Raw genomic sequence first — 57,671 nt, 5'->3', positions numbered from 1 at the left:
ACCCCCGAGTGGTGTAACCCCTCCCAAGTCGGATTGTACAGTCTGCGCCTACTGATAGCCCATTTAATCTTAACCAGTAACCATCTCCGGCTTTTTGACTGATGTTATGGCGTTCATTCATGACTTTGACCCATACAGTATCCTCGGTTTTTGCCTGACGTGTTTCTGACATTCTTTCCTGAATCTGCGCCATCTAACTGTGATAAATCAACGGGCCCACTGTAGACATCGATAAAACCGCCGCTGTTGAAGGGGTGATTGAGGGAATATCAGGCGCCTGATTTGTGCGAGATACATTTGTTGGCGGAGAAAGTAACCGATTAGGGGCGACTTTTTTCTCCCCTTCTTTTTCAACAGACGACATCACAGGCGCTTCTGGTTTGGGCTCAGGCGCTTTCGGTGCCAACTTCCTTGTCTGGGTTTCATCAGTGACCGCGGGCGCTACCGTCTCGCCAGAGACCGGGGTTAAGACAGTCTCTTTTTCTTTAGGAACAGACGGCGCCCCAGGCGCTTCTGGTTTGGGCTCAGGCGCTTTCGGTGCCAACTTCCTTGTCTGGGTTTCATCAGTGACCGCGGGCGCTACCGTCTCGCCAGAGACCGGGGTTAAGACAGTCTCTTTTTCTTTAGGAACAGACGGCGCCACAGGCGCTTCTGGTTTGGGCTCAGGCGCTTTCGGTGCCAACTTCCTTGTCTGGGTTTCATCAGTGACCGCGGGCGCTACCGTCTCGCCAGAGACCGGGGTTAAGACAGTCTCTTTTTCTTCAGGAACAGACGACATCACAGGCACTGCTGGTTTAAGCTCTGTTGCCTTAGACCCGATACCCGGTTGAACGGAATGCTCAGTCTCCTTCGGCAACAGAGTGTCACCCGATATCGGCCTTGAGGCCGCTACGGTTTCCGTCGCTGAGGGAATTACAGAGGCTTTTGGTGGCGACTCTGACTCCGGCTGTGGTTTTTCGGAAGGTTGAGGTTGATGAGACACCAATGACCAGCCTCGTTTGTGGTTATCGGGCACCAGATGATACTGGTACGTTCCTACGTCTACCACCTGGCCTGGATTAGTAAGGGTGAACTCAGCCTCACCGCCTCCCGTCTGGATGATTTTAAGGCTATCTTCTGCTTTGGGGCTTTTACCGCTGTCAGTCACCCTGACATCAAACTGACCATTGGCCTCTCCCCTGACATGAAGAAAATCCCCTTTTTTTCCTGCTATGTCGGTATTCATCCAGAACGTGCCTTGGCCACTGAGCGTATCTAGATAAAGTGTTGAATAATCAATTGCTTTGATTTGATTGGAGCTCATGTCGTTGTGAGGTTTAAAGGCTATCTTCCCTCCATGAATCAGTTCTTTTAAAACGGAATTTCCAGTTAATGTCCAGAGACTGTCAGCGTCAACCGACAGGTTGGTGGCATCGACCTCCCCAATTAACTCGCTTCTCTTTAACCTTACCTGAGCTTTGCTGCCTTTGGCGGTAAAAATACGACCAGGCAGTGTTGTTTCATTGACCACTAAATTGACATGACCAGGATGACCAGAATCGGAATTCAGGACATTTAGGGCGTATCCACTGCCGGGAGAAGATATGGCCACGTTGTTGAGAACAACGTCCAGTGCAGCGCCTTTAGACAACATCAGGTCTCCACTGGCTTCCAGGAACCCCCTTGTGATTTCAGCCTTACTCTTTTGTTTGGGATCGTCTGAGTCTACATAAAGAATCGCTGAATTTTCCCCGAGGGTGGTGATACGCGAATCAGTGACGTTTAACGTGCCTTTTTTTGACAGCCTCGCCGCGTGAGACAATACTCCAAGAGTTGTCATCGTGCTGTCTTTCATATTGATTGTTGCTCCTTTTTCAACTACGACACCTAAGCTATTTTGACCATTGAGCTCCATATTGATGTGATTGCCCGTGATATTTGTCTTGTCTCCAGAGGCCAAAAGACCGAGAGAAAGGCTGTCTTTTGCAATAATTTTGCTGTTATTGAGATTGACCATTGAATCGCTTAAAGCCATGATCCCTGAGCTCTCTTGTTCATTAAGCTCGATATTGATCTGATTGCCCGTCAGATTTGCACCTTGGTTAACTTCGATACCTTTGCCTTGTTGGCGATTGAGCGTTATTTTTAAATGATTGCTCGTCAAATTTGTGTCTTTTCCGGAGGCCACCAGACCGACAAAAGAATCCCCGTCACTGATCAGGGTGCTGCCGTCTATCATGACGCTTGCCACGCTTTGAGCGGAGACCCCTTTCCCGTTTTGACCCTGCACCTCTATTGACAAGCGATTCGCCTCCAGCTTTGTCTCATTTCCACGGGCCCAAAGACCGAGAAAATCCTTACCCGTGCCGGTCATTTTGCTGTCATTTAAAATCGCATGGGCATTATCAGTAGCCAACACCCCGTGGCCTTTTTCACCCTTTGACTCTATCGTCAGCTTCTTGCCCTTCAGATTCGATTTATCGGCCCAAAGACTATGAAAATTCTCGCCTGTACTGGTAATGGTGCTGTCCTCAATTATCCCTTCTGCCCCGTTGACAACTTGAAGACCTCTACCATATTGACCGTTTGCTATTATCGTCGTTTGATTGACAATCAGCTTTGACTGGTCTTCGGTGGCCAAAAGACCATAAAAATTCTTTCCGTTACCTGTGATAGTGCTACCCTGCTGAATATCGACCTTGGCCCCTTTTTCAACTTTGACCGCTTCGCTGTCTTGAGCATCGACTTTTATATTGAGCTGATTGCCTGTGAGATGAGTCTGATCTCCCGAAGCCAACAGACCAAGCGAATGGCTCTCTTGAGCATTAATCGTACTGTTATTGAGACTGACCGTGGCTTCGCTCAAAGCGATGACACCGGTACTGTCTTTAGCCTTTGCCTCTATATTCAGGTGATTGGCCGTTAGATTGGCCCCTTCTTTAACTTCGATACCTTTGCCTTTTTGAGCATTCAGCTTTATTTTCAGGTTATTGCTCGTCAAATGGGTGTTCTTCTCAGAGGCTGTCAAACCGACAAAATCGTCCCCCGTGCTGTTGATGGTGCTTTCCTGTATATCAACGGTGGCCCCCTTTTCCGCTTTGACCCCTTTGCTGTCTTGGCCGTTGGCTTTTATCGTCGTCTTGTTGACCATCAGATTTGACTTGTCTTCCGAGACCGAAAGACCGACAAATGCCTCCTCATCGCTGCTGAGAGTGCTGTCTTGAATATTGACATGTGCCCCGCTCAAAGCCATAACCCCTTCGCCATTTTTACCCTTGGCCTCTATCTTCAGTTTCTTGACTGTCACATTAGTACGCTCTCCGTGCGCGAAAATACCTTGAAAATTCTCGCCCTCGCCAACCATCCTGCTGTCGTTGATATTGACCTTGGACGCTTGTATAGCCCTGAGCCCTTTGCCTTTTTTACCCTTGACGCCTATCTCCACGTTTTTCCCTTCCAGATCGGTATATTGGGCTACCAGACCAAAAATCCCATCCCCTGTCCCGGTTATCTCACTGTCCTCGATGTTGACCTTTTGTGCCGCGATGCTGGCAACCCCGGTTCCGTTTTGAGCATTGATTTTTATTTTCAGGTGATTTCCCACCAAATTTGTCTTCTCCCCCCCGGCCCAAAGGCCGTAAGCATCCTCTCCGTTGCCCGTCATGGTGCTGTGGTCGATATTGACCCTGGCCCCTTCGTCCACCTTGACGCCTTGAGTACCGTCACGATGCGTTGTGATGTCAATTTTATTCGCCGTCACCTGTGTGCCTGTCCCAGAGGCATGCAACGCATGAGAACCGCTGCCACTGGGGGTCAATGTCACCCGTTTGTCCTCAGCCCCTTTCAAAGTAACCGTCGACGCCTCACTCACTTTCACCGCACTGTTTGAATCCCGACTGCTCGATATCGTTACAGCGCCTGTATTTTCGACCGTCGTCTTGTTTTTGACTTCTATTCCATCAGAATAAAGACTGTTTTCGCTCAACATATGGCTTTTGCCGTCATCAAACAGGTTCTTTTGTAAGGCGATGGCACCTTCAGCCACTTTCTCTCCTGTGGGTGATACTGACGACGATTCAGGGTGTGCATCTGGCTGAGTTTCGCCCGCCCCTGTTTCGCTGGCAGACGCGGTCACCACAGAAGGGGTTGGGGTGAGTTCCTCTCCCTTGTGAGTCGGTGGCTTTATTTGGGATCGATGAGACACCAATGACCAGCCTCGCGCTCTGTCATCCAACACGCGATGGCGGTCATCCGGCACCTGGTTGTTGTCATCGGGCACCAGATGATACTGGTACGTCCCGACGTCCACCACCCCACCCTGATTAGCCAGGGTAAATCTGGCATCACCGCCTCCTGTCTGAATGATTTGCAGGCTGTCTTCTGCGGTCGGGCTTTTGCCGCTGTCCGCTACCATGACCCCAAAAGCCCCCTGCGCCTTTCCTGTGACGTTCAGAAAGTCCCCTTGGTGGCCCGCAATATCCGTATTCATCCAAAACATCCCTGTTCCACTCAGACTCTCCAGAGACAAGGTTTGATAACCCGGTGTCCCCGTTGCATTGACGCTTGGTGATTGAAATTGAACCTTCCCTTCATTTTTGAGATCCTTCAACACTGAAGGCCCCGTTGACAACCACTTACTGCCAGAATCAACGGACAGATTTGTTGCGTTTGCCCAGCCCACTAACGTACTTTTGTTTAACGTCACATTGGCTTTACTGCCAGGGGCTGCAAAAACATTACCCGTCAGATTTGTCTGATTGGCGACCAAATTAACATCCCCTTGATTTATAACATTAAGAACATCTGCAGTTTCACGAGAAAAAACGGAGACATTGTTCAGCACAACGTCCATTATCCCGCCTTCAGACACAATGAGATTTCCACTGGCTTCTAGCGATCCTCTTGTTATTTCAGCCACACTTTTCCGTTTCGTATTGTCTGCATCTTCGTCTGGATCTTCTTTATAAAGCGTATAGAGAATCGCTGAATTTTTTTCGTGGGTTGTCACGGTGCTGTCATTCATGCTCAAGTGTGCACCGTCCTGAACGGTAATACCTTTGCTATTTTGACCATTTGCCTTGACTGTCAGTTTATTGCCCGTGAAATTGGCTTTCTCTTGATAGGCCCCAATACCGATAAAGTTTTCGCCTGTACCGGTGATACTGCTGTCATTAAGACCGACCTGGGCATTGACCGCGGTGACCGCTCTGCCATTTTTCGCATCATTTATATCTATCATCAAGTGATGGCCTGTTAAATGTGTCTTTTCTCCGAAAGCCAAAAGACCGAGAAAGCCTTCCCCTGTCCCTGTGACGGTGCTGTCGTGAATATCTGCCTTTGCACCATTGTGTGCTTTGATTCCTCTGCTATTTTTACCGTTTGACTGTATCTTCAGGTTATTCCCCTCCAGATTTGTCTTCTCTTGATAGGCCTCAAGACCGGAAAAATAATCTCCTGTACCGATAATGGTCGTGCCCCGGAGATTGGCCATCGCCTCTTTGTAAATCTTGATCGCTGCACCGTTTTGACCATTCACGTTGATCGTCATGTTATTGCTTTTTAGATTTGTCTCATCTTGGTAGGCCTCAATACCAAGGAAATCATCCCCTATACCGTTAATGGTCGTGTCGTTAACATTGACTTCTGCACCGCTGTTTGCTTTGACGCCTATGCCGTATTGCCCTTTTATCTCCATCTTCAGTCTATTATTTGTCGTCAAATTTGTGTTTTTTCCTGAAGCCACAAGACCAAGGAAAGCGTCTCCTGTGCCGTTAATGTTACTCTCCCGGAGACTGACCTGCGCACCACTGTCTGCTTTGACCCCTGTGCCATTTTTACCCTTCGATTCTATCGTCAGGTTATTACCCTCCAGATTGGTCTTCTCTTGGTAGGCTGCAAGACCCAAAAAGCGATCCCCTTGACTGTTAATGCGACCGCCGTGGATCTTTACCTCTCCACCGTTGTAAACTTTAACGCCCCTGCTGTTTTGGCCATTGACATTGATATTCAGGTTATTGCCCTCCAAACTTGTGTGGTCTTCGTGGGCTAAAACACCGGAAAAATCATCCGCTGTGCCGGTAATGTCACTGTCATTCATGATGATCTTTGCACCGTTGGCCGTTTTGGCCCCTATGCCGCTTTCACCCTGGATCTTGATATCGAGTTTATTCGCCGTCAGCTTGGCATTTTCCCCGCGGGCTTCCAGACCGTAAAAATTCTCTTTTTCAGCAATAATTTTGCTCTCCTCGATCACGACGTCTGTATTCGTGAGCGCTGTCACACCCCGGCCGTTTTTACCCTTGGCGTTTATCGTGATATTTTTACCCTTTAACTGTGACTGATTTTGAGCCAAAAGACCGACAAAATTCTCTTCTGTGCCGTTAATGGTGCTGTCATTGATAATCACCACACCTGTGTTTTTAGCGGCCACACCTGTGCCTTTTGTGCCCGCGACATTTATCGTCAGTGTATTGCCCTCGACATGCGCATTGTCTTCTTCTGCACGAAGAACAGAAAAATTCTCCCCTTTTCCGGTGAGGGTGCTGTGCTTGATGTCTATTTTCCCAGCGCTTTTTGCCAAAGCCCCAGCGCCTATTTTATTATTGGTATCGTTACCGACATCGACCTCCATCTCCATTTTATTGGCCATCAGATAGCTGCCATGTCCACTGGCATACAGACCTTGAAAATTGAGCCCTTTGCTGTTAAGGCGGCTCTCTTCAATAATGGCCTTGGCACCGCCGATCACGCTGACACCGATGCCGTTGATCCCATTGACGTTCATGGTCAATTTATTGCCCTTAAGGGTGGTATTCTCTCCAAAGGCCGTCATACCGTTATTCAAAATAGAGTTTTCCTTTTCGACGTTAATGGAGCTGTCCTCTATAATGACCTCTGCCCCTCTTTCAACGACGACACCTTCACCGTGATTGCCAGTGAGTGTGATCGCGAGATTATTTCCCTTGAAATTTGACTTTTCTCCCGAAGCCAAAAGACCTTTATTAAAACTCTCCCCTTCTCCGGTAATGATGCCGTTATTAATAATGGCCGTGGCACCGCCATGCACTTTGATCCCTTCAGAACGCTGACCCTCTGTGATGATGACCATTTTATCTGTCGTGATCGTTGTACCAGTCCCTGAGGCAAGCAACCCAGGAGAATGATTTCCAGTTGTTCTCACTGTGATCAATTTATCCTCATTCCCCTTTAGCGTAACAATAGCCGACTCACTGGCTTTAACCGCACTTTTTGCATTTTGATCGCTCGATATTGATACAGTGCCTTGATTCTCAAGGCTCTGCACTGTGGTGCGGTTTTTGATTTCTATTCCTTTTTCATAAACCCCGTTTTCGGCCAAAGTATGGCTTTCACCGTCATCAAACAGATTTTTGTCTTCTGTTTTTTCTGTTGTTTTTTCTTTTGAAGAAACCGGACCACTTTGATCAATATTGTATGCTGTTGGCGATAAAAACACAGGCGCTGCTACCGGAGGAGGTGAGGTTTGAATCACCTCTGGCCTCATAGCTTCTACAGATCCTGGTGTTCCTCCGGCAGCCACTGTTTGGATAAAAGACACAGTGGCGGGTTGATTAGTTTCTGGCACCGTTGGAGCCTGACCGGGTGAGCCTTGCTCAATCATCCCGCGTGGTACTGTCTCGCCAGATGCCGCTGTGACTACCGCAACTTCAGGGGGTGTTGACGGAGTGACAGGAGTTTTTGGATTGAGTTCTGACTCCGGTTTTGGTTTTGTGGAGGGTTGAGGTTGATGAGACACCAGCGACCAGCCGCGCTGTCTATCATCTAATACCCGATTTATGTCATCCGGCACCTGATGGCTGTCATCGGGTACCAGATAATACTGGTACGTCCCGACGTCCACCACGCCACCCTCATTGGCCAGGGTGAATCTTGCATCACCGCCCCCCGTCTGAATGATTTTCAGGCTGTCTTCTGCTGTCGGGCTTGTGCCGCTGTCGTTCACCATCACCCCAAATTTGCCTTCGGCCTTTCCTCTGACGTTGAGAAAATCCCCCTGGTGTCCCGCAATGTCGGTATTCATCCAGAACATCCCGGTTCCACTGAGACTCCCCAGAGACAAGGTTTTATAAACCGGTGTGGCCATGGGATGTAAACTCGTGGCGCTGGGCCCTTGAAATTCAACCTTCCCTTCATTGTTGAGCTGTTTCAGCGTAGAAAGCCCCGTGATCGACCACTGACTCGTAGTGTCTATCGACATATGGGTCGCTTTGGCCGACCCGATTAAATGGCTGTTGTTTAACGTCACGTTGGCCTTTCTGCCTTCGGCGGCGGCAATATTCCCCCGCAGTGTTTTTGTGGGATCTTTTTCTCCTATTGGATTGAGCACCGACAAACTGACCTCTCCGGGATAACCTGAATCCGAATTCAGCACATTCACAAGATAGCCACTCCCCGGAGAAGAGACAGACACCTTGTTGAGAACCACATCCATAGTGCCGCCTTGAGACAAAATGAGATCCCCACTCGCTTGTAGCGACCCGCCTGTCATTTCAGCCACGCTCTTTTTATCGCTATTGCCTGGGGCAACATAAAAAGTCGCGGAATTTTTTCCAAAGGTTTTGATAGCAGAATCACTGACGTTTAACCGGCCTTTTTGGGTCAGCTGTATCGCCGGAGAGGAGGCACCTCGTGTGATGATCTGGCTGCCGTTCTTGATATCGACCTTAGCCCCGTTTTCAATGTTGACACCTCTGGAATTTTCGCGATGTAACTCTATCTTGGTGTTATTGGCCGTCAGATTCGCATTCTCTCCCCTAGAGCGAAGACCGTCAAAATTTTCCCAATTGCCGATAATGCTGCTGTTCTCAACAGTCACTTTGGCCCCGTTTTCAGCGATGACCCCTTGGCTGTCTTCAGCATTTGCCTGTATCGACATTTGATTCACTTCCAGATTTGTCTTCTGGTCAGCGGCCAAAAGACCGATAAAATCCTTTCCTGTCCCGATAATGGTCCCGTTCTCGATATTTATCTGTGCACCTTTGGCTGCGGCAACCCCTGTGCCTTTTGGACCATTTTGTACTTCTATGTTGAGATTTTTGCCGGTCAAATGGGTCTTCTCGTGGGCGGCCGAAAGCCCAACAAAAGCGTTGCCGTGACCGATAATGCTGCTGTTTTCGATAATGCCCGCTCCACCTTGGAGCGCTTTGACACCGTTGCTATTGTGGCCATTTATCTCTATTTCCAGATCATTGGCCCTCAGATTGGTCTTGTCTCCCTCGGTGATAAGACCATCAGAATTATCGTCGTTGGCGGTAACGCTGCTCTCTACGATATGTACCATCCCCCCGTTAACAGCTTTGATACCTGTGGCGTTTTGAGCATTGAGCTCTATCTCTACGTTATTCGCCATCAAATGTGTCTTCTCTCCTTCGGCCCAAACACCGTAAGCATTTTCCCCGTTCTCGGTAATGTTACTGTCATTCATAATGACCCTGGCATCGTTAACAATTTTGACTCCTTCAGAATTTTCACCCTGTGTTGTGATGTCAATTTTATTGGCGATGATCTCTGTATCTGTATCAGAGGCAAGCAATCCTGGAGAGTGTGCTCCAGTCGTTTGCAGTGTCAGCAATTTGTCGTCATTCCCTTTAAGAGTGACAATGGATCCCTCACTCACTTTGACCGCAGGATGGTTTTTATGGCTGGTGCTGATTGAGAGATCACCTGTATTTCCGACAGTACTTTGGCCCTTGATTTCTATCCCCTGATGGTAACTTTTCTTTTTAAAAGTATGATTTTTTTGACCTTGAATCGTTATTGTTGAAAGCGTCGTTGTTGAAAAAATCGGCTCACTTTCAGTCACCGTGTTGACTGTTGGCAATGGCGACGGAGAATGAACACCGAAGGATGCATTAGGCTTTAATGCTGACTGAGCGACGAGGTTTATTTGCGCCGGGGCAACGATGCCGGGTTGAGGTTGCTGCTCAGTCTTCGGCACCACAGTTGCGCCAGGCATGCGCCTTGAGGCGACCACTGTTTCGGTCACAGGCGCATTAACCGGGGCTTGTCGATCGGATCCTGACCCAGACGTCACCATTTCGCTAGATTCTGGTATTTCGGTTCCAACTTTAGAAGATATTGAGGGAGTAACCCGGGTTTTTTGGATTAATTTCTGACTCCGGCTGTGGTTTTACGGAGGGTTGAGGTTGATGAGACACCAGTGACCAGACTCGCTCTCTGTCATCCAACACGCGATTAGTGTCATCCGGCACCTGACTGCGGTCATCGGGTACCAGGTAATATTGATATGTTCCGACATCCACCACTCCACCCCGATTAGCCAGGGTGAATTTCGCATCACCGCCTCCGGTCTGAATGATTTTCAGGCTATCGTCTGCTCCGGATTGTCGGGGGAAGCATTTTTTGGAACTAGCCAATGACGCTGTATTTTTGTCCATGCATGCTTCCAAAGAAATCCACCGGTTGATTTATCCATAAATACTGAATAGTCTTCTCTACCTGGTATCTTGCCTAAGTAGTGTTTTCTTCGCCACCACCAGTGTTTATTGGGATGACGTCGATACAAATATCTACGTTGGCGGATCCACATCCATTGGTCTAATGCACTGAATGTTCTTTTTGAAGCACCAATACGATAGTAATTACACCATCCTATTATCTTGGCATTCAGTTGTCTTATTCCTTCTTGTGTCGGCATACCGATAATACCTTTCCAGGTCATTCTCATTTGCTGTTTGTACCTTTTCATCGACTCCTTTGAGGGCTTCGTTAACAATATATATCCCCGTTTTCTGTGGCGATTGTCATAATGTCGTATATTAAATCCCAGGAAGTCGAATCCTTCCTTCAAGTGTTTGATACTGGTTTTTTCTTCAGAAAGAGCTAACCCTCTCTGAGCTAACCAAATTTGCAACTTTATTTTGGCAGTTTCGCACTCTTCACGGGATTTACCGAATACGACAAAATCATCCGCATAACGAACTACTGCATAAGGTTGCCCTTGTTTTGGCGTGCCGTTTTTCCAGTATTGAATACCCAGTAAGGTCTCCATTCCGTGGAGTGCAATATTGGCCAGTAGTGGACTGATAATCCCGCCTTGCGGAGTACCTGCAACATTGGGTATATAGTTGCCATGTTCCAGCACACCGGCTTGTAACCATTGTTTAATCATGTTTCTTTCGGGGAATCCCCCGATTTTTTTTATGAGAAAATTATGGTCAATGTTGTCAAATGCGCCTTTAATATCTGCATCTAGTACCCAGTGCCGTGTCCCTCGTGCTCTGGCAATACAGAAAATTTTTTGTATTGCGTCATGGGCACTTCGCCCCGGTCTAAATCCGTAGCTGACTGGTTCAAATTTTGCTTCCCAATAAGGTTCCAGCGCCGATTTAACTATCGCTTGTCTACAGCGGTCGAGAATGGTTGGGATCCCAAGAGGGCGTTTTTTTCCATTCTTTTTTGCTATGTAAACTCGTTTTACTGGATAAACCTTTTCTGAAGTTGTTTGGCTTAATAACTTATAAAGATGTTCTCGTCCTTTATGGTCATTAATTACCTGATTATCTACTCCAGCCGTGTGTTTTCCCCGATTGACCTGAGTGACTTTCCTGATAGCCAGAAGATGGTTAGCTCTTGATTTCATCATGAGTTTTTGCAGATTTCTGACTTTCTTTAAGTCACCTGTTGCTGAAGCCCTATATATTCTTTGCCTTAGATTATTAATCATGGCTGTCACAACACGCCAGTTAATAGCATGCCATTCCAGTTGTTGTTCATAGTTTTGATTTATTACGTTTGCCATAGGCATCTAACTCTTCTAAATCAATTCATAACCTTGGTAAAGGATTATATGGGTAAGTCACCCGTTCCACGTCAGCCTCTTTTCAGAGTAAAGTAATTACCTCTATCAATCCTGTTATGATTTCCAGTTGCCTTTCGGCTGATTGCCTTCGCTTTTTGGAACGTCTTATGCCCACTGTCTCTTAGTATTTACATCAACACTAAAAGATTAATGGGGTTACCGTGTTTCACACCATGAAGATACATTGAGTGGGCTGCCTCCTCTATGCCGGGGAACGGGATCCGTCGTAAAGAACGAACACTCTTCTTTACCCGTTTCTAACTGTCGTTAAACTTCCCCATAACACGTCACATCTGATTTCGTGTTTTACTTGCTTACGACATTTTAATAACGGAGATTCACTTTATTCAACCCATTTCAGTTTTGCCTTGCCCCTATTTCTTATAGCTAAGCGATTTAATTTTAGTTACAATATAAAGAACTAATTAGCATGAGGTCACTATGAGTTATTCAGTGGATTTTCGTCAAAAAGTCCTGAGTATTCGAGAGAAAGAAGGACTGAGCATCAGAGCAACGGCGAAGCGTTTTCACGTAGGTACAGATACTCTCAGGCGTTGGCTCAAGCGAATAGAACCGAAACCCTCGGGTCCGCGTCGAGGCAAGATGGATAAAGAGGCGTTTATCAAAGATGTGGCAGAGTATCCAGATAGCTATCAACGGGAACGGGCGGCCCGTTTCGGGGTGTGCCCCAAAGCCATCTGGCAAGCATTGAAAAGATGGGGTCTGACCTATAAAAAAAACTCTGCGTCATCCCAAGGCAAACGAAGAGGCACGACAGGGGTTCCAGGAAAAAATCGCGGGGTATCAAAAGCAGGGTAAATCTCTGGTTTATCTCGATGAGAGCGGCTTTGCTCACGATATGCCCCGCCTCTACGGATACGCTACACGAGGTCAACGCTGTTTTGGGACTCACGATTGGCAGGCTAAGGGCCGCACTAACGTCATTGGTGCCTTATTAGGGGTCACTCTCATCGCGGTGGGCCTCTTTAACTGCTCCATTAACAGCGATGTTTTTTATGCCTGGGTCACTCAGCTGCTCCTACCCGCTCTTCCTCATCCGTGCGTGATGATGATGGATAACGCTTCTTTCCACAAGCGAAAAGATATTCAACACGCCATTCTCAACGCCGGTCATTCTATTGAATATTTGCCTCCTTATTCGCCCGAGTTCAACCCTATTGAGCACACATGGGCTCAAGCTAAAAGAAAAAGAAGAGAACTTCAATGCGACATCAATACCTTGTTTTCAGAACATATTATGTAACTATTCTTATGTCGTTTAGCTATATCAAAACCCCAAAGCGCCTTCGGGTTTTTACCTGGATACCTGGGCACTGTATCACTGGCTCAAGAATGACGTGACGGGTCAGGAGAGGCCGACAGAGTCTTACAAAAGCCGGGGGGTGACCGCGTCTGTGGAGGGGGGATATCTGTTGAAGGTAGGGGAATATGTTTCCCGCTCGCAAATATTGCATAGTTTTTGGGTTCAGCCCAAAGCGCAGCTCACCTGGATGGACGTCAAGCCGGAGAACCACACTGACCAGAACGGCACCCGGGTGACGGGTCAAGGGAATTACCTGCAGAGTCGACTGGGTTTACGTGCGCATTTGCTGGGGCACAGCGCGCAGGATGAAGGAAAACAACGGGAGTTTGAACCTTTTATTGAAGCGAACTGGATTTATCAACCCAAGCCGACGGCCATCAGGATGGACGACAGAACGTATGAGATTCAAGGGGCGCGTCACCTTGGGGAATTCAAAATGGGCGTGGACGCAAAACTCAGTGCGCGTTTACATCTATGGGGCCATGTGGCTCAGCAAATCGGGACAAAAGAGTACACGGACACCCGAGGTACAATCGGGGTCAAATATCATTTTCAATGACCGCCGGGCCTTAAGTGCTTATATGATGACGGCGTCCGGCTGGAAGGAAGTTTAAGAAAGGAAAGTGACTGGAAAATGAAAGAGTGAAAAAAGCACTGAATGTCCTGATTTTAAGCAAAATCACAGGTCATAATAAAAATCAAGTGATTGTAAAATCACACTTAAAATATCGTCTTTTGTGGAATTTTATGGTTTTTTGTTGTCTATTTTTTAACCTAAAAATTTCTTATCCTTTTGTTTTTTAAAAAATTTTTATTTAAAATATTGCCTATTCTTGATTATGCTATGATCATCATAATGGATTATAAAATTCACTTATATGACTGATAGAAAGGAGTAATCCACTTTAGGAGACTCGTTTTGTCTAATACCATTCAGCAGCATCATCAAGAAGTTCAAAGAAACGCTCTTATGTTGTGTCCTTATTGCGACACATTATTGCAGATCCCTCCTTTAACTTACGGCAAAAAAGCGGTCTGCCCTCGTTGCAAAAAAACGCTGACTTCTTATTGGGAAGAACCTCGAAAACAGCCCTTACTTTACGCACTGTGTTCATTATGGATGCTTTTTTTAGCTCAGCTTTTTTCATTGTTGATTATGAATGTAGCGGGTATTGAAAAAAACATTGATTTAATTCAAATCCCAACAGTAATGCTAGAAGATCAATATGCCAGTATGGCGATATTGTTTATCGTGTTGGTACAATTTCTCCCTGCTTTTTGTATGACGGGTATTATTTTGCTCTTTATGCCCATTCCCATTCCTGTTGGATTGAAAATTTTTCTGGCGAAAAGCATCTTGAAATTAAAAACCTGGTGCATGGCAGAAATATTTCTCGCGGGCGTTTTGGTTAGTTTTGTGAAACTCATGACCTATAGTGATATTCATATTGGGTGTAGTTTTACGGCTTACTGTTTTTTTGCTTTCTCGCAAGTCAGAGCATTTCAATGCATCGATCGTCGAATACTATGGCAATATATCGGCGTTACCCCACCACTCAAAAAATCATTCATTCTAGGCCAAACCGGTTTAAGTCAAGGCCTGTATTCCTGCCCAACCTGCACGGCCATTGTCATCTTGCATGAAAAAAAATGTTCGCGTTGCCATACTTATGCTCATGCTCGGCGCCCTTACAGTCTACAATGGACTATGGCACTGCTTTTTAGCTCGTTTCTGTTGTATATTCCCGCAAATTTTATGCCTATGATGATCACCGAAACATTCGGAGATAAAATACCTGCCACTCTTTTATCTGGCATTATTTTGCTCTGGAGTGAAGGCTCTTATCCTATTGCAATCATCGTTTTTATTGCCAGTATTCTGGTCCCATTGTTAAAAATGCTCGGGACAACCTGGCTCTGCTGGGGCATTAGAAAAGGGAACATAGACGCCATTCGCATGCATTTTATTTACGGCGTCATCGAATTTATAGGTCGTTGGTCCATGATCGATATTTTTGTCATTTTGCTTTTATCGACATTAGTACGCATCAATCAATTCGCCAGTATCTATCCTGATATTGGGGCTTTATTGTTTGCTTTGATGGTCATATTAAGCATGCTGGCGGCATCCAGCTTTGATCCAAGACTGATTTGGGATAGCGCAAGCAAATCAAGTAAAGGAAAAGTAAAGTGAATGATTTAAATCCAAACTCCTTTTTAAAAGACGCCGAAATAGAAAAAATCAGACGCTGGTCTCCTGTTTGGATCATCCCTATTGTCACAATACTCATAGGCGCCTGGATATTATTTTATCACTTCAGTCATCTGGGCCAGGAAGTGAGCTTAGTCACTTACAACGCAGAAGGGATTCAAGCCGGTAAAACTAAAATAAAAAGCCGAAACGTGGATGTAGGCATGGTGGAAAAAGTCGTTCTTAGCCGTGATTTAAACCATGTCATCATTAAAGCGCGCCTCTATAAGGGTATGGAAAATTTGCTTCGTAAAGACTCCGTATTTTGGGTCATTAAACCTGAAATCGGCCGGGCTGGGGTGTCTGGATTGAGTACATTACTCTCTGGGGCTTATGTTGAGCTCCGACCTGGCATCAAAGGCGCGCCTCCCAAGAAATTTGAATTATTGACCGCGCCGCCTCTGGCTTCCCCTGATGCAAAAGGCATTAGAATTTTGTTATACAACGATCAAGATCGCCAGATTAACCCTGGAGATCCTGTTCTTTTTCGTGGTTACCGGGTGGGTTCTGTAGAAACCAGTCATTTTGATGTGGCTTCCCGTTTGATGAACTACCAATTATTTATTAACTCCCCTTATGACAGTCTGGTGACCACAAACGTCCGTTTTTGGCAAGATAGCGGGATTGCGCTTGACCTCTCATCACAGGGGATGCGTGTTGAAATTTCTTCTTTACTCACTTTGTTTGGCGGAGGCGTGAGTTTTGACGTACCAAAAGGTCTCGAATTAGGTGAACCTGTAAACAATAAAACCCAATTTCAATTATTTGATAGTAAAGCCAGCATCCAAAATTCACTTTACGCAGAACACAAGGATTTTTTACTGTTTTTCCCTGATTCCATTCGAGGATTGCAATCAGGTGCACCGGTCGAATTTCGCGGTGTTCGAGTGGGAACCGTTTCTGAAGCCCCATTTTTTTTCAAAGAAGCGCCACAACCCCAACCATTTGATCATGACTTTCATATTCCGGTCCTCATTAAAATTGAGCCAGCACGTTTTAAAAGTGGTTTAGGCAAAGACATTAATTTAAAAATGTTAAAAGAAGCAGAACAAAATGGGCTTCGCGCTGCCCTGAAATCAGGCAATTTAATCACGGGCGCCTTATTTGTGGATCTGGATTTTTATCCAAATGCCAAACCTTGGAAAGAGTTTCAAAGTTTAGAAGGTTATCCTTTATTGCCCACTGTCAGTGGTGGTACAACCCAAATACAACAAAAAGTGAATGATATCCTGGATAAAATAAATCAGCTCGCCATGGAGCCTGCGCTCAATCAATTCACCCAAACATTGGTTGAAAGTCAAAAAACCATGCAAAAAATGCAAAAAACATTGACGCTATTGAATGAAATAATGGGCAGCAAAGGCATGAAAAACTTGCCTGAGACTTTTCAAAAGACGCTTCATCAGCTCAGTGAAAGCATCAAAGGATTTGAACCAGGTTCTCAGGGCTACCATAAAATGATGGGAAATTTGCAGGGATTAAACGACATTTTACGTGAATTACAACCTCTATTACGTACTCTGAATACGAAAAGTAATGCCCTGATATTTCAGGCGCCCCCTTCTCAAGATCCTCAACCCATGAAGGCAAAAAAATAATGAAAAAAATAAAACTGACGCTTTTTATTTTTATTTTTTTACTCAACGCCTGTAGTGATAAAACAGACTTACAAAAAATAATTTACTATCAACTACCTCTGCCTTTGTTGAAAGAGCCGCTTTCGACCGAATATACTCAAACGGGGAAAACGCTCTGGATCAAGCCTGTACAGCTTTCTGATTATTTAGCCAGCTCTGGCTTGGCCTATCAAACTAATGGTGTCCGCTACGTCACTGCCCAACATCATCTATGGGCGAGCCCATTGGATCAGCAATTGCAGCAAGCGTTACTCATAAATTTAAGCCATTCTCTGCCCGACTGGTTTTTGTCAAGCCAATCGATCAATACAGATCAATGGACACTGAGTGTCAGAGTAGACGCCTTTCAGGGGCGTTACGATGGCAGTGTGATCATTTCTGGCGTCTGGTTAATACAACATCATGATCAAATGACGAAACAGCCGTTTTATTTTGAACTGAAACAAATAGACAATGGATACGATGCCTTGGTGTTTACATTGGCGAAAGGCTGGAAAGAAGCGGCAAAAACCATGGCAGCAGTAATAAAAAATCAATCTGAGAAATGAAAAAAACTGAACTTAAAGAGAAAGGATAAAAAAAAGGATGAGGTTAATCCTCATCCTAAGGTGTAATAAAACTAGCTGATCACTGAAACATTTGCAGCAGATGGACCTTTAGCGCCATTTTCAATACTAAATTCGACCATTTGACCTTCACCTAAAGTCTTAAACCCTGAACTGTCAATAGCTGAAAAATGCACAAACACATCTTTGCTGCCGTCAGCAGGAGTAATAAAGCCGAAGCCTTTAGACTCGTTAAACCACTTTACTGAACCTTTTTGTTTTTGAGAAGACATCTTGTATTTCCTGTATATAAAAAATATTGCCACCAATGGGCGTGCTAAAGCCAGTTATCAGTCGTTACTTATGGGGGCACTATGAAGGAAATTGTCAGTGAAGAGCTATCGAGGATAACGCTTAAAATGAACTACTTTACTCAAGATGTCGTGCATAAATAGGTCTGTACCACAGGCCGGCGCACATTGAATCATAAAAAGTTCTATAAAGCAACTTTTTTATTTCACCCCTTGAAGGCAATGGCGCCATTATCTCATTTTATTTTTTTAAATAATGGCACCCAGAGTCATCAAAAATCGATGATCAAAGCCATTCACCAAAACGTCGAATATAATAACGCTTCATCAACTGAGCCAGCACGCAATAGCTGATTAATGTTGCTGCTAACCAAGGAAAATATTGCCATGGTAAAGGTTGTAAACCTACCAATGTTCCCAACGGGGAAAAAGGAATATAAATCCCTATGGCCATCACCAATCCTGTCGTCAATAATACCGGCAACGCAGCAGTACTTTGAATAAAAGGAATTTTTTGGGTCCTCAACATATGCACCACCAAGGTTTGCGAAAGAAGGCCTTCAATAAACCAACCTGATTGAAACAAAGCTTGATGTTCAACCGTATTCGCGGCAAAAATAAACCACATTAAAGCGTAAGTTGTGATATCAAATATGGATGAGGTAGGTCCGATCCAGATCATAAAACGCTTAATATTTTTGGCATCCCATTGACGAGGTTTACGCACAAATTCTTTATCCATTTTGTCCCAAGGCAAAGAAAGTTGAGAAATGTCATACATCAGATTTTGTAATAAAAGATGAATGGCTAACATCGGCAAAAAAGGAATAAATGCACTTGCGATTAAAACGGAAAACACATTCCCAAAATTGGAACTGGCCGTCATATTCAAATATTTGATGATATTCCCAAATGTCTCCCGCCCTTTAATGACGCCCTCTTCCAACACCATTAAATTTTTTTCTAACAAAATAATATCGGCGGATTCTTTTGCAATATCAGTGCCACTATCAACAGAAATTCCCACGTCGGCATCACGTAACGCAGGCGCGTCATTGATCCCATCCCCCAGAAAACCCACAGTATGCCCGTTCGATTGAAGCATTTTCAGCACTCGTGATTTTTGCAATGGCGTTAATTTGCAGAAAACAGTGCGTGCCTCCACCTGCTTCGATAATTCTTCATCTTCCATTTGCTCAATTTCAACGCCACTTAAAGGCTCTCCGGGATCTAACCCCACGTCACGACAAATTTTACTGGTAATAATGGGGTTATCTCCGGTCAACACTTTGACCGACACTCCGTGTTCACAGAGTGTGGCAATAGCGGCCTGTGCACTTTCTTTGGGAGGATCAAGAAAGGTTAACAACCCCTCCACAATCAAATCTCTTTCATCGGCTTCGCTCAAAGGTAAATTCACCCCTTCTGCTCCTAATGCACGAGTCGCCAACATCAACACGCGAAAACCATCCTGGTTATATTCATTGGCTAACGCTAACAATGCGTTTCGTCTCGCTTCATCTAATGGATAAACTGTATCCCCATCGCGTATGTGTGTCACGATGAACAACATTTCCTCAACGGCACCTTTACAGATCAATTTTTGTTTTTGATCCTCATCCTGCACCACAATAGATAAACGTCGACGAATAAAATCAAAAGGTAACTCATCTATTTTGAGATGACCCCGAACCAAATCAATTTCAGGTTTTGCTCGGCTAAATTTAATAATCGCTTGATCCATTAAATTCTTCATACCGCTTTGATGAAAACTGTTCAGCCAAGCCAGCTGTAATACCCTACTGTCTTTATTTCCCCTTACATTTAAATGATGTTCTAAAATAATCCGATCTTGCGTCAAAGTGCCTGTTTTATCAGTACAAAGCACATCCATCGCCCCAAAATTTTGAATGGCATTCAAACGTTTGACGACCACCTTGCGTCTGGCCATCGCAATTGCCCCTTTAGCCAGATTGGCGCTCACAATCATAGGCAACATTTCAGGGGTGAGACCAACGGCCACAGCCAAAGCAAACAAAGTGGCTTCCATCCAGTCGCCCTTTGTGAAACCGTTGATCAATAACACCACGGGTACCATCACCAACATAAATTTAATTAAAAGCCAGCTGACACTGTTGACCCCTTTATCAAAGGCTGTTTGAGCTCTTGTCCCCACAATCGATTTTGCCAAAGATCCAAAATAGGTTTTATCTCCTGTGGCCACTACGACGGCGGTGGCCGTCCCACTCGCCACATTGGTGCCCATTAAACAGATATTAGATAATTCCAAGAGCTGGTTTTCATTATCCGTATTCACGGCATTCGATTTTTGAGTGATACAGCTGAGCGCATCGTATTTTTCAATGGGGATGGCTTCACCGGTCAAAATCGCCTGACTGATAAAAAGATCTCTGGAGTGAATTAAACGAACATCCGCCGGCACCATATCTCCTGCTGACAAATAAATCATATCTCCAGGAACCAGCTCTTGAATCGACACTTCCTGTTTCACGCCTTGCCCATTGAGATCCGATCGCCGCAGTACGGTGGCCGTGGTACGCACCATCGACTTCAACGTTTCGGCGGCTTTATTGGTGCGATACTCCTGCCAAAAACGCAACAGGCCGCTCAACATCACCATGATAAAGATAATTGAAACGCCGGTTAAATCGGCAGATTCAGATCTTTGTAAGGGCAACCAATAATCTGTAAAAAAACTGATCGCGCCCAAAACGATTAACACAAAAATAAAAGGATTATTAAAGGCATAAACCAACTGAATCAACGCATGAGGTGCTTTTTCATGCGCGACATTATTGATGCCTGATTTCTCAAGTCGCTCCTGCGCGTCTTCCTCTGTTAATCCCTGCAAATGCGTATTCAGTTTAGATAAGGTGGAATCTAAGCTGTTTTTAGCCTCTTCCTGGATCAAAAAAGATTTTTTGGGTTTATGACGCCCAAAGGTTTTATCAAGAATTGTGATCATCATTTATCTCGCTTTTTACACTTTGCGTGTATCTGTTTGTGCTCAAAAACCTGTTTGCAATATCCGACAGGTTTTAAAAGCATAAAACATATTTTGGATTTTGGGTGTGTAGAACTCGATGAGCTCCAGAAGTAAAGGAGTGCTGCCTACGCTTTTTTGGGGCAGGCAGAAAATCAAGGGGGATGAGTCAGCCTGCTTTATTTGTGTTTATCAATCATCAATGTATTTTTTTTGTAACAACTTCGCGTATCCATCAGGCTCTCCGTTAAAAATTTTTGCGAGTATAATTTTTGAAGGTATTGATGTAAAGCTGAAATGACCCAAAGTAAATCAGTGTTGAGTTTTTAATAAAAAATGAAATTTTTTATATTAATTAAATAATAAAAATTAAATTAAAAATATAAGTAATTTGTTTTTAATAATAAATAATAATTTTGATTATTTATAATAATAATTATAATAAATTAAAATTCAATTTTTTTAATAAATTTATTAAAAATAAAATTTATTTATCACAACATAAAAATTAATCTCTGAAATTTTTCAGAAAAATTATTATTTAACACAACGGGAAAATAATTTATGTCTATAACTCAAGATAAAACAAGAGCCATAAAAAAATTTTTTAAAAAAAATGGAATGAAAAATTCAGCAAGCAATTCGGATGATAAATATAATCGTTTATTGATCACAAACGATCATGCTTTTTATGAGTTGATTCGTAAAAAAATGTTTAATGGAGATATTACAATAGAGCAATATGATTATTTATATAAAGATATTTCTGAAAAAATGGGACAAGTAGCATTAGGAAAAGAAAGCTTTGATATTAAATATATAATAAATTACTCAAAATCAATAAATAAACTGGATAATACACAATCTCTTTTTACAGAAGATGAGTTAAAAAATTTAATATCAAAAAATAATCAATCAAATACTGATAGTAATTTTGATATAAGAAAAACCGACAAATATATAACAACTAATAATATAAAAATCTCTTCATATAAAAGTGAAAATGTTCAAAAAAATAACAATGATACATTAAATAAAAAATTTATTTTTGATTCAGATGGTTTATATAAATTTTTAATTAAAAAACGAGAACTTAATTTGCTTATTAGTACTTATATTCATCATATAAATTACATTTTTTCCAGTAAACGTCTTGATTCAAAAGATTTAATTGAAAAATTTACTTATTCTGATAAAAATATAACTGATTTTTTTAAAAAAAATATCCCACAAAATAAAAATCTTTTAAAAGAAATGGCTTACATTTCAAAAAAAATAACAGAAGAACTCGAAAAAATGAATAGCTCGGATCAAAAAAAAGAAAAAATTAATAATTTTTTAAATAAATCTCTTTCAAAAACCATAAATCAAGAACAGTATAATATGTTATATAAAGAAATCTCTAAAAATCTCGTTCATACAAGCATGAGTATTAAAGATATTATAAATATATATAGTAAGGGACTTATTTCTGAGCCAACAAATACAGAATTTAAAAAATTACTAAAAAAACAGGATGAAAAAATACAACCCTATATTTATGAAACAAAAACAGGTTTGAAATTTCAAAAAAAAATATCGATTCATTTTAATTCTAAGCTGGTTTTTAATATTGATATTTTTTCAGGAAAAGAAATATATTCTGATGATTTGCCGAATGAAAACGAAATTCGTAAATCTTTAACAGATGTTTTAATTCTTTTTTATAAAACCTTTGGTTTAAAAACAGATAATATACCTTTTAAAGGCGATGCTAATCAGGCTAATTTCAGATTGTTTCTTTTCGAAGATGCTCAAAAATACAAAGAATTTTTTAATAGACATGAAAAGAACGGCTTTACCAATCACGTTGGTTTTGCACAAGGAGCTGAGCTGAACTATATTTCTAATATGTATGTCAATACAGAGAAAACTTTAAACGATAGTTTATCAACTATAAAGCACGAATTTGTCCACGCTTTGACTTTTTATGCTACTGGTAAAATGGGTATTAAAAATGTTTTTTTAGAGGGCATAGCCATGTATATTGCTGGATTATCAGAAAGAAAGACATCGACTGATTTTGTCTCTTCTTTTATCCACTCTGTAAAAGGAAAAGTGCCGAAAGATTTAAGTCTAAAAAATATTATGAATCCTGAATATTTTAAGGAAAACCAGCTTAATTCTTACACAATAGGCGCGGCCCTTATTGCTTATTTTGAGGAAAAAAACTTATATTTTATTGAAAATTTATTTGATGCTATCAAATACGATAAAAAAAATTCTACATCCGGACACTACTTTAATCAAATGATGAAAAATATTTATAAGGAAGAAGAAAATAATAATAATGGATTTCAAAAATGGGTTGACTCAAAATTAGAAGTGAATTCAAATCGGCAAAAAAGATCCTTAGATAATCAACCAAACTTATTAAAACAAGTGTGGGCTGGTTTCTATTCTGAAGAGCGAATATCTACTAAAAATCATAGTTCATATTATCCACAAAAACAGTACCCAAGTGAGCTTTATTCAAACAGACAGCCCTAGGTTAAATCAATTTATCCCGCATTATTTTTATAAAAAATTATCTCTGTTTTTTTAAATAAAACGAAAATGATTCTGATTTTTGGTAAAAAACCTTTTTTGATACTATGATAGTTTATGCTTTTATAAAAGTATAATCAGAAGCTGATTATTTATTAACAAAAATTCTTTGGAGAAATAAATAATGCAAAAAACAATAGAAAATATTTCATGGATTAAAGAGAAAAATGAAGATTTAGAGCTCACCTATCATAAAACAGGCAGCCATATAAAAACTTCATCTACAAATGACACGATAGATTTAAAATTTTTTAGCGATTTTTTATATAAACAAAATTGCATTAATCAAGTAAAAAATTATTTTCTTCGTATAGTAGATTACGATATAGATCGTATCTCTACCAGTGATGATGAAAAAAATAACATTACTGAACTATTAAAGTCATTAAATGAAAGATGTGAAACTTTTCAAAAACAGGATAAAACGCGAGCGGTATATTTTTCAAATATTCAAGATTTTCTTAAAGAAAATGAAACTTTATTGAAAAATATGGCAACTCCAGAAGCACTTAAAAAATTTATCGAAGATAATTTAGAAAACGGACTCACTCGTGAAAAATGTCATCGTTTATATGAAACAGCAATTGACATGTTTTTGCATAAAACCATGAGCATGCAAAATATTAAAGAGATATACATACAATCCCAGGTTTATTTACCAAAAGGTGGAGAATTCAAACTCTCATCAAAAAATAACGAAAAAACAGATTTAACTTTTCAAAAAAAAATATCGATTCATTTTAATCCCAGGTTAGTTTTTAATATTGATGTTTTTTCAGAAACGGCATTTTCAAATGGTAGCGAACATTTTACTGAAGATAAAATTTATGCAAGCTTAAAACGTGCTTTAGATATTTTTGATCAAAAATTTTGCTTAAAAAATTTTATTCCTGTTACAAGCGATGAACATCAAGTGAATTTTAAATTATTTGTTTTTCAGGAAGACGATAATTATGCTCAATTTTCGATAAAAAATGATGTTGATCCGAATCAATTTTATGCGTTTACAGATCCATCATTAAAAGAAAGTTACATCAGTAACATGTATGTGAATCTGGACAAATGTTATTCTAAAAAAATAAACACGCTGAGTCTGATAAAATCGACATTTGTTCGTGCCTTGACGTTTTACGCGACAGGTAAAACAGATCTTGGGCCTATTATTATGGAAGGGTTATCAGAATATATTTCTCGGTCAGAAGAGGGAGACACTTCAAGCGATTTTGCCGCTTTTTATATGGAAAAAGATAAATACCTAAATCTCACAGAAATTATTGATGCGGGTTTTTTTGACACAAAAAATTTTAATGAACCTCTGAATGAAAAAAAATCTTTTCTTTATAGCGTGGCACCCACCATTATTGCTTATCTTAAAGATACAACCCTGAATTTTATAAATCTTTTACTAAAGTCGGTAAGCAATCAAAGAAATTTAGAGGACAGTGGTCAATTTAATGAATTAATTAAAATAGTTTATCATGAAGAATTAAAAAAAGAAAAAGAAGGAGGCGGATTAAAAGCCTGGATAAAATTAAAATTAGAAGAAGACGATTATTATAATGATTCCTTATTTTCAGACTTAACCTGTCAGCAGCGGTTAGAACAACAACTGGCATCACTAATGATTGATGATGTTAATCAATTTTCTTCATCAAATTTTGTCAATGCTTCTCATTTAGCTGATTCAAAAAAAAAGGAGGCAGATTTAGCACCTGCATATGTAATAAGCTCACCGATTTAAATCAGTTTATCTGACGGTATTTTTCTCACTAGTACCGTCGGAGGTTTTAGGTTGTCTGTGGATGACAATCAAGATAATATCTTTTCATTAAAAACTCTTCTCAAATTGAAATTCTATGCCACTTTCTCATTTCTCTGATCTTTTGACAGTCAGTCAACTCAATATCCGTGTTCGTGACATATTGGAAAAAAACATAGGTCAAATTTGGCTGATGGCTGAAATTTCTAATTTTTCTCAACCTTCTTCGGGTCACTGGTATTTTACGTTAAAGGATGAACGAACACAGGTGCGCTGCACTATGTTCCGTAATAACAATCGCCATATTTTTTTCAAAGTACAAAATGGACTGCAGGTGCTTGTACGCGCTTGTGTCAGTCTTTATGAGCCCAGAGGAGAATATCAACTGATTGTGGAAAGCATGGAACCGGCCGGTGAAGGGATACTGCGTCAGAAATTTGAACAGTTAAAAAAAAAATTGGCCGCAGAAGGGCTGTTTGCAGAAAAATACAAAAAACCCCTTCCTGATTCGGTGAAGCAGCTGGGGGTCATTACTTCGATCAGTGGTGCTGCTTTGTTCGACATTTTAAAAGTATTACAACACCGTGACCCTTCTTTGCCTGTGGTGATTTATCCGACCAAGGTGCAGGGGGAATATGCCCCCTCCCAGATTGTCAAAGCGCTCAGCATTGCAAATCGGCGTGCGGAATGCGATCTGGTTATTTTGGCGCGAGGGGGCGGTTCTCTTGAAGATTTATCCTGTTTTAATGATGAGAGAGTGGCTCGCGCCATTTTTGATAGCGACCTCCCGATTGTCAGTGCGATTGGGCATGAAACAGATGTGAGTATTGCCGATTTGGTTGCAGATCTCCGTGCTTCCACGCCTTCTGCTGCAGCTGAGCGGGTCACAAGAGATAGGAGAGACATCATCCAGAAGCTTGGATCACACCAGCAACGCATGGCAATGGCCATGGATTACTATTTTTCAAAGCTGCGCCAACGATTTGTGCATCTGAGCCATTGTATTGAGCAACAGCATCCACAGCTGGAATTAGAGCGACAAAAAATGCAGTTGATACATTTTAAAATCAGCATGGAAAAAATCATTCAAGCAAAGCTGAAGGGGTTAATACATCAAGAAGCTCACCTCAAAAAAAACGTATTACGTCGAGCTCCCCAGATCCAGATTTATCAGTATCAAAAGCAAATACAAGAAGAGTTTCATCAACTGAAAGCGGCCATGGAAAGAAAAATACATCATTATGTACAACGTTTTGCGGTGGTATCCAGCCGATTGGAAACGGTCAGTCCACTGGCGACTTTAGCAAGAGGTTATAGTGTAACGTGTTTTTCTTCTGGATCTATGCTGAAAAAAATTGAGCAGGTGCAAATAGGGGATGAATTAAACACTCGATTACAAGGAGGTTGGATAAAAAGCCAGGTTTTAGAGATTAAAAAAAATTAAAAACGATTTTTCATCATTCCGATTATTATTATTCTAAATAACGCCCCCTATTTTTCGTCTGTTTTATTTATCAGTATAAATTTAAATTCATTCTTTTTGTAACCAGGATAGATATTATAAAACTATTTTTTAAAAAATTTTTCGAATGTCATTTTTAATGATATTGATGTAAATTTAAAACAATAAAAATAAGCAAAGTTGTAAAAATTCCTTAATAAAAATTGAGAACATTTAATTTATTTTTAATAAAAAAACAAATCTGAATTACAAATAATTTATTTTAATTTTATTTAATAATTTTTAATTTTTAATTTTTATTTTTTAATACAAATTATTATAGTTAATGTGTATTTTAATTAAGTTAGTTGAAATAAATTAATAGGTGATATTTCTAATCATTATTTATTGATTAACCAAATTCTCTGAATGTTTTATAAAGAAAAATTTTGAAAAAAAGGAAACAAATAATGTCAACAACAAAACTAACAACAAGAACAGATCTTAAATATATTGACGGTATTGAAGATATTAAAGAAAATGTAATTTCTGCAGCAGAAATGACAATTAAAGTAACTAACAAAAGAAGACAAAATATATTGAATATTTTAGAGCAATTGAAGAACATTTCCGCAGAACTGCAAAATAAATTAACATTCGAAGACTTTGATAAAGAAAAAATCACATTAAATGATTCTTTAATCAAAATAAGAGAAGAATTTACACAATTAAATACAAACGAATCCAATAGAACAGGTGAAATTATAAAATCAAGTATCGCAACATTAGAAAAAAGATTAGATTCGTCAAGTTTGGAGATAAAAAAAGATTGCAAAAAAATCGATGAAACATTAAATAATAGAATAAAAACTCTAACTACTCGGCTAGAAATCAGAATTACTGATAATGAAAGTAAAATAGATATTAATACACATGAAATAAATAGTAATAAAGAAGGTATCAAGTCTAATAAAGAACTTAATAATAATATAAATAAGATAAATACTAATAAAAAAGGTATCGAATCTAATACAAAACTTATTACTAATAATGCAAATCAAATAGAAGATATTAAAAATATCTCTCTAAAAAAGATTAATGAAAATGTGGATGATAACCTAAAAAATACTCAGACTTCTCTCAATACTGCTCTTGAAAATTATAAAAATCTTCAAGAACGTTTTCAACTTCTAGAAAAAAATGTTTCAAAAAATACACAAACAACAACCTGGGTTTTAAATGTAGTCAATCCTGTATTAAATGTGTGGAACAGAACATTGGAATATGTTTCTAATAATCTCAAATATATGAAATTGACTCCTCTGGAGCAGGAGACTCTGGATTCTACTGCTTCAGTAAATCGCTCTACTACTTCGACCGACACTTACTCACTTGTTAGTGCTAGTTCTGGTTTTCCTCAATCTGAAGAAATCTCTTACTCTGCTAATATACAACAAGAAAAATCGTTTTCTTCTTATACAATGGCTGTTAATAATGTGCCTGTCTCTGCTGTATCAAATTAATATTAATTTAATTCACAATCAATCAGTACTATCGTCAATATTGATCAAATATTAATGAATTAAATAGCCTTATCCGGTATTGTTTTTATCAACATTGCCGGAGCGGTGAAAAAAATAAATTATATTGAAAATATAAAAACCTGTTTCAATTTGGAGCATTAAAAAATGCTCCTTAAAAAGACTCTTTTCAAGATTTTTTTATTTCCCCATTATTCATAATAAAAGTCACTTCGTCTTTCCAAAATTCAGCAATAAATACATCTTTTATATCTGAAATATCGCAAAACTTTAATTTTTCTGATAACCAACTGTCATTTTTTTCAGTTTCCTCTAATTTATCAATTCTAATTTTACCATCCTGTATAATAATAATGGACGGCAAATCATTTTTTTTAGAAACGGCGGTTATTTGGCCATCAGGTTCAATTTGAGCATATTTTAGTTCTTTAAATGAAGAAATACCCTTAGAATGCAATTGGGAAGCGACTCTGAGGATATCGATTTTATTTTTCTTTTCGCGAATATTTTCTATTAAAAATCGGCCATTTTTTATAATTGGAATGGGCTCTCCTATTGCAAAAGCGCGAAATAAATGAAATTTTTTACTGATAAAATTAAGAAAAGAAACAAGCAAAACACCGAGCAATAAAACAATAATATACTGATGCATTGGGATTTTTTCATTATAAATCACCCCGCCTATAATCCCGCCGAATGCAAAATTACCGATAAAATCGATGGGCGTCATCTGTGATAATTGTGTTTTACCCGCTAAATTCATATGAGTCATCACAATACCAAAACCGATAGCAAATTTAATAATGATCAGTAAATAATATTCCATTATTTTTTCTCTTTTATTTAAAAAAAATTGATTTCTTTTTAAATTTAGATCATTTATCAAAAAATGCGATTATTTTTCAGCCTTTGATGACTGATAGGGGATCGAACATCTTCCAGGCGTCAATGACATCAGTGTGGAGCCTGCCAATTTTTGGGCTTCAACAGACTTGAGCTCGTTGAGAATAGCCTTTTTAGTTATTTTTCGATATTTTTTATATACTCTAATCCTTCCATATAAGGTTGCAAAACCTGTGGCACTGCAATGCTGCCATTTTCCTGTTGATAATTTTCCATCACTGCGACCAAAGTACGACCCACTGCCAGGCCGGATCCATTTAAGGTATGAACAAAACAATTTTTTGATGCCGTTTTATAGCGTGTCTGCATTCGACGTGCCTGAAAATCACCCATATTTGAACAGGAAGAAATTTCTCGATACGTCTTCTGACCTTCTAACCACACTTCTAAATCATAGGTTTTCTTCGCCCCAAATCCCATATCTCCTGTACAAAGCAACATTTTTCGATAAGGTAATTCCAGTTTTTTCAGCACCTGCTCGGCATGCTCTGTCAGTTCTTCTAATGCTCTCATTGAATCTTCTGGACGTGTAATTTGAACTAATTCAACTTTATCGAATTGATGCATTCGTATTAAACCGCGAGTATCACGCCCATAAGAACCTGCTTCAGAACGAAAACAAGGTGTATGCGCCATCATTTTTAATGGCAATGAGGATTCTTCTAAAATTTGCTGGCGTACCAGATTGGTCAGAGGGACTTCCGCAGTCGGTATCAAGGCGTACTTTTTATCGTCTGACCCCAGAGGTTCTATATGAAATAAATCTTCGCCAAATTTGGGGAGCTGCCCTGTGCCCAATAAGCTATCGTGATTGACAAAATAAGGCACATAAAATTCCGTATAGCCATTCTGCTTTGTATGTAAATCGAGCATAAATTGAGAAAGTGCTCTGTGCAGGCGGGCTATAGGCCCTTTCATCACGACAAACCGACTACCGGCGAGCTGGGCGGCGGAAGCAAAATCAAGCCCTGTTAATTTTTCACCCAGCGTGACATGATCCAGCGCAGGAAAAGAATATTTTTTTGGTTGGCCCCATCGCATGATTTCTTGATTATCTTCTTCATTTTTACCTTCGGGTACCGAATCATCAGGTAAATTAGGAAGAGAAAGCTGAAACGCCCGGATTTTTTTTTGTAATTCTTCAAGCTCTTTTTGAGCACTGTCTAATGTAATTTTGAGTTGATTGACCTCAATGTAAAGGGAATCAATGTTTTCGCCTTTCTTTTTTCCTTCGGCGATAGAGGCTGAAAGTGAATTTCGTTTTGCCTGAAGTGCTTCTGTTTTGACCTGTAGCATTTTTCGATGTTGTTCTTGCTCAAATAGCATGCTCAAGTTGAGAGAAAAATATCTTCGAGCCAGTTTTTCAGCAACAGTATGAGGCTCTTTACGCAAAATATGGGGATCAAGCATGTGGTTACCTGCCTATTTTTACCTGAACATTTATTACAATTAAGAAATTTTGAATGACGATCATAACGTGGTTTTTGCTCATATCAATTCGAATAAAAAGTTTTAGTTTGGATCCAAAATGACTGAAGCAGAATATGGAATCCATGAACTTATACAGGATTGAGCACATCAATAAAAATTACCTCTAATAAATAACGCTTAGCCAACCACGCCCCTAATGCCTGAATACCATAACGCTCTGTCGCATGATGCCCCGCCGCATAAAAATGCACCCCCATCTCCCGCGCAATATGAATGGTTTGCTCAGAGACCTCACCCGTAATAAACGCATCTACGCCAAATTCAGCCGCTTTCTGGAGATATCCCTGACCCCCACCAGTACACCACGCAATTCGCTTGATATACACAGGCCCAGAATCACCACAATGCAACACCGGGCGCTGAAGTTTTTTTTCCAATATTTCTTTTACATGAATGGCGTCAGCAGGCACTTCAAACTCACCATAAGGCACCAAAGGATCAATCATTCCGATGGTTTTTATCTCGAGCAAATCAGCCAGTTGCGCATTATTGCCTAATGAAGGATGGGCATCTAACGGCAGATGATAAGCATAAAGATTGATATCATGAGTCAATAATGTTTTCAGACGCTGGCGCTTCATATCACAGACCACCACAGGCTCATTTTTCCAAAAATACCCATGATGAACCAGGACAGCATCCGCATTTTGCTCCACCGCTCTATCCAGCAAAGCCTGGCAAGCTGTCACCCCTGTGACGATTCTGTTGACTTCCCTTTTTCCTTCAACTTGCAACCCGTTGGGCGCGTAATCTTGAAAGCTCTCTGTTTTTAACTCTTCGTTGAGCTTTTTTTCTAATTCTTTATTGAGCATGATTGTGTTTCATTTCCTCAGACAAATTTTTAGCGGTGGCGAAAGCGGACAATGTCGCTTGTCTCGCCTGTTGATGATCGACGATAGGCGTAGGATAATCTAACTGTTTGTGATTTTTTTCTGCCCAAGACCAAGGTTGATGAATCTCACTCTCTGGCACGGGGTTTAATTCTGGCAACCAATGGCGAATAAATTCGCCTTTGGGATCGAAGCGTTCCCCCTGAGTGGTGGGGTTAAAAATACGAAAATAAGGCGCCGCATCTGTGCCTGTAGAAGCCGCCCATTGCCAGCCCCCGTTATTCGCGGCTAAATCGCCATCAATTAATTGAGACATAAAATAGCGTTCTCCCAAACGCCAATCGATCAGTAAATCTTTCACTAAAAAACTGGCTGTGATCATCCGTAAGCGGTTGTGCATCCAACCTGTCGTATTGAGTTGACGCATCGCGGCATCTACGATGGGATAGCCTGTTTGCCCTTGCTGCCATTTCTCCAAAAGAGAGTCTGAATGATGCCATTGCACAAATGTTGTCCAACCAATAAAAGGGTGCCCTTTTGACAAACGAGGATAAGCGATTAAAAGATGGCGATAAAAGTCGCGCCAAATCAATTCATTGAGCCAATCAAAAGCCCCCTTATGATCCTCTATTCCTTCTGGAAAAGCCTCGCGTAAACAACCCAGGCATTGTCTGGGCGACAAGATCCCAAGTGTTAAATAAGGTGATAAACCGCTCGTTCCTTTAATGGCAAGCATATCGCGTGCATGAGAATACGCGCTTACCTTTGCATCGCAAAAACGCGTTAATTGTTTTTGAGCGGCAGCTTCGCCTATCGGAAATAGTTCGGTATCAAAATCCAAGAGGGGATAATCAAAAGAAAGCTCAGTCAGAGAAATGCTCACCTGGGGCCCATCACGCTTTTTGGGTACAGGAATACAGCTCAGATTGGTTAAGAATAACTGTTTTAAAAATGCGCGCCGAAAGGGCGTAAATACCTGATACATTTGACCATTTTCTTTTAAAACCTTTTCAGGCGGTAAAAGCACGGCATCATGGAACCCCTGGCAAATCACCTGATGACTCAGTTTTTTTTCAAGCGCGTGATCACGGCGAGATTCGTTGATCTCATATTGATGATTGTAAAAAAGTTTATCTACTTTGTGATGATCACAAAAATCGATCAGCCATTTCACTGCATCTTGAAAATCATCACATTCATGATAATGCAAAGGAATATTGAGCTCAGCAAGCCGCGCTTGCACGGCTTTAAGGTGAGCCAGTAAAAAAGCCGCTTGACGCGGCGCCATATGGTGCGTTTTCCATTGGATAGGTGTTGCAATAAACACCGCCAACACCTTTGCTTCAGAATGTTGACAAGCGGCATTTAATGCTCTGTTGTCTGTGACACGCAGGTCATGACGTAACCAGACTAAATGTGTGGGCATTTTTTCCTCGTTGGATGAAATATTTTATTGATCTCCGTAATAAAGCTTGCCTATTTTTATCGGATCCCGCCCGTGATTTTTTCTGTGCGAATTCGTATCACGAAGCGAATAAACGCAACCACAGTATTCCTGCTGATAAAAACGCTCGCGTTTGCTGATCTCAATCATGCGTGCAGAGCCATTATTTTTACGCCAATTGTAATCCCAATATAGACCAAATTGGGGTATTTGCCCGCAGCGCGGATGCCGCATGCGTTAATTTGTTGCATATCTTTCCAGCGTGAAATCCCAAGACAGCTTGATATACTGTCATAGCCATGTTCAAAAGCATAGAGCGCAGTGCGCTCGAAACGCATATCAAAACACATGGTGCAGCGAATACCGCGTTCAGGCGCTTGTTCCATGCCTTTTGCACGGGCAAACCAATTGTCTGTGTCGTAATCTGCATCAATAATGGGTACATTATTTTTTTGAGCAAAACGGATATTTTCTTCTTTACGAAGTTCGTATTCTCTTTTGGGATGAATATTAGGGTTGTAAAAAAAGATAGCATACTCAATATTCGACGCCTGTATCGCCTCCATCACCTCTCCAGAACAGGGCGCGCAACAAGAGTGCAGTAATAGTTTGCTTTTTCCTGGAGGGAGATTTAATTTTTGTCGCATCAAGGGGGTCATGATGGTTTTCCTTGCTTTACTTTTGATGATTTAAGGGCGCTTATGTTGATTCTTCTTTCTCCTGCTAAAACACTCGATTATGAAAGCCCACTGGCCACTCATCAATACACTCAACCTGAGCTGCTTTCTCAATCGAGTCTTTTGATCGATCTTTGTCGCAATTTAACACCAGAACAGATACGACAGTTCATGTCTATCAGTGATAAATTAGCACATTTAAATGCAAAGCGTTTTAAGGAATGGACACCCGATTTCAATTTACAAAATGCACGCCAAGCGATTTTAGCGTTTAAAGGCGATGTCTATGAAGGGTTACAGGCACAGAATTTTACTTTATCAGAATTTGATTTTGTGCAGCGACATGTACGGATTTTATCCGGGCTTTATGGGGTGCTGCGCCCTCTGGATTTGATACAACCCCATCGATTAGAAATGAGCACGAAGCTTACCAATCCTAAAGGCAAAGATCTCTATGCGTTTTGGCAAGATACTTTAACCGATAAAATCCATCAGGCGCTTAAAGATCAAGGCGACAATATTGTCATCAATTTAGCCTCACAGGAGTATTTTAAAGCCTTAAAACCACAAAACTGGCCGGCGCATATCCTCAAACCCATTTTTCTCGATGAAAAAAATGGAAAATATAAAATGATCAGTTTTTACGCAAAAAAAGCCCGAGGCATGATGAGCCGTTTTATTATCGAAAATCAGCTGACTGATAAAGAAAAATTGCTTGATTTTGATTCGGCCGGTTATCAGTTTGATCCCCATTTATCTTCTGAAACGGACTGGGTCTTTAAGCGTTCAGAGGCATCGATATCCTCGTTTCGGGAATCACAAAAACGCATGGACAGATCCAATGCTTGAACATTTTTTGTTAAATCGCCCACAGAAATGTAGTCAATCCCTGTTTCGGCATAGCTCCGTAAGGTTTTTTGAGTGACATTACCAGAAACCTCTAACAAAGGACGATGTTGAATAGCGTTTTGCATCACCGCTTTATCTCGTATTTCAACGGCTTGTTGCATCATTAAAAGGGGAAAATTATCCAGCATAATGATATCGGCCTGGGTGGATAACGCCTGTTTGAATTCATCTAAAGATTCTACTTCAACCTCAATCGGTAACGTAGGATTCAATGCTTTCGCGTTATTGACCGCATTTTTGATGCTGCCTAAGGCAATAATATGATTTTCTTTGATCAAGAAAGCATCATCCAGCCCGAGCCTATGATTATGCCCCCCCCCACACAGCACTGCATATTTTAATGCGGTACGTAAACCTGGTAATGTTTTACGCGTGTCAAGTAATTTTGTCTTCAGACCTGACAACAACCTGACGTAATCATTGACTTTGCTAGCAACACCAGAAAGCGTTTGTACAAAATTTAAGGCCGTCCGTTCTCCAGAAAGTAAAGTAGACACAGGCCCAAAGAGTTGACATAAAATTTGATGGGTTTTTAAAAGATCGCCCTCTTTGACCAGCCAAGTGATGGTGATCTTTGGATCTAATTGAATAAAAACTTCTTCTAACCAGGCTTTCCCACAAAAAATGCCGTTTTCACGAGTGATAATTTCAGCAAATATGTGTTGATTTTTTGGAAAAAGTTGCGATGTGATGTCCATTTGAGGATTCACTTGCCCCCCGAGATCTTCTTTTAAAGCTTGAGTCACCCTATTGGGGATGTCATATTTGAGTCGTTTTAATAACAATTCCCGCCTCATATCGATATTTTTAAGGCTCTCTGGCATAAACATTCCAAATAATAAAAAAATGGATCGATAAAAATTTTTCGGATGCCTTGGGCTTGCCCCAAAACAAATGCAATAAAAAACCTATTTCACAATTTGATGATAATGATTTTTTATCCAAAAGCTTAAACATAAAAAACAAATCCAGACTGGAATTAAAACGACAGAAATTTGAATACCCGGTGTCAGAGACATGATCACCAAAATACCCACCAAAAAGATCAAGCAAACATAATTACTCAATGGGAAGAAAGGAGATTGAAATTTGGAGGTTAAGCCTTCACTTTGTTTTGCTGCCCGAAATTTTAAATGTGAAAAACTGATCATCGCCCAGTTAATCACCAGAGTAGAAACCACCAGCGACATGAGCAACTCGAATGCTTTGCCAGGAATCAGATAATTAATAAGGACACAGAAACCCGTGCTAAAAGCAGAGACGCCAATCGCAATGAAGGGGGCGCCTTTTTTACCCACTTTGAGTAAAAAATGAGGCGCATTTTTCTGTTTAGCCAAACCAAACAACATTCTACTGTTACAGTAAACGCAGCTGTTATAAACGGATAAAGCAGCCGTTAACACGATGAGATTGAGTATACTGGCCACCAGGTTGCTGTTTAATTGATGAAAGATCAACACGAACGGACTGCCGCCTTCGACGACCTTGCTCCAAGGATAAAGTGATAACAGGACAAAAAGCGATCCAATGTAAAATAAAAAAATGCGATAAATCACTTGATTTGTTGCTTTGGGAATACTGTGTGAAGGATCTTTTGCCTCAGCGGCCGTCATACCGACCAGCTCTAAGCCACCGAAAGAAAACATAATCACGGCCATCGCCATTACAAGACCCGTCACCCCATTTGGGAAAAAACCGCCTTGTGCCCACAAATTAGTGATACTGGCATTTGCGCCTCCATGACCGCTGATTAACAAATAGCCTCCAAAAGCAATCATGGCCAAAATGGCCACAATTTTAATCCCAGCAAACCAAAATTCGATTTCACCATAAATTTTAACGTTCGATAAATTAAGGATGTTAATGAGAACAAAAAAAACAGCGGCTGATATCCATGTTGGAATTTCAGGCCACCAGTACTGTATATAAATACCGACTGCCGTTAATTCAGCCATCCCCACTAAAATAAACATGACCCAATAATTCCATCCTGCTGAAAAACCGGCAAAACGGCTCCAGTATTTATTGGCAAAATGACTAAACGAACCTGCAACGGGTTCTTCGACTATCATTTCACCTAACTGACGCATAATCAAAAAAGCCACAAAGCCAGCAATAGCATAGCCTAATAGTACAGATGGTCCCGCCATCTTTATCGTTTGAGCTATTCCAAGAAATAATCCCGTGCCTATTGCTCCACCGAGCGCAATAAGTTGAATATGCCGGTTTTTAAGTTCACGTTTTAGTTCCATGTTGTTTTTATTGACACTCATTATGACATCCTTCATTTTTTATTGTGATTAGTGATCATGAAGTGTGCCCGTCACCCTCATGTACTTTAATATAACGCTGGTGAAGGCGATTAGGACGCCTTGAACAGACGCCCTTTATACGTTTTGAAAATGCTCTAATATTAATGGATATATTTTTTATAAAAAATAGAGATTTGTCATTTTAATCCAGGAAGTGGTATGAAGAGGTTAGCAAAATTAGCCTATTTCAGTAAAATAACCAATAAAATTGATCATCTGGTTTGAACTTTTATTTATTCAAAGCCCCCTGATCTACAAAAAATATCAAATATGCAGCACAGCGTGGAATAATAACAGTGATACGAAAAGATTATGTCCGCAGAGATGATTCTGAAATAATCTACAAAAGACAAAAAAAGAAATCAAATCGCGGTGGAATATCACAGGCCTTGGTTACATTGGGTGTTGCATTAGCAGTGATATTGATCGGCTGCTTTTATTTTTTTTCACAAGATAAACCACACAGAGTAAAGCTGTTAAAGACTCAAAATATTCACACTGATTATTTACTTCCTTCTAAGCCGAAAGAGCGTTGGTACTATGTTAAAGAATTGAAAAATCGTCGAACAGATGTATTGATGTCCTCGGAATCTTTTTCTGATAACAATCCAAAAGTGCAAATCCCTTTGACACATGAACAACACGAATTGTTGAAACAGATTCAGTCTGATATGCGTTATACAGGCACTAAATTGCCCATCGTTTCAGATACCCCACCGCCAAACACTCAGGCAGCCAGGAAAGAGATGATGAAAAAATCCCCAAAAAGTCAATGGCTACAATGCGCTGCTTTTCGTGAAGCTCACCAGGCTAATCGGTTTCGAGTGCAGCTCGCATTAGAAGGCATGGAAAGTAAAATTCATTCATTGGATGGTTGGAATCGCGTGTTATTGGGGCCTTATAAGAACTCATCAGACACCAGCCGCGCTTTTCAAAAATTAAAAAAAATAGGAATAAATACCTGTATTTCTGTTAATGACAGGGGTTGAAAAATGTGACTCTTCGCCCCATCTATATTTGCTGTATTTTTAATATTTTCGTACATCATTTTATTCAACCGATAGTGAGGGTTTTCTGGTGACAACAATTGTAAGCGTGCGCCGTCATAATCATGTTGTCATCGGTGGTGACGGTCAAGTGACTTTGGGCAACACTGTCATGAAAGGCAATGCGAAGAAAGTACGTCGTTTGCATCACGATAAAGTCATCGCCGGTTTTGCAGGGGGAACTGCCGATGCGTTTACTTTATTCGAATTATTTGAAGCAAAATTAAAATTATGCAGTGGCCAGCTAACTAAAGCGGCTGTTGAAATGGCAAAAGATTGGCGTACAGATCGTATGCTCAGACGCCTGGAAGCACTGTTAGCAGTAGCCGACGAAACAGCCTCTTTGATCATTACTGGTAATGGCGATGTGATTCAACCTGAAGATGATTTAATTGCGATTGGTTCTGGCGGTCCTTATGCTCAAGCTTCAGCTCGAGCGCTACTAGAGAACACAAATTTGAGCGCGCGTGAAATCGTTGAAAAATCACTGACCATTGCAGGAAATATTTGTATTTATACAAACCAATATCCGACCATAGAAGAATTAAAAATTAAAACTAAGGGATAGATAAGTATGTCTGACATGACTCCAAGCGAGATAGTAAAAAAGCTGGATGATTATATCATTGGCCAAGATGATGCAAAGCGTGCAGTCGCGATCGCTTTGCGTAACCGTTGGCGTCGTATGCAACTTGATACAGAATTACGTCAAGAAATCACGCCAAAAAATATTTTGATGATTGGTCCTACTGGTGTTGGTAAAACTGAAATTGCTCGCCGCTTGGCTAAATTAGCAGAGGCTCCCTTTATTAAGGTTGAGGCAACAAAATTTACTGAGGTAGGCTATGTTGGAAAAGAAGTGGAGTCCATCATTCGTGATTTAACTGACACAGCAGTAAAAATGGTACGTCATCAGGCTATTGAGAAAATGCGAGATAAGGCAAAAGAACTTGCTCAAGAGCGTATTTTGGATATTTTAGTATCTCCTGCAAGGAATTCTTCAGGTCAAGTCGAAGGATCACAAAATACCTCTACTGCTCGTCAATTTTTTCTTGAACCTTTAATAAAAGGTGAGCTGAATGAGCAAGAAATTGAAATTGATTTGGCAGTAACACCAGTGGACATAGAAATTATGTCTCCTCCTGGTATGGAAGAAATGACGAATCAATTGCAATCTATGTTTCAACATATGTCGAGTCAAAAACACAAGATACGAAAAATGAAAATCGGTGATGCATTAAAATTACTGATTGATGAAGAAGCCTCGAAATTAGTTAATCCTGAAGAGCTTAAACAGGTTGCCATTCACTCTGTTGAACAAAACGGAATTGTGTTTATAGATGAAGTGGACAAAATTTGTAGACATGGTAGTAAATCAACCTCTGATGTATCTAGAGAAGGTGTTCAGCGGGATTTATTACCATTGGTAGAAGGTTGTACCGTTTCTACTAAACATGGCATGGTCAAAACAGATCATATTTTGTTTATTGCGTCTGGGGCTTTTCAGGTAGCCAAACCCTCTGATCTGATTCCTGAATTGCAAGGGCGATTTCCTATTCGTGTTGAATTAAAATCGCTGACTCCAAAAGATTTTGAACGTATTTTGACTGAGCCTAGCGCATCTCTTACTTATCAATATAAATCTTTGATGAAAACAGAAGGGATCAAAATTGAATTTACCAAAGATGGCATTACTAGTATTGCTGGCGCGGCAGGTCAGGTGAATGAAAATACAGAAAACATTGGAGCTCGTCGTTTACACACGATATTGGAACGTGTCATGGAAGACATTTCATATAACGCTGATAAAATCAAGAAAAAATCTATTACTATTGACTCAAAGTATGTTGACACACATCTCAGTAAATTGATCAATAACGAAGATCTGAGCCGTTTTATTCTTTAATATTTCTATTTATCTGAAAGACGTGACCTTATATCCCAATCATAAAGAGCCGGGATACAAGGCTGCTTATTCGATAAAATACTTTTTTCTCAAATTTAACGTTTGGCAGGAATAGAGCAACGGCAAGAACATTTTACTCCTAAACGGCCTGCCATAGCACTGACGATTGCTCCTAATAATAAAGCAAAGAATGACCACAATGCAGATTTAGCAATGGCCTTTGTGGCTTCAGCGGCTTGTTGGAGGGCTTTTTGTTTAAAAATCTGATATTGCTCTTGGGCTTGAACCATTTTCTCTTCTAATTCATTAAAATTTTCGTTGATCATTTCTGCACTTTTTTCTTTGGCTTCAATAATATTATCCGCAATTTGATTGACTTCTTCTTGTGTTAAATCGGTATTACTAGAAAGCGCTTGAATTAATTCAGGACGATCAATTTTTTGCGTTATTATTTGACTGCGTTTTTTCAGATGATCAATTAATGTTTGAAAGATCTGATCTGAATCATTAGGATTCATCGCAATTTGTTTTAATGATTGAGCGATTTCTTTCTTTGTTGCCTGTAATTGTTTTTTTAAAAATTCGGGTTTTAAGGTTGGAATATTACTTTTATCTAAAGACTGGATAACATTTTTTTTAATATTTTGAGGGCTCAGTTGAATATCAGTGTTAAAATTTTCGAAAATCCGCTCCCCTGTTTCCATCATTTCTGAGAGACCATTACCGATAGAAGAGCTTGTTCCCGAGATGATATTACCTGTTATTGATGTGATAGAGCCTAAGAGGTTTCCTGTTGCTTTAATAGTACTTCCAATTAACATACCTCCTAAAATGACAGCAAAAAGAAGTGCGGTTGCCCAGACGAGAAAACCATGAATAAAACCATTTCCAGCAGCTAATTTTCCAGAAACAAAAGCCCCGAAGGCCAAGCTGATCATGAGAGAAATAGCAGACCATATTGCTACGGTAGTTGCCACACCTTTAACAGGTTCACTAGATAGAGGATCTGTAATGGAAAATCCTAAGCTAGTACCTAAAGTAGAAAATAAGAGCGAAGCCGATAAAACGGTAATAACACCAGCTAAAATACTGCCCCAAGAAATTCCTTCCATCATTTTTAAATCTTTTTTTATTTCCATACCTAAAGCTCCTCTAATGTGAATATCTATTAAATAAATGTCAGCAAAAATAAGTATAGACAGCATTAAATAATCTGCATGAATTAAAAGTGTTTTTAGATAATAAAATAACTTATCATTCAACAATTAAACTATGACTACTATGAAAAATTATCTAATACCGTACTGGATGTAAGCTGGCCACTAAAGTCTCAATATGAGTACATCTCAAATGTTGGAGAAAATTGCTAAACATTATGTAAAAAAATACGGCTTCTTTTTTAGTTTGTGTATAAATCCTTTTTTTATTTTATGAGCTAAAATATATTGACTCAATGACTTGAGAAAATTTTTATTATCAGTTTTTTTAGAATTTAAATTGATATAAATCATTTAATAAAAAATATATTAAAAGGATTCAATATATGCCGATGCCGAGCACTTCTTCATCTGATTCAAATTATGGCCCGCACTTTGTGATAGAAAATTCATTTGATTTTAGTCAATACCAGGATATTTTTATCAAAACAAAAGATAAAATCGGCAATATTAATCTTTTATCAAAATATTATAATAATAACGGATTATGTATTGCTTTGTCTGTTCGCTATGTAATTGAAGAACGTAACTTTGGTTTAGGGGGCGCGGTAAAGGCTATATTTTATGGTTAAAAAGTTTGGCAGAAAGTGATTATTCCGCTTGGCGTAACTTTATTACGAATTCTCTTCTGAATACGACTCGATCAAACGGGGAGAAATTATATCAATTTGAAGATCCAGAAGCAGGAGAGAAGACTAAAATAGAATATACGCATTTAGTACCAAAAGATAATTCAGGTTACGATGGCATTTGGAAAGAAGCAAAATCACAGGAAGAAAGCTATTTCATCAAATCTTTAGTGGAAAAAAAAATTCAAGTGAATTTTCATCCCAACGTGACAGGTCAATTCGTGTCTTATACTTTCAATGCTGAGAATAAAATCCCTGAAATTACCTTTAAAATAAGGCATCATAAAAACCAGGAATGCACAGTCATTGCCATATCAGCATTTTCATCAAATACGTGAAGCGGTTCTACGTAGAATTGATAAAAAAGGGCATTTTATAAGGAAAAAATTTAAAAGATTTGATTGTGATGGCCTCTAAAAAAGAATATAAATCCGCCGGAATTCAATTGAATATTATTGCACCTAAATCTGTTTATATTACAAATAATATTTATAATAGTTTCGGACTAGGCCTTATTTGGTTAAATAAAAAAATAAAAGAACGAGTACCTAAATAAAATTTTTTAAAATTATTAACAAGAAATTTTTTTATTAATAATGACAGTTTTGATGTAATGAGTGATTATGATAAAGAAAAATTAAAAGAATTTGAAGATTTATTCAAATCTTTAAAAAAAACATAAAAGAAAAAACCAATAATATTTTTAAAAATACCAGAAATTCATTTTTACCTATGAATCCTGAAAGTTATTTTTTAAGTTCTACTCAATCGAATCATGGACATATCCTGGTTTTAGATATCACTCAAAACGATCAAGGTAATACGATGACATTATATGATCCGATGATTGGCGATATAAAAATAAAGACGTCTGATGAACATAATACTGAATTTCATCAATTTCTTAATGATTATCTGGATTCTAAAGTCATGAATGATAAAATCCGAGGTCAATTATATGGGGTTGAAAAATTTCGTGGCAATTATTATTTTAAAATCACGACATTAACTGAAAATACGTTAACTGATTTACATCAATTGAATCATATAGACCAATTTATCTCTGATTTTCGTTCCGATAAACAACGCATTTTTGAATTACCCCCCATGATTTTAAATAAAGTGACTTTGTCTCCTTTCTTAATTTATGAAATGGGGGGGGATGTTTGGTCAAAAGGGGCTTTCTGTAGAGCACTTTGCTTCTCCAAAAGAGTTATTATCACACCTTCATTTTAACGCGAAAAAATTAAAAAATTATTTATTAAATCAAAAGCTCGAAGAACATGAAATAGAAATGGCGATCACCCTTTTAAAAGAAAAAATAAAAATAACGCCCTCCCTCACTACGATATTAGAAGGAGAAAAAGAAGATAAAAAAATCATCATCGATTTCATAATTTAAAAAAAAATTTTTTGAATAGTCAATTATATAAAAAAGTGAATCGAATCGATACTTTTATGCAAATCTCTAATTACTTTCATGGCATGTATGAAATCATTAAAATTAGACATTTTTTACAGGATAAAGCATTAACCCAAGAAGAGAGAAAAATACTAGAAATTCAACAAAGAGATGAATAAGGGGATCCAGTTTTTCCCTTTTATCAACATGGGGTTAGGTTTATTCATTTCTTCTTTTGATTTTTATCAGGCCTATTTTAATTTTGAAAAAATATCTGACACTGTTGATCCAAAAATTCGGCAAGATTTGATGGTCAATGGTTCTTTATCACTGTTAAGTGGTGGGCTTGGCGTGGGTACGAGTCTGACCGCGATTGTTGGATACAAGAGTGCCCTTTTAGGCGGAGTAGCTTATTCTGGCCACCTCGCAATTATATTCTGCCTTTCGTCAGTTAGAAGACATAAAAAACCATGTTGAACTCAATACAGAAGAGTTTTCGAAAAATTACGCGCGTCTATTTGTGGGATTAGCCCCCACTATTGAATTACAAAATAAAGAATTAAAACAAAAAAGTGAACATGCGGCACGTGAACAATATAATCAAATGTTGGACGTCAACGCTCAAAAAATTAATATTTATTTTTATAGTTAACAAGATTTTAAGATAGAAATGAGACCTTATAAATTATTAACTTATAAGAACTGGACTCAGACTTTACCTGGCATTAAGTATTTAACGGAAATAAAAGATAAATTTCATCCTAAAGAAGTCAATCAATTTATTGCTGATAATGTTCATCAATATAAAGATATAGAGATTAAAGATAGCGAATATCATTATCCTGAGCCTTCAGCTTTAACAGCGGTGAATGATCATATCAATGTGAATTAGGATGAGGATGATGCAAATAACGCCCCGGTTAAAAAAAACTTTTCGGATGACCCTGACATTTCTCAAGAGGAATCGACGGCTTTATTTGATCTCGGTGATGGGGATGATATTGCGGTGGGGTATCGTCAAAGAAAAAATATTTTTAAAATCAGCTACGGCTCCAAACAATATACAGGAGGAGATAAAGCCGATATTTTTTACTTATCAAAGCCGGACTTATTGGCAGAAGCCAGTTATTTTAATGGTTTAGGCGGTGAAGATATTATTATTACTTATGAAGATTTGCCAGAGCATAGTCATTATTTCATTGATTTAACTTTAGGAGAAATTCATTTTCATCATATCAATGATAAAAAATTAATAGCAAATATAGAAAATATCGAACACGCTTATGGCAATCCAAAAACCAATGATGAACTTAAAGGAAATCATGAAAATAACTATTTGAATGGAAGAGGCGGAAACGATCAGATTTGGGGATATTTAGGAGACGATGAAATATTTGTTTATCAGGGCAATAACTTTATTTGTGGTGGCATAGGAGATGATTTCCTTTCAGGGGGGGGGTGATGATATTTATTTAATCAGCTATAACGATGGTCACACCGTGATTGAAGACACCGCGGAGGTAACGATACTTTGGTTTTATGTCATATTCGTCATGATGAATTAGAGGCAATAACAGAAGGCGAAGATATAGTACTTAAAATGTCAAGGCCTGGATTTAAAAATTCATTTTCAGTCACCATCAAAAAAGGTGCAAAGCTCAATACGGCTCAAAAAATAGAAAAAATACAAACACTGATTCAAGAAAAGAACGGGATACAATTAACTATTTCAGATCTTGAATTTAAAAAAACTCTCTCATTCAATACAGAACAAGCATTTCAGACAGCAGAAAGAGAAAAATTAAAAAATATTCAAATGAGCAATGGTGACGATATCACCCCTGATTTGATCACAACACTTATGTCGGCTTTTAATTCAAAAGACAAAACCCCTATCATACAGGAAATCGCTTCTACTTTTTATAAACCGATCGCTCAAATCGTTACTCAGTAGGGATTCACTAAAAAATACTTAATGAGGAAATCTGTTTTTTGAATTGAAGTTGTTAGTCTCTATTTAATAATTCTCAAAGTAGGAGGCTGACTTTTTGATTTTTTTCTATGGGAAGGTATTTTTTTCTTAACTCCTGATGCCTCTTCTGTATTTTTTTCTGTGTCTATAGAAGTGTCGACCAGATTTAAGAAATGATGCGATATCTTCACTTCTTCTGATTCAAATATTTCTGCTTCAAATAAAGTGCCAAATCCATTTTCTTGGGCATAGATGGCTAGTACTGAGCTGATAGGGATCACTATAGAAAAAGGCACACTACTAAAATAAGCATCAAAACAAACTTCTTTGTTAGTTAATGACAAATCGGAAACAACAGAGGGTGCAATATTCAAAATAATTTGGCCATCTTGAACACACTCTCTCGGTACTATGACATCTTCAGAAGTGGCATCTACCATCAGATAAGGGGTCAAGTGATTATCGATTAACCAATCATAAAATGCGCGTAATAGATAAGGACGTCGTGGGATCATAGTTAAAATTTCCGTCATTACTTTATCATTATATCTGTTGTGAAATCGACTTCGAGCGGCGACTTCTGTGGTTGTCTTTTCTTTAATAAACCAGTCACTCGCTATCCTCATGACTTCTATATAGGTTCTGATGACAGTACTCAGGGCGCCTTGAATTCACCGCTTTGGTGAGCGTTTTGAAAGCAGTCTCTTGATGAAAGGGATTCATTTGAGATTCAGCTTCGGTCAAAGACGCAAGAAACGGATCACGATCAAAAATACGAGTCATATAATTTTTTAATTCTTTTACGCCAGACACAAGTTCATCGAACTTGATGTTTAATTCAGGCAAACGCCATAATAGAGGCGCTAAATAGCAATCTATCAAGCTAAATGTATCACTCATAAAATAAGGTTTTTGCTGAAACATCGGAGCCAATGCTAATAATTCTTCTTTTAATTGTTGACGAGCCGATGCCACTTCCGAAGCAGGCCCTTTTTGAATTTTATCAAATAGACTGTACCAATCATTTTCAATGCGGTGCATCATCAAACGAGCATGTCCACGAATCATCGGATAAACGGGCATCAGAGGGGGATGGGGGAATCGTTCATCTAAATATTCCATTATAATGCTTGATCGATACAAGGTGAGATCACGATCTACTAAAGTTGGCAGGCTAGCAGAAGGATTAAGTTCGATAAAATCTTTAGGAAGAGGTTCATCTTCTTGAACATATTTAATGACAACTTTGACTCCTTTTTCTGCCAGTACAATACGAACTTGATGGCTAAAGATGTCTGTGGACCCTGAAAAAAGCGTTATTACCGAACATTTATTAGCGGCAACAGACATAAAAAATCTCCAAACTTTAAAAAATAGTTATTCCAAAGACGACATAGTCTACCAGATTTTAGGGATGTTTTGCAGATCTGATCGAGATAGGCTTAATAATAAATACGTGTAAACAACAAAAAAGATAAATAGACCCTAACAGAGATCCTGATAAGGTTTATTTAAATTATTTAAATGATATATAAAAAGTAAGTACTAACGTTTCGAAAATTGTGGACGCCGTCTTGCTTTACGGAAGCCTACTTTTTTACGTTCGACTTCTCGGGCATCGCGCGTCACAAAACCTGCTTTACGTAGTTCGGGTCTCAAAGACTCATCGTAAGCCATAAGTGCACGCGTAATACCGTGGCGAATAGCCCCAGCTTGACCTGAGATCCCGCCTCCTTTTACCGTAATATACAGATCAAATTTATTCATCATATTCAATAGCTCTAATGGTTGATAAACAACCATTCGAGCGGTTTCTCGCCCGAAATATACTTCTAGACTGCGTTGGTTTACGACGATATTACCGCTGCCAGGTTTTATAAAAACCCGAGCCGCAGAACTCTTTCGGCGACCAGTGCCATAATGTTGATTCTCAGCCATTGCTATCATCTCAATTAAATGTTCAGAACTTTTGGCTGCTGCGCGATATGATGATGCGTAGCCCCTTTATAAACTTTCAGTTTACGGTACATTGCACGCCCAAGAGGGCCTTTAGGAAGCATCCCTTTAACGGCAATTTCAATGACCCGTTCAGGATGACGGGCAATCATCTCTTCAAATGTGGTTTGTTTGATACCACCCACATATCCTGTATGGCGATAATAAATTTTATCTTTACGCTTCTTGCCCGTTACAGAAATTTTTTCTGCATTAATCACAATAAGATAATCACCAGTATCAACATGAGGGGTATATTCTGGTTTATGTTTTCCTCTGAGACGCCGAGCTAACTCAGTTGCAAGACGACCTAAGGTCTTGCCATCTGCGTTAACCAAATACCAGTCTCGCTCTACTGTCTCTTTTTTAGCTGTAAAAGTTTTCATTGAAACTTACTCAATTAATCATTAAGTCACAGACTGGTGAAGGTTCAATCGTTCAAACCTGTTTTTTCGTTTACACCAGGATTAATTCCGACTCATCTATCCCTTCGAATAGTGGGTGGTATAATTTTGGGAGCCATTGATACTGTAAGGCGGGAGCTTCGGATTATAGATAATTTAATGCTAAAAATCGAATAATTTTTAACCTAAGTTCAGTTTTAAAAACTGAATATTATTTTCAGCGATTCTTAATGATTTAAAAATCATGTGTTTATGGGTTAAAATCAGCGATGAACGGTGCTTCGAGGCAAAGCCAGCCAATCTTTGACGGGTAAAAAATCTTGGTATAAAGCAGCTTCAGGGCTGTTTGGCTCAGGTTGATAATTTGATTCCCAACGAACCAGCGGGGGCAATGACATCAAAATAGATTCAGTACGCCCACCACTCTGTAAACCAAAAAGAGTGCCTCTGTCCCAAACTAAATTAAATTCTACATAACGGCCTCTGCGATAAAGCTGAAATTGGCGTTCTCTCTTCCCCCAAGAAAATATTTTACGACGTTTAACAATAGGAAAATAAGCCTTTGAAAAGCCATTTCCTACTGCTTGGATAAACTCAAAGCAGTTTAAAAAATCGGGCTTATTCAGATCATCAAAAAATAATCCACCAATACCTCTTGCTTCGTTGCGGTGTTTGAGAAAAAAATAATCATCACAGCATTTTTTATATTCTTGATACCGATTATTACCAAAAGGTTGGCAAAGATCGCAGGCTGTCTGATGCCAATGACGAGCATCCTCTTCAAAACCGTAAAATGGAGTAAGATCAAACCCCCCACCAAACCACCAAACGGGAGCAACGCCTGGTTTTTCCGCCATAAAAAATCGAACATTTGCATGACTGGTTGGTACATACGGATTGATAGGATGGATAATGATCGAAACCCCGAGTGCTCGATAAGCATGTCCTGCTAATTCTGGGCGAGACAAAGTTGCAGAGACAGGAAGGGATGGGCCAAAAACTTCTGAAAAATTAACGCACGCCTGCTCAAACACCGAGCCGCCTGAGAGAATACAGCTGATGCCGCCCCCTCCTTCGTTTTTTTCCCATTTTGTTTCTTTACACTCCCCATCGTTTTCGACTTTTTTGATGTCGTCACAAATTTTTTTCTGCAAAAAAAGCAAAAAAGTTTTAATTTCATTTATTGTTTTTAAATTTATCACTGAAATGATTGCCTTTAAAAAACTTTGATAAGCTGAGTTTTATAAACTGGTTTTTTGTAAGGGGGTCGTTGTGATGCATATATTCGTATGTTTTGTGAAAATTCATACCATACATAGGTTTTATAAATAGTCTATTGTATATTTAACGACCATTCAATTAATGACGATCGATAAATTGATTGACTATACTGATTGTCAGTATTCATTAAATTACGTTTTGGGGTTTGTTAGCCATGTTTGAATTATTAAAAAGTTTCTTGTTTGCCTTGCTCATGGTGCCTGTAATGATCACTATGATTCTGTCGCTGATTTATGGTTTTGGCAAAATTTTCAACTTAATATCACACAAAAATGACCACTCATCTTCGCTTTAAAAAACAAGGAGTCAGGATGCGACAAATCGTTTATGTAGCAAGTTCTGAGAGCCACCAGATTGATGTTTTTCAATTAAATTTAGCTGGCCAATTGACCCTGATCCAAACAAAAAAAGTCTCAGGCCAAGTACAACCTATGGCCATCAACCCGAATACAGGCCATTTATACGCGGGAGTGCGACCTGAATTTTCTGTCGTCACTTATCATATCGCTGATGACGGTCAATTAGAGGAAGTTGGCACTGCAGCTTTACCGGCGGGGCCTACATATATCACAACAGATCCAGCCGGACGTTTTTTATTTTCCGCTTCTTACAGTGGAAACTCTGTCAGTATCAGCCCGATTGATCATCAAGGGATTGTGCAAAAATGGAGTGAACAATTAACCAATTTAGGCGCGCCTCATTCAGTTAATTTCGATCTCACAGGTAAAGTATTGTTCATTCCGTGTTTAAAAGAAGATCGGATAAAGCTTTTTGAGTTGAGCGTAGAAGGGACATTGAGCCCCCATTATCCAGCTGAGCTCATCACATCAAAAGGTGCCGGACCTCGACATATGACATTTCATCCTAACAATAAAATTGCTTACTGTATCAATGAATTAAAAAGCTCGATTGATCTGTATTTGATCAGGGATAAAGGCAAAAATTATACTTTAATTAATACAGTGAACGCTTTACCTGAAGGCTTTGTTGGTCAGCCTTGGGCGGCTGATATTCATATGAAGCCTGATGGGCGTTACCTGTATACCACTGATCGTACTTCTCATATGCTGAGTATTTTTAAAGTATCAGAAGAGGGGATTGTACTTTCCTTAGTAGGCTATCAATCAACAGAGGCACAGCCAAGAGGCTTTAATATCGATCACAGTGGGCAGTTTTTAATCTCTGCAGGACAGCTTTCAAATAAAATTGCTGTTTATCGTATTCATTCATTAACAGGAAAATTGTCACTCCTTTCTCGTTACCCTGTCGGCAAAGGCCCTATGTGGATCAGTATTTTAAATTTAGAAACATCCTAAAAACGTTATTATGAATACAATTCATTCAATGCGATTAGACCGTTTTTTGTCTCATCAATTGGGAAAAAGTCGAAAACAGGTGACACGGGCCTTAAAAGAAAAGCGGGTCATACTAGATTCAAAAGTGATAACGAACGGAGCAGTCAAATTATTACCTGAACAAAAAGTGTTATTTGATCAGCAATTATTGAAATATCCCATAACGGGGCGTTATTTTATGCTCAATAAGCCCAAGGGATATCTCTGTTCTACCCGAGACCCTCATCATCCTGTCGTGAATGATTTTTTTGATGAAACAGTGTCTGGTGAACTGCACGCCGCAGGACGTCTAGATATAGATGCCACAGGATTAGTGTTAATGACGGATGATGGTCAGTGGTCGCATCGTCTGACTTCACCAAAATATCATTGTAAAAAAACCTATTGGGTGACTCTGGCTTCTCCAATTTCTCACGATCCAACACAAAATTTTTTGGACGGTTTGCGCCTTAAAAATGAAAAAACTCTAACGCGTCCTGCACAATTAAAAATTGTAACACCTCAATCGATGGAATTGACCATCACTGAAGGTCGTTATCATCAAGTTAAACGCATGTTTGCGGCGATAGGTCATCATGTCACAGAATTACACCGTATGCAGATTGGCAGTATCAAATTGGATGAAGCACTGATGCCGGGCCAGTATCGTTTACTCACAAAACAAGAAATAAACAGCATAATTTCATTTGAACATATGGATCAGAGATCATGATGCCTTTAGCTAAAGAGCCGATTGTCGAAAGCTATGCGGTTTTTGGTCACCCTATTGAACACAGCCTATCTCCCCAAATTCATCAAAGCTTCGCAGAGCAAACCGGCATTCATCATCCTTACTGCAAAATAAAAGTGCCTCACGAAGACTTTGAATCCATCGTCAGTGATTTCTTCACCCAAGGTGGGCTCGGTGCGAATATTACAACGCCTTTTAAAGAACGAGCATACCGGCTTTGTGATCAACACACAGAACACGCAAAATGCACGGGAGTTGTGAATACATTAAAGCTTTTAGATAAAAATCAATTATTGGGCGATAACACAGATGGGATCGGTTTATTAACTGATTTAAAAAGATTAAATCTGTTGATGCCTGGGGATCGTATTTTATTAATTGGAGCTGGAGGGGCAGCACAGGGCGTCATCCCTTCATTATTGAAAGAGGCTTGCGAGCTCGTTATCACCAATCGTACCTTGAGTCGCGCTCAAAAATTGGGACGGTTATTTCAGCACCTTGATAAAATAGAGGTATCAGAGATAGGCGCCCTCGAAGGCAGCTCTTTTGATTTGATCATCAATGCCACCACATCTGGTCTGTTTGGTGAAGTACCTGATTTACCAGCTTGTCTCTTTTTCAACAACAGTCGTTGCTACGATATGTTTTATTCCGCTCAGGCATCTGAAACGATTTTTATTGATTGGATAAAACAAAAAAGAGTGATTCACTATGCTGATGGGCTGGGTATGTTGGTGGCTCAAGCGGCGTATTCTTTTTATCTCTGGCATGGCGTGATGCCAGAAATCACACCAGTGCTTTCTTGTTTCACTGTTTGATAGATTATTTGATACGGTCAATTTAGTATATGATTTTTACTTGATTTTGACCCTAAGCACGACAAAACCACTGCGATTAAACTTTTTTATCACACTCTTTGACCAGCCTTACTATATTTGCGCCATAAACTGAAGCGTCATCCGATACAAACATGGCAATTCCTTTCACTAATTCTCCTTTTTTTAACTTATTTGGAATTAATTTTTCATCTACTGTATCAAGTTTAAATTCTTTTCCATTCGAATCGAAGGCTTTTAAGCATGAAGTTGATAGTTCTATATCTTGTTGACTATTATTGCTTAAAGCAATATCAAATGTTTTTGTATAAGTCTGCTGTCTACCTATAGAAAGAGCTCCTTTTGATTTTTCGGTAGAAAAAACGATGATTTTATCTACAGTTTTTGCCGCCGCTGTCAAACAGCATCCAGCTAATAAAATTGACGCGATAAAAATTTTTTTTCTCATTTATGGTACCTTTATATCATTTATATGATTTGTCGAATAATTTTTTTGAATCATCATTTTTGATGAAAATACGTTTTGTTATTTTAAATAATTATAGGAAAAAATTTCGGTTTTGCAACTTGAGCGGTTTTTTCCTTCAACTTCAATCTATTGATCAAAAAAGTATTTTTCAGTTATAAAAAAAAAGGGTGAAACTTAAAGAGGCAGTAATGGCGAATATATTTCTGTTTAAATATTGATACATTTGTATCATCAGAGAGCAAACAATAATCCAGGTTATTTTATTTTTTATTAAAAATATTTTGTATTTCTCATTCTCAGATATGTTTTTTATTTCTATATGATAAATATTTTTTATTTACTGACGAACTTCGTTTATACAAATGGTACGTTTTGACGCATAGTCTTTTTGAATATGTTTTGATATACAATCATTATAATGATTAACATACTGATTAAACATTTGACGAGCAGAGTCAGGCGATTGATTGATGAGTTTATGAATAAAATTGTAACTTCCTACTTCAAAGTGTTGATAGTCAATAGGAGTATCCCAATCACCACCCCATATGATGAAACCGTGGCGAGCAAAAACATCGATCACATTTTCTGCCATGCCTACTCGTTGCTTTTTATTTGGACGATTGTTATTTCTGTTTACAAAAAATTTGCTACTGCTGGGCGGAAGTATGTTAGCACTACCCTCCTCGGGATATGATATATAAGGATTTTGCAATGGGTTGATATCAATGGCGACGCCATAGGCGTGTTTCGACCAGGAGGCTCCACCTGTTATTGAACGCCCATTAAAATCGGATGTGTTGTTATCAACCATAGATGCTTCATCATTACCTTGATAATGTTCTATAACCACAGCCTTATGGATGGGAAAACGTTGTTTGAATAATTCAGAAAAAATTCCTTCGACTTGTTCTGCAACAGAATCAAGAACAACAATATTGCCAGTTTTTATCACCCCGTTAAAGTTGACGTGTCTAAAATTGACACGACGTAGACGATCACAGCTCACAGGATTAGAACTCGTAATCGTACCCCTAGTTTGCATATTGGCACATTCCTTAGCTGATAAGATACTGACGCTGATTAGGTAAGCAGGCCGCAAGTGCCCACTCCCTCAAGAACCGTACGTGCGAGTTACCCCGCATACGGCTCACGCAACTTACTCACTTCAACATTTTTCCTTTTTTGCTATGTAATTGTCTGTGGCAATTAGCATGTAACAATCTTAGATTAGCCAGCTTGTTGTCACCCCCTTCAGCTTTAGGCTGAATATGATGAACATGCAATTGTTCACCATTGTCCAACTCTTGATCACAGAGAGGACAATAACCTTTCTGTCGCTTATAGAGGTTAACTTTGACACCGTAAATAAAAGGCTGTTTACGTGCCTGCCTATTACGCCAATAGTCACGCAATTCCGGATTGTCGGGGGAAGCATTTTTTGGAACTAGCCAATGACGCTGTATTTTTGTCCATGCATGCTTCCAAAGAAATCCACCGGTTGATTTATCCATAAATACTGAATAGTCTTCTCTACCTGGTATCTTGCCTAAGTAGTGTTTTCTTCGCCACCACCAGTGTTTATTGGGATGACGTCGATACAAATATCTACGTTGGCGGATCCACATCCATTGGTCTAATGCACTGAATGTTCTTTTTGAAGCACCAATACGATAGTAATTACACCATCCTATTATCTTGGCATTCAGTTGTCTTATTCCTTCTTGTGTCGGCATACCGATAATACCTTTCCAGGTCATTCTCATTTGCTGTTTGTACCTTTTCATCGACTCCTTTGAGGGCTTCGTTAACAATATATATCCCCGTTTTCTGTGGCGATTGTCATAATGTCGTATATTAAATCCCAGGAAGTCGAATCCTTCCTTCAAGTGTTTGATACTGGTTTTTTCTTCAGAAAGAGCTAACCCTCTCTGAGCTAACCAAATTTGCAACTTTATTTTGGCAGTTTCGCACTCTTCACGGGATTTACCGAATACGACAAAATCATCCGCATAACGAACTACTGCATAAGGTTGCCCTTGTTTTGGCGTGCCGTTTTTCCAGTATTGAATACCCAGTAAGGTCTCCATTCCGTGGAGTGCAATATTGGCCAGTAGTGGACTGATAATCCCGCCTTGCGGAGTACCTGCAACATTGGGTATATAGTTGCCATGTTCCAGCACACCGGCTTGTAACCATTGTTTAATCATGTTTCTTTCGGGGAATCCCCCGATTTTTTTTATGAGAAAATTATGGTCAATGTTGTCAGATGCGCCTTTAATATCTGCATCTAGTACCCAGTGCCGTGTCCCTCGTGCTCTGGCAATACAGAAAATTTTTTGTATTGCGTCATGGGCACTTCGCCCCGGTCTAAATCCGTAGCTGACTGGTTCAAATTTTGCTTCCCAATAAGGTTCCAGCGCCGATTTAACTATCGCTTGTCTACAGCGGTCGAGAATGGTTGGGATCCCAAGAGGGCGTTTTTTTCCATTCTTTTTTGCTATGTAAACTCGTTTTACTGGATAAACCTTTTCTGAAGTTGTTTGGCTTAATAACTTATAAAGATGTTCTCGTCCTTTATGGTCATTAATTACCTGATTATCTACTCCAGCCGTGTGTTTTCCCCGATTGACCTGAGTGACTTTCCTGATAGCCAGAAGATGGTTAGCTCTTGATTTCATCATGAGTTTTTGCAGATTTCTGACTTTCTTTAAGTCACCTGTTGCTGAAGCCCTATATATTCTTTGCCTTAGATTATTAATCATGGCTGTCACAACACGCCAGTTAATAGCATGCCATTCCAGTTGTTGTTCATAGTTTTGATTTATTACGTTTGCCATAGGCATCTAACTCTTCTAAATCAATTCATAACCTTGGTAAAGGATTATATGGGTAAGTCACCCGTTCCACGTCAGCCTCTTTTCAGAGTAAAGTAATTACCTCTATCAATCCTGTTATGATTTCCAGTTGCCTTTCGGCTGATTGCCTTCGCTTTTTGGAACGTCTTATGCCCACTGTCTCTTAGTATTTACATCAACACTAAAAGATTAATGGGGTTACCGTGTTTCACACCATGAAGATACATTGAGTGGGCTGCCTCCTCTATGCCGGGGAACGGGATCCGTCGTAAAGAACGAACACTCTTCTTTACCCGTTTCTAACTGTCGTTAAACTTCCCCATAACACGTCACATCTGATTTCGTGTTTTACTTGCTTACGACATTTTAATAACGGAGATTCACTTTATTCAACCCATTTCAGTTTTGCCTTGCCCCTATTTCTTATTCAGCTTAATACTTTAGTTAGGCTTTCATTCTCGCTTAGCACAAGAGAATTACTCCTCTTGCACCGAGTAAGTGGCAATAAGGTTTCGGATCAACCTTACCCTTTTTCAAGGGACTTCTGTGGTGCAACTTTCACGTCGCACATATTCGAACAATAGGCATCGTATCTGAAGAAGCCAAGAAGTATTACAGCAACTTTCCCTATTGTGATGAGGTGTTTTTTGTAAACGACCCAAACGAAACATGGAAAGTGTTAGATGAAGGCGGCAAATCTTACATGGTATATGTCGCCACCAAGAAAGAGGATATCCATAGGACAGGTGAATTTTTGGTATTTGGAGGCGGCCAGGTTACCGTTAGTGAATTAGAAGAAGCAAAAGCATTAGGAAACAATAACATAAAAACAGCGATTTATGCTGATTTTGAACCCTCCCCAGAAAGATTAGAGGCGCGGCGTCAAAAAAGCCCTGGCCTGGACTTAACGCCGGTCATGACCCAATATGGAAATCAAAAAAATACCTTACCATCTCAAATCAATGCTAACAGGCCCCCTCAGCATCCAGAATTAGATCAGCTTCAAACACGGGGATCATTGAACTCAAAACCGCATTTAGACCCTCATTTACCACCAATCAACAAAATAGATCCTGCTCCGTTACGTCACTTATTATCAATCAATGGTCTTGGCCAGGAAGCCGATCAAGCCATTGCATCACACGACAATGCCTCCCCTAATCATAATCAAATAAAACAAGTACCAAAATCAGATACGCATCCCGCGCTTAAAAACACCGATGTGGAGCATTGGGAAAAACCCCAGGTGACCACCAAAACAGGTGGGGGTAGCACCAACTACGATGGCCGTCAACCGACTATTCAGATGGAGAACGATGCGATTATTTCTAAGGCAGCTCCTGATTTTACGGGGAAACACCCTGATTCGGTATTAGTTCAGCTGGATATGGAATCAGGCGGCTCAACAACGATTACAAGACCTGGAAGCCAAGGTCAAACAGACACCTTTAGGCTCCAACACAGCCTGGCAGGGCAACAGAAAACCCACCAACGGCAAACACAGCATGTTCTGTCTCTTAAAACCTTACTGGATATGGGGGTCAACTTTGAAGGCAGACCCGTGACGGCCGAGCAGCTCAATGACATTGGGCCTGCTTCGTTAAAAAAACTCAGCTTTGGGCCTCAACAATTGCACGATTTTTTAACCCGTCATGATCTCAATGATCCTGCTCTTAAACCCGCGCTGCGTCTCATCAAGGAAAGAATGAACGCCGCGGATGTCGATACTTCGCCTCTGCTCAAACGCGGGGTACTAGAAGATCATGCCATTGCGAAAAAGACATTAAACTTACTCAATGAGGTGAATAGCCATACAAAATGCCACTCTGATGGGACGTTTACCGTCAAACCTGAATTGATGCGTGCGATACAGACAAAAAATCTGGTCCATCGAATGAATAAGGTCGTCAATTATGCTGGCTTGGGTATATCTGGACTCGGTTATTATTTTAGATCTCAAGTTATCTCCAATTATGAACAGGCATTAAAGCAGGAGGGGTTAACACCAGAACAAAGTCAGAGGATTGAATTTGAACGAAACTTTGCCATCGTTTCTTTTGGCACGAATGCAGGTATTGATATCGGGCAATATGCGCTGAGTAAAATGGCCTCTTCTATCATGATCAACAATGTGAGCAAACCTATTTCTCACATAGCGACAAAAGCACGCCTGATCAAAGTCGGTGGCCCCGTTCTCAGTTTGTTGGGTACCGGTTTTGATGTCTACGATGCTTATCAGGCTTTTTCGAAACTTGATACTGAAACAGCCCCTGATGTTCGCCAGGATCTGATTGTCTCAGGAAGCCTGTCAGTGGCAGGGGCTGTCGTTGGCATCGGTACGGCGGCGGCTTTTATTGTTGGCGGCAGTGCCGCTGCTATGGCAGGGCCCATCGGGCTTGTTATTGGTGGCGTATTGCTGGCTGGGGGACAAATCTATTCGGCGGTACGTCAAGTTGAAGAGATAGAGAAACAGATTTATTTAAGTGTAGGCGACAAATGGGAAACAGGCTGGAGAACATTTTGGGCGCGGCCCCCGTCAAAAGAAATACAAAACAGACTGGCTAATAGCCAGCGCGGCGAATATCGTGAGATGTGCGATATATTTTTAGAAAAAAATGCGATGAAAATGCTTTCAGACAAAGGGCTTAAGAATGTTTATCGCTATGTTTATAGTCTTAAAGATTTCAATTTAAAATCGCAACCGTATTTCAAATTACATATTCTGTCACCTGAGATGGTCACACTTTCAACAGTGGAAGACGTCGAC

49 protein-coding genes and 2 pseudogenes (2 of these 51 cut by a window edge) are annotated in these 57,671 nt (G+C 39.7%); 29 read left to right on the top strand and 22 right to left on the bottom strand.

Translation table 11 applies throughout. The annotated features are described in order from the left end of the window. The 4 genes in view from HDEF_RS13200 to ltrA (HDEF_RS05890) are tightly spaced (at most 31 nt apart) and all read right to left on the bottom strand, a layout consistent with a single transcriptional unit that may run on beyond the window. Positions 1 to 172: the 5' portion of a hypothetical protein gene (locus tag HDEF_RS13200; RefSeq protein WP_234809346.1), read on the bottom strand. The gene continues 65 nt to the left of window position 1, outside the view; 172 of the gene's 237 nt are visible here — the first part of the coding sequence; the start codon lies at positions 170 to 172; its stop codon lies off the left edge, out of view. A 21-nt stretch (positions 173 to 193) separates the two neighbouring features. Further along, positions 194 to 10,054, bottom strand: a complete 9,861-nt coding sequence (locus tag HDEF_RS05895; RefSeq protein WP_044612333.1) for a pertactin-like passenger domain-containing protein — start codon at positions 10,052 to 10,054, stop codon at positions 194 to 196. Positions 10,055 to 10,085: 31 nt separating this feature from the next. After that, positions 10,086 to 10,415, bottom strand: a complete 330-nt coding sequence (locus tag HDEF_RS11550) for a pertactin-like passenger domain-containing protein (RefSeq protein WP_086934999.1) — start codon at positions 10,413 to 10,415, stop codon at positions 10,086 to 10,088. Then, positions 10,340 to 11,785: a group II intron reverse transcriptase/maturase gene (ltrA, locus tag HDEF_RS05890; protein ID WP_238526159.1), complete on the bottom strand. Its 1,446-nt coding sequence runs from the start codon at positions 11,783 to 11,785 to the stop codon at positions 10,340 to 10,342. Before ltrA (HDEF_RS05890) ends, HDEF_RS11550 begins: the two co-directional genes overlap by 76 nt. Before the next feature lie 495 nt (positions 11,786 to 12,280). Here ltrA (HDEF_RS05890) and HDEF_RS05885 point away from each other — a divergent pair, with 495 nt between their 5' ends. The 6 genes and pseudogenes from HDEF_RS05885 to pqiC all read left to right on the top strand — a co-directional run bounded on the left by HDEF_RS05885 (position 12,281) and on the right by pqiC (position 17,599). Beyond that, positions 12,281 to 12,658 (top strand): IS630 transposase-related protein, encoded by a 378-nt coding sequence (locus HDEF_RS05885; RefSeq protein WP_012737971.1) that lies wholly within the window; start codon positions 12,281 to 12,283, stop codon positions 12,656 to 12,658. Next, complete coding sequence (locus HDEF_RS05880; protein WP_086934965.1) at positions 12,570 to 13,103, top strand: IS630 family transposase; 534 nt, start codon at positions 12,570 to 12,572, stop codon at positions 13,101 to 13,103. The genes HDEF_RS05885 and HDEF_RS05880 overlap by 89 nt, the downstream gene beginning before the upstream one ends. 37 nt (positions 13,104 to 13,140) lie before the next feature. Further along, positions 13,141 to 13,722 (top strand): annotated as a pseudogene (locus HDEF_RS05875) (autotransporter outer membrane beta-barrel domain-containing protein); the annotation flags it as partial. A gap of 360 nt (positions 13,723 to 14,082) precedes the next feature. Then, positions 14,083 to 15,357 carry a membrane integrity-associated transporter subunit PqiA gene (pqiA, locus tag HDEF_RS05870; RefSeq protein WP_044612331.1) on the top strand — a complete coding sequence of 425 codons (1,275 nt, stop codon included), beginning with the start codon at positions 14,083 to 14,085 and terminating at the stop codon, positions 15,355 to 15,357. Further along, positions 15,354 to 17,012 carry an intermembrane transport protein PqiB gene (gene pqiB / locus HDEF_RS05865; protein ID WP_015873733.1) on the top strand — a complete coding sequence of 553 codons (1,659 nt, stop codon included), beginning with the start codon at positions 15,354 to 15,356 and terminating at the stop codon, positions 17,010 to 17,012. The genes pqiA and pqiB overlap by 4 nt, the downstream gene beginning before the upstream one ends. Continuing rightward, positions 17,012 to 17,599, top strand: a complete 588-nt coding sequence (gene pqiC, locus HDEF_RS05860; RefSeq protein ID WP_015873732.1) for a membrane integrity-associated transporter subunit PqiC — start codon at positions 17,012 to 17,014, stop codon at positions 17,597 to 17,599. The genes pqiB and pqiC overlap by 1 nt, the downstream gene beginning before the upstream one ends. 71 nt (positions 17,600 to 17,670) lie before the next feature. Here pqiC and cspE read toward each other — a convergent pair whose 3' ends face one another. After that, the gene (cspE, locus tag HDEF_RS05855; protein WP_015873731.1) at positions 17,671 to 17,889 is read right to left on the bottom strand and encodes a transcription antiterminator/RNA stability regulator CspE; all 219 of its coding nucleotides are present in this window, start codon (positions 17,887 to 17,889) and stop codon (positions 17,671 to 17,673) included. A gap of 304 nt (positions 17,890 to 18,193) precedes the next feature. After that, a complete protein-coding gene (mgtA, locus tag HDEF_RS05850) occupies positions 18,194 to 20,890 on the bottom strand; it encodes a magnesium-translocating P-type ATPase (protein ID WP_407078900.1) in 2,697 nt (898 codons plus the stop codon). A 585-nt stretch (positions 20,891 to 21,475) separates the two neighbouring features. Between mgtA and HDEF_RS05845 the strand changes: the two genes are divergently transcribed. The 4 genes from HDEF_RS05845 to HDEF_RS05830 all read left to right on the top strand — a co-directional run bounded on the left by HDEF_RS05845 (position 21,476) and on the right by HDEF_RS05830 (position 28,220). Further along, on the top strand, positions 21,476 to 23,440 hold the full coding sequence (locus HDEF_RS05845) for a metallopeptidase (protein ID WP_015873727.1): 1,965 nt from the start codon (positions 21,476 to 21,478) through the stop codon (positions 23,438 to 23,440). Between the two features lie 181 nt (positions 23,441 to 23,621). After that, complete coding sequence (locus HDEF_RS05840) at positions 23,622 to 25,238, top strand: hypothetical protein (RefSeq protein ID WP_015873726.1); 1,617 nt, start codon at positions 23,622 to 23,624, stop codon at positions 25,236 to 25,238. Positions 25,239 to 25,353: 115 nt separating this feature from the next. Continuing rightward, positions 25,354 to 26,700, top strand: coding sequence for an exodeoxyribonuclease VII large subunit (xseA, locus tag HDEF_RS05835; RefSeq protein WP_015873725.1), 1,347 nt, complete (start codon positions 25,354 to 25,356; stop codon positions 26,698 to 26,700). A gap of 467 nt (positions 26,701 to 27,167) precedes the next feature. Beyond that, a complete protein-coding gene (locus tag HDEF_RS05830) occupies positions 27,168 to 28,220 on the top strand; it encodes a hypothetical protein (protein WP_044612330.1) in 1,053 nt (350 codons plus the stop codon). Between the two features lie 187 nt (positions 28,221 to 28,407). Here the strand turns inward: HDEF_RS05830 and HDEF_RS05825 are convergent, their stop codons facing one another. The 5 genes and pseudogenes from HDEF_RS05825 to HDEF_RS05805 form a co-directional block, all read right to left on the bottom strand. Continuing rightward, positions 28,408 to 29,064 (bottom strand): DUF421 domain-containing protein, encoded by a 657-nt coding sequence (locus HDEF_RS05825; protein WP_015873723.1) that lies wholly within the window; start codon positions 29,062 to 29,064, stop codon positions 28,408 to 28,410. A gap of 194 nt (positions 29,065 to 29,258) precedes the next feature. Further along, the gene (gene serS / locus HDEF_RS05820; protein WP_015873722.1) at positions 29,259 to 30,551 is read right to left on the bottom strand and encodes a serine--tRNA ligase; all 1,293 of its coding nucleotides are present in this window, start codon (positions 30,549 to 30,551) and stop codon (positions 29,259 to 29,261) included. A gap of 149 nt (positions 30,552 to 30,700) precedes the next feature. Beyond that, positions 30,701 to 31,444 carry a type 2 GTP cyclohydrolase I gene (locus HDEF_RS05815; RefSeq protein WP_015873721.1) on the bottom strand — a complete coding sequence of 248 codons (744 nt, stop codon included), beginning with the start codon at positions 31,442 to 31,444 and terminating at the stop codon, positions 30,701 to 30,703. Next, positions 31,434 to 32,888, bottom strand: coding sequence for a deoxyribodipyrimidine photo-lyase (gene phrB, locus HDEF_RS05810; protein WP_015873720.1), 1,455 nt, complete (start codon positions 32,886 to 32,888; stop codon positions 31,434 to 31,436). The genes HDEF_RS05815 and phrB overlap by 11 nt, the downstream gene beginning before the upstream one ends. 24 nt (positions 32,889 to 32,912) lie before the next feature. Next, positions 32,913 to 33,565 (bottom strand): annotated as a pseudogene (locus HDEF_RS05805) (epoxyqueuosine reductase QueH). A gap of 42 nt (positions 33,566 to 33,607) precedes the next feature. Here HDEF_RS05805 and yaaA point away from each other — a divergent pair. Continuing rightward, the gene (gene yaaA, locus HDEF_RS05800) at positions 33,608 to 34,432 is read left to right on the top strand and encodes a peroxide stress protein YaaA (RefSeq protein WP_015873719.1); all 825 of its coding nucleotides are present in this window, start codon (positions 33,608 to 33,610) and stop codon (positions 34,430 to 34,432) included. Here the strand turns inward: yaaA and nadC are convergent. Next, positions 34,321 to 35,316, bottom strand: a complete 996-nt coding sequence (nadC, locus tag HDEF_RS05795) for a carboxylating nicotinate-nucleotide diphosphorylase (protein WP_015873718.1) — start codon at positions 35,314 to 35,316, stop codon at positions 34,321 to 34,323. The two genes, yaaA and nadC, sit on opposite strands and share 112 nt — an antisense overlap. An 84-nt stretch (positions 35,317 to 35,400) precedes the next feature. After that, positions 35,401 to 36,765 carry an amino acid permease gene (locus HDEF_RS05790; RefSeq protein WP_015873717.1) on the bottom strand — a complete coding sequence of 455 codons (1,365 nt, stop codon included), beginning with the start codon at positions 36,763 to 36,765 and terminating at the stop codon, positions 35,401 to 35,403. 335 nt (positions 36,766 to 37,100) lie between these two features. Between HDEF_RS05790 and HDEF_RS05785 the strand changes: the two genes are divergently transcribed. The 3 genes from HDEF_RS05785 (at position 37,101) to hslU (ending at position 39,756) form a co-directional block, all read left to right on the top strand. Beyond that, on the top strand, positions 37,101 to 37,793 hold the full coding sequence (locus HDEF_RS05785; RefSeq protein ID WP_015873716.1) for an SPOR domain-containing protein: 693 nt from the start codon (positions 37,101 to 37,103) through the stop codon (positions 37,791 to 37,793). 88 nt (positions 37,794 to 37,881) lie between these two features. Continuing rightward, positions 37,882 to 38,418, top strand: a complete 537-nt coding sequence (hslV, locus tag HDEF_RS05780; RefSeq protein WP_015873715.1) for an ATP-dependent protease subunit HslV — start codon at positions 37,882 to 37,884, stop codon at positions 38,416 to 38,418. 6 nt (positions 38,419 to 38,424) lie between these two features. Continuing rightward, entirely contained in the window at positions 38,425 to 39,756 is a 1,332-nt protein-coding gene (gene hslU, locus HDEF_RS05775; RefSeq protein ID WP_015873714.1) for an ATP-dependent protease ATPase subunit HslU, read from the top strand. A gap of 95 nt (positions 39,757 to 39,851) precedes the next feature. Here the strand turns inward: hslU and HDEF_RS05770 are convergent, their stop codons facing one another. Beyond that, complete coding sequence (locus HDEF_RS05770) at positions 39,852 to 41,018, bottom strand: TIGR04086 family membrane protein (protein WP_235661099.1); 1,167 nt, start codon at positions 41,016 to 41,018, stop codon at positions 39,852 to 39,854. A gap of 281 nt (positions 41,019 to 41,299) precedes the next feature. Here HDEF_RS05770 and HDEF_RS05765 point away from each other — a divergent pair, with 281 nt between their 5' ends. The 10 genes from HDEF_RS05765 (at position 41,300) to HDEF_RS05735 (ending at position 44,958) form a co-directional block, all read left to right on the top strand. Beyond that, positions 41,300 to 41,545 (top strand): hypothetical protein, encoded by a 246-nt coding sequence (locus HDEF_RS05765; RefSeq protein ID WP_015873711.1) that lies wholly within the window; start codon positions 41,300 to 41,302, stop codon positions 41,543 to 41,545. A gap of 5 nt (positions 41,546 to 41,550) precedes the next feature. Next, a complete protein-coding gene (locus tag HDEF_RS05760) occupies positions 41,551 to 41,940 on the top strand; it encodes a hypothetical protein (RefSeq protein WP_015873710.1) in 390 nt (129 codons plus the stop codon). A 68-nt stretch (positions 41,941 to 42,008) separates the two neighbouring features. After that, the gene (locus tag HDEF_RS13890) at positions 42,009 to 42,158 is read left to right on the top strand and encodes a hypothetical protein (protein ID WP_193432916.1); all 150 of its coding nucleotides are present in this window, start codon (positions 42,009 to 42,011) and stop codon (positions 42,156 to 42,158) included. 176 nt (positions 42,159 to 42,334) lie between these two features. Further along, positions 42,335 to 42,838 carry a hypothetical protein gene (locus HDEF_RS05755; protein WP_044612329.1) on the top strand — a complete coding sequence of 168 codons (504 nt, stop codon included), beginning with the start codon at positions 42,335 to 42,337 and terminating at the stop codon, positions 42,836 to 42,838. 201 nt (positions 42,839 to 43,039) lie between these two features. Further along, positions 43,040 to 43,183 carry a hypothetical protein gene (locus HDEF_RS13885; protein WP_193432915.1) on the top strand — a complete coding sequence of 48 codons (144 nt, stop codon included), beginning with the start codon at positions 43,040 to 43,042 and terminating at the stop codon, positions 43,181 to 43,183. Beyond that, complete coding sequence (locus tag HDEF_RS05750; RefSeq protein WP_044612328.1) at positions 43,176 to 43,481, top strand: hypothetical protein; 306 nt, start codon at positions 43,176 to 43,178, stop codon at positions 43,479 to 43,481. Before HDEF_RS13885 ends, HDEF_RS05750 begins: the two co-directional genes overlap by 8 nt. A 43-nt stretch (positions 43,482 to 43,524) precedes the next feature. Further along, positions 43,525 to 43,656: a hypothetical protein gene (locus HDEF_RS13555; RefSeq protein WP_268802439.1), complete on the top strand. Its 132-nt coding sequence runs from the start codon at positions 43,525 to 43,527 to the stop codon at positions 43,654 to 43,656. An 18-nt stretch (positions 43,657 to 43,674) separates the two neighbouring features. Beyond that, complete coding sequence (locus HDEF_RS05745) at positions 43,675 to 43,896, top strand: hypothetical protein (protein ID WP_044612327.1); 222 nt, start codon at positions 43,675 to 43,677, stop codon at positions 43,894 to 43,896. Positions 43,897 to 44,115: 219 nt separating this feature from the next. Next, positions 44,116 to 44,466 (top strand): calcium-binding protein, encoded by a 351-nt coding sequence (locus HDEF_RS05740; protein ID WP_123875424.1) that lies wholly within the window; start codon positions 44,116 to 44,118, stop codon positions 44,464 to 44,466. Positions 44,467 to 44,535: 69 nt separating this feature from the next. Then, the gene (locus HDEF_RS05735; RefSeq protein ID WP_044612325.1) at positions 44,536 to 44,958 is read left to right on the top strand and encodes a hypothetical protein; all 423 of its coding nucleotides are present in this window, start codon (positions 44,536 to 44,538) and stop codon (positions 44,956 to 44,958) included. Positions 44,959 to 45,017: 59 nt separating this feature from the next. Here HDEF_RS05735 and HDEF_RS05730 read toward each other — a convergent pair whose 3' ends face one another. From HDEF_RS05730 to hemF, 5 genes are all read right to left on the bottom strand, one after another. Further along, positions 45,018 to 45,509: a ClpXP protease specificity-enhancing factor gene (locus HDEF_RS05730; RefSeq protein WP_015873707.1), complete on the bottom strand. Its 492-nt coding sequence runs from the start codon at positions 45,507 to 45,509 to the stop codon at positions 45,018 to 45,020. A 76-nt stretch (positions 45,510 to 45,585) separates the two neighbouring features. Continuing rightward, positions 45,586 to 46,326: a stringent starvation protein SspA gene (sspA, locus tag HDEF_RS05725; RefSeq protein ID WP_015873706.1), complete on the bottom strand. Its 741-nt coding sequence runs from the start codon at positions 46,324 to 46,326 to the stop codon at positions 45,586 to 45,588. 195 nt (positions 46,327 to 46,521) lie between these two features. Beyond that, a complete protein-coding gene (rpsI, locus tag HDEF_RS05720; protein WP_015873705.1) occupies positions 46,522 to 46,914 on the bottom strand; it encodes a 30S ribosomal protein S9 in 393 nt (130 codons plus the stop codon). A 14-nt stretch (positions 46,915 to 46,928) separates the two neighbouring features. Then, entirely contained in the window at positions 46,929 to 47,357 is a 429-nt protein-coding gene (gene rplM / locus HDEF_RS05715; protein WP_015873704.1) for a 50S ribosomal protein L13, read from the bottom strand. Positions 47,358 to 47,638: 281 nt separating this feature from the next. Beyond that, positions 47,639 to 48,574 carry an oxygen-dependent coproporphyrinogen oxidase gene (gene hemF, locus HDEF_RS05710; RefSeq protein ID WP_044612528.1) on the bottom strand — a complete coding sequence of 312 codons (936 nt, stop codon included), beginning with the start codon at positions 48,572 to 48,574 and terminating at the stop codon, positions 47,639 to 47,641. A gap of 236 nt (positions 48,575 to 48,810) precedes the next feature. Here hemF and HDEF_RS11545 point away from each other — a divergent pair, with 236 nt between their 5' ends. Genes HDEF_RS11545 through aroE form a run of 4 tightly spaced genes read left to right on the top strand, consistent with a single transcriptional unit; the run spans position 48,811 to position 51,559 of the window. After that, positions 48,811 to 48,951: an AcrZ family multidrug efflux pump-associated protein gene (locus HDEF_RS11545; protein WP_086934997.1), complete on the top strand. Its 141-nt coding sequence runs from the start codon at positions 48,811 to 48,813 to the stop codon at positions 48,949 to 48,951. A gap of 16 nt (positions 48,952 to 48,967) precedes the next feature. Next, complete coding sequence (pgl, locus tag HDEF_RS05705; RefSeq protein WP_015873701.1) at positions 48,968 to 49,972, top strand: 6-phosphogluconolactonase; 1,005 nt, start codon at positions 48,968 to 48,970, stop codon at positions 49,970 to 49,972. Positions 49,973 to 50,000: 28 nt separating this feature from the next. Then, positions 50,001 to 50,723, top strand: a complete 723-nt coding sequence (gene rsuA / locus HDEF_RS05700) for a 16S rRNA pseudouridine(516) synthase RsuA (RefSeq protein WP_015873700.1) — start codon at positions 50,001 to 50,003, stop codon at positions 50,721 to 50,723. Between the two features lie 20 nt (positions 50,724 to 50,743). Further along, entirely contained in the window at positions 50,744 to 51,559 is an 816-nt protein-coding gene (aroE, locus tag HDEF_RS05695) for a shikimate dehydrogenase (protein WP_044612527.1), read from the top strand. Positions 51,560 to 51,635: 76 nt separating this feature from the next. On the opposite strand, the gene HDEF_RS05690 is transcribed toward aroE, so the two are convergent. From HDEF_RS05690 to ltrA (HDEF_RS05680), 3 genes are all read right to left on the bottom strand, one after another. Beyond that, the gene (locus HDEF_RS05690) at positions 51,636 to 52,025 is read right to left on the bottom strand and encodes a DUF4354 family protein (protein ID WP_015873698.1); all 390 of its coding nucleotides are present in this window, start codon (positions 52,023 to 52,025) and stop codon (positions 51,636 to 51,638) included. A 358-nt stretch (positions 52,026 to 52,383) separates the two neighbouring features. Beyond that, complete coding sequence (locus HDEF_RS05685; protein ID WP_015873697.1) at positions 52,384 to 53,091, bottom strand: M15 family metallopeptidase; 708 nt, start codon at positions 53,089 to 53,091, stop codon at positions 52,384 to 52,386. Between the two features lie 118 nt (positions 53,092 to 53,209). Beyond that, positions 53,210 to 54,892 carry a group II intron reverse transcriptase/maturase gene (gene ltrA, locus HDEF_RS05680; RefSeq protein ID WP_015873696.1) on the bottom strand — a complete coding sequence of 561 codons (1,683 nt, stop codon included), beginning with the start codon at positions 54,890 to 54,892 and terminating at the stop codon, positions 53,210 to 53,212. Between the two features lie 652 nt (positions 54,893 to 55,544). Between ltrA (HDEF_RS05680) and HDEF_RS05675 the strand changes: the two genes are divergently transcribed. Then, positions 55,545 to 57,671 carry the 5' end (the start) of an RTX-family protein-16 gene (locus HDEF_RS05675; RefSeq protein WP_015873695.1) on the top strand. Its footprint extends 3,267 nt past the window's final position, so only the first 2,127 of its 5,394 coding nucleotides appear in the window; the start codon lies at positions 55,545 to 55,547; the stop codon falls past the right edge of the window.

It is taken from the genome of Candidatus Hamiltonella defensa 5AT (Acyrthosiphon pisum), from assembly GCF_000021705.1.
Classification (GTDB): Bacteria; Pseudomonadota; Gammaproteobacteria; order Enterobacterales; family Enterobacteriaceae; genus Hamiltonella; species Hamiltonella defendens.
The sequence above is the reverse complement of the archived record's forward strand: the minus strand, read 5'-3'. Positions and strand labels throughout refer to the sequence as shown.

Bases quoted from the DNA above. Each gene is read 5' to 3' on its own strand.
- HDEF_RS05895 (WP_044612333.1), bottom strand. From the start codon at position 10,054: ATGGTGACGTCTGGGTCAGGATCCGATCGACAAGCCCCGGTTAATGCG.
- HDEF_RS11550 (WP_086934999.1), bottom strand. From the start codon at position 10,415: ATGGACAAAAATACAGCGTCATTGGCTAGTTCCAAAAAATGCTTCCCC.
- ltrA (WP_238526159.1), bottom strand. From the start codon at position 11,785: ATGCCTATGGCAAACGTAATAAATCAAAACTATGAACAACAACTGGAA.
- HDEF_RS05885 (WP_012737971.1), top strand. From the start codon at position 12,281: ATGAGTTATTCAGTGGATTTTCGTCAAAAAGTCCTGAGTATTCGAGAG.
- pqiC (WP_015873732.1), top strand. From the start codon at position 17,012: ATGAAAAAAATAAAACTGACGCTTTTTATTTTTATTTTTTTACTCAAC.
- cspE (WP_015873731.1), bottom strand. From the start codon at position 17,889: ATGTCTTCTCAAAAACAAAAAGGTTCAGTAAAGTGGTTTAACGAGTCT.
- HDEF_RS05845 (WP_015873727.1), top strand. From the start codon at position 21,476: ATGTCTATAACTCAAGATAAAACAAGAGCCATAAAAAAATTTTTTAAA.
- HDEF_RS05840 (WP_015873726.1), top strand. From the start codon at position 23,622: ATGCAAAAAACAATAGAAAATATTTCATGGATTAAAGAGAAAAATGAA.
- xseA (WP_015873725.1), top strand. From the start codon at position 25,354: ATGCCACTTTCTCATTTCTCTGATCTTTTGACAGTCAGTCAACTCAAT.
- HDEF_RS05830 (WP_044612330.1), top strand. From the start codon at position 27,168: ATGTCAACAACAAAACTAACAACAAGAACAGATCTTAAATATATTGAC.
- HDEF_RS05825 (WP_015873723.1), bottom strand. From the start codon at position 29,064: ATGGAATATTATTTACTGATCATTATTAAATTTGCTATCGGTTTTGGT.
- serS (WP_015873722.1), bottom strand. From the start codon at position 30,551: ATGCTTGATCCCCATATTTTGCGTAAAGAGCCTCATACTGTTGCTGAA.
- HDEF_RS05815 (WP_015873721.1), bottom strand. From the start codon at position 31,444: ATGCTCAATAAAGAATTAGAAAAAAAGCTCAACGAAGAGTTAAAAACA.
- phrB (WP_015873720.1), bottom strand. From the start codon at position 32,888: ATGCCCACACATTTAGTCTGGTTACGTCATGACCTGCGTGTCACAGAC.
- yaaA (WP_015873719.1), top strand. From the start codon at position 33,608: ATGTTGATTCTTCTTTCTCCTGCTAAAACACTCGATTATGAAAGCCCA.
- nadC (WP_015873718.1), bottom strand. From the start codon at position 35,316: ATGCCAGAGAGCCTTAAAAATATCGATATGAGGCGGGAATTGTTATTA.
- HDEF_RS05790 (WP_015873717.1), bottom strand. From the start codon at position 36,765: ATGAGTGTCAATAAAAACAACATGGAACTAAAACGTGAACTTAAAAAC.
- hslU (WP_015873714.1), top strand. From the start codon at position 38,425: ATGTCTGACATGACTCCAAGCGAGATAGTAAAAAAGCTGGATGATTAT.
- HDEF_RS05765 (WP_015873711.1), top strand. From the start codon at position 41,300: ATGCCGATGCCGAGCACTTCTTCATCTGATTCAAATTATGGCCCGCAC.
- HDEF_RS13890 (WP_193432916.1), top strand. From the start codon at position 42,009: ATGGCCTCTAAAAAAGAATATAAATCCGCCGGAATTCAATTGAATATT.
- HDEF_RS05755 (WP_044612329.1), top strand. From the start codon at position 42,335: ATGAATCCTGAAAGTTATTTTTTAAGTTCTACTCAATCGAATCATGGA.
- HDEF_RS05750 (WP_044612328.1), top strand. From the start codon at position 43,176: ATGAATAAGGGGATCCAGTTTTTCCCTTTTATCAACATGGGGTTAGGT.
- HDEF_RS05745 (WP_044612327.1), top strand. From the start codon at position 43,675: ATGAGACCTTATAAATTATTAACTTATAAGAACTGGACTCAGACTTTA.
- HDEF_RS05730 (WP_015873707.1), bottom strand. From the start codon at position 45,509: ATGACGGAAATTTTAACTATGATCCCACGACGTCCTTATCTATTACGC.
- sspA (WP_015873706.1), bottom strand. From the start codon at position 46,326: ATGTCTGTTGCCGCTAATAAATGTTCGGTAATAACGCTTTTTTCAGGG.
- rpsI (WP_015873705.1), bottom strand. From the start codon at position 46,914: ATGGCTGAGAATCAACATTATGGCACTGGTCGCCGAAAGAGTTCTGCG.
- rplM (WP_015873704.1), bottom strand. From the start codon at position 47,357: ATGAAAACTTTTACAGCTAAAAAAGAGACAGTAGAGCGAGACTGGTAT.
- HDEF_RS11545 (WP_086934997.1), top strand. From the start codon at position 48,811: ATGTTTGAATTATTAAAAAGTTTCTTGTTTGCCTTGCTCATGGTGCCT.
- pgl (WP_015873701.1), top strand. From the start codon at position 48,968: ATGCGACAAATCGTTTATGTAGCAAGTTCTGAGAGCCACCAGATTGAT.
- rsuA (WP_015873700.1), top strand. From the start codon at position 50,001: ATGCGATTAGACCGTTTTTTGTCTCATCAATTGGGAAAAAGTCGAAAA.
- HDEF_RS05690 (WP_015873698.1), bottom strand. From the start codon at position 52,025: ATGAGAAAAAAAATTTTTATCGCGTCAATTTTATTAGCTGGATGCTGT.
- HDEF_RS05685 (WP_015873697.1), bottom strand. From the start codon at position 53,091: ATGCAAACTAGGGGTACGATTACGAGTTCTAATCCTGTGAGCTGTGAT.
- ltrA (WP_015873696.1), bottom strand. From the start codon at position 54,892: ATGCCTATGGCAAACGTAATAAATCAAAACTATGAACAACAACTGGAA.